Source organism: Micromonospora sonchi (genome assembly GCF_014646235.1).
GTDB classification, from domain to species: domain Bacteria; phylum Actinomycetota; class Actinomycetes; order Mycobacteriales; family Micromonosporaceae; genus Micromonospora; species Micromonospora sonchi.
Genome location: NZ_BMNB01000006.1, coordinates 1 through 56286, shown reverse-complemented (window position 1 = coordinate 56286; position 56286 = coordinate 1). Strand labels below are relative to the sequence as shown.

At 71.0% G+C, this 56286-nt stretch carries 55 protein-coding genes, 2 pseudogenes and 1 riboswitch; of the genes and pseudogenes, 15 read left to right on the top strand and 42 right to left on the bottom strand.

All coding sequences use genetic code 11. From position 1 onward, the window contains the following. The first annotated feature begins 116 nt into the window (after positions 1 to 116). Positions 117 to 1325: a type VII secretion-associated serine protease mycosin gene (gene mycP, locus IEY61_RS08325; RefSeq protein WP_189042205.1), complete on the top strand. Its 1209-nt coding sequence runs from the start codon at positions 117 to 119 to the stop codon at positions 1323 to 1325. Between the two features lie 81 nt (positions 1326 to 1406). On the opposite strand, the gene IEY61_RS08320 is transcribed toward mycP, so the two are convergent. Both IEY61_RS08320 and IEY61_RS08315 read right to left on the bottom strand, forming a co-directional pair. Further along, a complete protein-coding gene (locus tag IEY61_RS08320; RefSeq protein ID WP_189042203.1) occupies positions 1407 to 1700 on the bottom strand; it encodes a WXG100 family type VII secretion target in 294 nt (97 codons plus the stop codon). 25 nt (positions 1701 to 1725) lie between these two features. Further along, positions 1726 to 2046 (bottom strand): WXG100 family type VII secretion target, encoded by a 321-nt coding sequence (locus IEY61_RS08315; protein ID WP_189042201.1) that lies wholly within the window; start codon positions 2044 to 2046, stop codon positions 1726 to 1728. 234 nt (positions 2047 to 2280) lie between these two features. Between IEY61_RS08315 and eccE the strand changes: the two genes are divergently transcribed. From eccE to rarD, 4 genes are all read left to right on the top strand, one after another. Further along, positions 2281 to 4110, top strand: coding sequence for a type VII secretion protein EccE (gene eccE, locus IEY61_RS08310; RefSeq protein ID WP_229705761.1), 1830 nt, complete (start codon positions 2281 to 2283; stop codon positions 4108 to 4110). A 56-nt stretch (positions 4111 to 4166) separates the two neighbouring features. Then, positions 4167 to 4553 (top strand): phage holin family protein, encoded by a 387-nt coding sequence (locus tag IEY61_RS08305; protein ID WP_189042199.1) that lies wholly within the window; start codon positions 4167 to 4169, stop codon positions 4551 to 4553. 95 nt (positions 4554 to 4648) lie between these two features. Next, positions 4649 to 5146, top strand: coding sequence for a GNAT family N-acetyltransferase (locus IEY61_RS08300; RefSeq protein WP_189042197.1), 498 nt, complete (start codon positions 4649 to 4651; stop codon positions 5144 to 5146). After that, entirely contained in the window at positions 5143 to 6081 is a 939-nt protein-coding gene (gene rarD / locus IEY61_RS08295) for an EamA family transporter RarD (RefSeq protein WP_189042195.1), read from the top strand. Before IEY61_RS08300 ends, rarD begins: the two co-directional genes overlap by 4 nt. 31 nt (positions 6082 to 6112) lie before the next feature. Here rarD and IEY61_RS08290 read toward each other — a convergent pair whose 3' ends face one another. From IEY61_RS08290 to IEY61_RS08280, 3 genes are all read right to left on the bottom strand, one after another. Next, the gene (locus IEY61_RS08290; RefSeq protein WP_189042193.1) at positions 6113 to 6811 is read right to left on the bottom strand and encodes a zf-HC2 domain-containing protein; all 699 of its coding nucleotides are present in this window, start codon (positions 6809 to 6811) and stop codon (positions 6113 to 6115) included. Beyond that, a complete protein-coding gene (locus IEY61_RS08285) occupies positions 6808 to 7302 on the bottom strand; it encodes a sigma-70 family RNA polymerase sigma factor (RefSeq protein WP_229705778.1) in 495 nt (164 codons plus the stop codon). The genes IEY61_RS08290 and IEY61_RS08285 overlap by 4 nt, the downstream gene beginning before the upstream one ends. A 414-nt stretch (positions 7303 to 7716) precedes the next feature. Further along, complete coding sequence (locus IEY61_RS08280; protein ID WP_189042191.1) at positions 7717 to 8499, bottom strand: IclR family transcriptional regulator; 783 nt, start codon at positions 8497 to 8499, stop codon at positions 7717 to 7719. Between the two features lie 153 nt (positions 8500 to 8652). On the opposite strand from IEY61_RS08280, the gene IEY61_RS08275 reads away from it, so the two are divergent. Then, the gene (locus IEY61_RS08275; RefSeq protein ID WP_189042189.1) at positions 8653 to 9843 is read left to right on the top strand and encodes an MFS transporter; all 1191 of its coding nucleotides are present in this window, start codon (positions 8653 to 8655) and stop codon (positions 9841 to 9843) included. Between the two features lie 80 nt (positions 9844 to 9923). Here the strand turns inward: IEY61_RS08275 and IEY61_RS08270 are convergent, their stop codons facing one another. The 24 genes from IEY61_RS08270 to IEY61_RS08155 all read right to left on the bottom strand — a co-directional run bounded on the left by IEY61_RS08270 (position 9924) and on the right by IEY61_RS08155 (position 35412). Continuing rightward, on the bottom strand, positions 9924 to 10997 hold the full coding sequence (locus tag IEY61_RS08270; RefSeq protein ID WP_189042187.1) for a polyprenyl synthetase family protein: 1074 nt from the start codon (positions 10995 to 10997) through the stop codon (positions 9924 to 9926). Positions 10998 to 11102: 105 nt separating this feature from the next. Beyond that, positions 11103 to 12653 carry an NADH-quinone oxidoreductase subunit NuoN gene (nuoN, locus tag IEY61_RS08265; RefSeq protein WP_189042185.1) on the bottom strand — a complete coding sequence of 517 codons (1551 nt, stop codon included), beginning with the start codon at positions 12651 to 12653 and terminating at the stop codon, positions 11103 to 11105. Beyond that, positions 12650 to 14182, bottom strand: coding sequence for an NADH-quinone oxidoreductase subunit M (locus IEY61_RS08260; protein ID WP_189042183.1), 1533 nt, complete (start codon positions 14180 to 14182; stop codon positions 12650 to 12652). The genes nuoN and IEY61_RS08260 overlap by 4 nt, the downstream gene beginning before the upstream one ends. Before the next feature lie 79 nt (positions 14183 to 14261). Continuing rightward, entirely contained in the window at positions 14262 to 16220 is a 1959-nt protein-coding gene (nuoL, locus tag IEY61_RS08255) for an NADH-quinone oxidoreductase subunit L (RefSeq protein ID WP_189042180.1), read from the bottom strand. A 12-nt stretch (positions 16221 to 16232) separates the two neighbouring features. Then, a complete protein-coding gene (nuoK, locus tag IEY61_RS08250) occupies positions 16233 to 16550 on the bottom strand; it encodes an NADH-quinone oxidoreductase subunit NuoK (protein ID WP_189042178.1) in 318 nt (105 codons plus the stop codon). Further along, entirely contained in the window at positions 16547 to 17317 is a 771-nt protein-coding gene (locus IEY61_RS08245; protein ID WP_189042176.1) for an NADH-quinone oxidoreductase subunit J, read from the bottom strand. Before IEY61_RS08245 ends, nuoK begins: the two co-directional genes overlap by 4 nt. Continuing rightward, entirely contained in the window at positions 17314 to 17955 is a 642-nt protein-coding gene (nuoI, locus tag IEY61_RS08240; protein ID WP_189042174.1) for an NADH-quinone oxidoreductase subunit NuoI, read from the bottom strand. Before nuoI ends, IEY61_RS08245 begins: the two co-directional genes overlap by 4 nt. A 1-nt stretch (position 17956) precedes the next feature. Next, positions 17957 to 19300 (bottom strand): NADH-quinone oxidoreductase subunit NuoH, encoded by a 1344-nt coding sequence (gene nuoH / locus IEY61_RS08235; RefSeq protein ID WP_189042172.1) that lies wholly within the window; start codon positions 19298 to 19300, stop codon positions 17957 to 17959. Then, the gene (locus tag IEY61_RS08230; protein ID WP_189042170.1) at positions 19297 to 21792 is read right to left on the bottom strand and encodes an NADH-quinone oxidoreductase subunit G; all 2496 of its coding nucleotides are present in this window, start codon (positions 21790 to 21792) and stop codon (positions 19297 to 19299) included. The genes nuoH and IEY61_RS08230 overlap by 4 nt, the downstream gene beginning before the upstream one ends. Beyond that, positions 21792 to 23108: an NADH-quinone oxidoreductase subunit NuoF gene (gene nuoF, locus IEY61_RS08225; RefSeq protein ID WP_189042168.1), complete on the bottom strand. Its 1317-nt coding sequence runs from the start codon at positions 23106 to 23108 to the stop codon at positions 21792 to 21794. Before nuoF ends, IEY61_RS08230 begins: the two co-directional genes overlap by 1 nt. Next, a complete protein-coding gene (gene nuoE, locus IEY61_RS08220) occupies positions 23105 to 24139 on the bottom strand; it encodes an NADH-quinone oxidoreductase subunit NuoE (RefSeq protein WP_189042166.1) in 1035 nt (344 codons plus the stop codon). The genes nuoF and nuoE overlap by 4 nt, the downstream gene beginning before the upstream one ends. Next, a complete protein-coding gene (locus tag IEY61_RS08215) occupies positions 24136 to 25461 on the bottom strand; it encodes an NADH-quinone oxidoreductase subunit D (protein ID WP_189042164.1) in 1326 nt (441 codons plus the stop codon). Before IEY61_RS08215 ends, nuoE begins: the two co-directional genes overlap by 4 nt. Next, positions 25458 to 26189, bottom strand: a complete 732-nt coding sequence (locus tag IEY61_RS08210; protein ID WP_189042162.1) for an NADH-quinone oxidoreductase subunit C — start codon at positions 26187 to 26189, stop codon at positions 25458 to 25460. Before IEY61_RS08210 ends, IEY61_RS08215 begins: the two co-directional genes overlap by 4 nt. Further along, entirely contained in the window at positions 26186 to 26863 is a 678-nt protein-coding gene (locus tag IEY61_RS08205) for a NuoB/complex I 20 kDa subunit family protein (protein WP_119578786.1), read from the bottom strand. Before IEY61_RS08205 ends, IEY61_RS08210 begins: the two co-directional genes overlap by 4 nt. Positions 26864 to 26876: 13 nt before the next feature. Continuing rightward, on the bottom strand, positions 26877 to 27242 hold the full coding sequence (locus IEY61_RS08200) for an NADH-quinone oxidoreductase subunit A (protein ID WP_189042160.1): 366 nt from the start codon (positions 27240 to 27242) through the stop codon (positions 26877 to 26879). Positions 27243 to 27338: 96 nt separating this feature from the next. Then, complete coding sequence (locus tag IEY61_RS08195; protein WP_189042158.1) at positions 27339 to 28613, bottom strand: geranylgeranyl reductase family protein; 1275 nt, start codon at positions 28611 to 28613, stop codon at positions 27339 to 27341. 146 nt (positions 28614 to 28759) lie between these two features. Then, positions 28760 to 28969, bottom strand: coding sequence for a hypothetical protein (locus IEY61_RS08190; protein WP_189042156.1), 210 nt, complete (start codon positions 28967 to 28969; stop codon positions 28760 to 28762). Positions 28970 to 29026: 57 nt separating this feature from the next. Next, entirely contained in the window at positions 29027 to 29737 is a 711-nt protein-coding gene (locus tag IEY61_RS08185; RefSeq protein WP_189042154.1) for a demethylmenaquinone methyltransferase, read from the bottom strand. A 151-nt stretch (positions 29738 to 29888) separates the two neighbouring features. After that, positions 29889 to 31073 (bottom strand): LPXTG cell wall anchor domain-containing protein, encoded by a 1185-nt coding sequence (locus IEY61_RS08180; protein ID WP_189042152.1) that lies wholly within the window; start codon positions 31071 to 31073, stop codon positions 29889 to 29891. A gap of 294 nt (positions 31074 to 31367) precedes the next feature. After that, complete coding sequence (gene mqnC / locus IEY61_RS08175; protein ID WP_189042150.1) at positions 31368 to 32558, bottom strand: cyclic dehypoxanthinyl futalosine synthase; 1191 nt, start codon at positions 32556 to 32558, stop codon at positions 31368 to 31370. Positions 32559 to 32722: 164 nt separating this feature from the next. Beyond that, positions 32723 to 33334 carry a PIN domain-containing protein gene (locus IEY61_RS08170; RefSeq protein ID WP_189042148.1) on the bottom strand — a complete coding sequence of 204 codons (612 nt, stop codon included), beginning with the start codon at positions 33332 to 33334 and terminating at the stop codon, positions 32723 to 32725. Between the two features lie 46 nt (positions 33335 to 33380). Then, positions 33381 to 33851 carry a helix-turn-helix domain-containing protein gene (locus IEY61_RS08165; RefSeq protein ID WP_189042146.1) on the bottom strand — a complete coding sequence of 157 codons (471 nt, stop codon included), beginning with the start codon at positions 33849 to 33851 and terminating at the stop codon, positions 33381 to 33383. A 505-nt stretch (positions 33852 to 34356) separates the two neighbouring features. Continuing rightward, on the bottom strand, positions 34357 to 34557 hold the full coding sequence (locus tag IEY61_RS08160; RefSeq protein ID WP_189042488.1) for a DUF397 domain-containing protein: 201 nt from the start codon (positions 34555 to 34557) through the stop codon (positions 34357 to 34359). A 6-nt stretch (positions 34558 to 34563) separates the two neighbouring features. Then, positions 34564 to 35412: a helix-turn-helix domain-containing protein gene (locus tag IEY61_RS08155; RefSeq protein WP_189042144.1), complete on the bottom strand. Its 849-nt coding sequence runs from the start codon at positions 35410 to 35412 to the stop codon at positions 34564 to 34566. Between the two features lie 169 nt (positions 35413 to 35581). On the opposite strand from IEY61_RS08155, the gene IEY61_RS08150 reads away from it, so the two are divergent. Then, positions 35582 to 35788 (top strand): hypothetical protein, encoded by a 207-nt coding sequence (locus IEY61_RS08150; protein ID WP_189042142.1) that lies wholly within the window; start codon positions 35582 to 35584, stop codon positions 35786 to 35788. A gap of 102 nt (positions 35789 to 35890) precedes the next feature. On the opposite strand, the gene IEY61_RS08145 is transcribed toward IEY61_RS08150, so the two are convergent. The 5 genes from IEY61_RS08145 to paaA are packed head-to-tail and all read right to left on the bottom strand — an operon-like array spanning position 35891 to position 39674. Further along, positions 35891 to 37060 carry a 2Fe-2S iron-sulfur cluster-binding protein gene (locus tag IEY61_RS08145; protein ID WP_189042140.1) on the bottom strand — a complete coding sequence of 390 codons (1170 nt, stop codon included), beginning with the start codon at positions 37058 to 37060 and terminating at the stop codon, positions 35891 to 35893. Further along, positions 37057 to 37533 (bottom strand): 1,2-phenylacetyl-CoA epoxidase subunit PaaD, encoded by a 477-nt coding sequence (gene paaD, locus IEY61_RS08140; protein ID WP_189042138.1) that lies wholly within the window; start codon positions 37531 to 37533, stop codon positions 37057 to 37059. The genes IEY61_RS08145 and paaD overlap by 4 nt, the downstream gene beginning before the upstream one ends. Continuing rightward, entirely contained in the window at positions 37530 to 38255 is a 726-nt protein-coding gene (gene paaC / locus IEY61_RS08135; RefSeq protein ID WP_189042136.1) for a 1,2-phenylacetyl-CoA epoxidase subunit PaaC, read from the bottom strand. Before paaC ends, paaD begins: the two co-directional genes overlap by 4 nt. Positions 38256 to 38310: 55 nt before the next feature. Next, complete coding sequence (gene paaB, locus IEY61_RS08130) at positions 38311 to 38622, bottom strand: 1,2-phenylacetyl-CoA epoxidase subunit PaaB (RefSeq protein ID WP_189042134.1); 312 nt, start codon at positions 38620 to 38622, stop codon at positions 38311 to 38313. Further along, entirely contained in the window at positions 38619 to 39674 is a 1056-nt protein-coding gene (gene paaA, locus IEY61_RS08125) for a 1,2-phenylacetyl-CoA epoxidase subunit PaaA (RefSeq protein WP_189042132.1), read from the bottom strand. Before paaA ends, paaB begins: the two co-directional genes overlap by 4 nt. A 361-nt stretch (positions 39675 to 40035) precedes the next feature. Here paaA and IEY61_RS08120 point away from each other — a divergent pair, with 361 nt between their 5' ends. Together IEY61_RS08120 and IEY61_RS08115 are read left to right on the top strand one after the other, a co-directional pair. Continuing rightward, on the top strand, positions 40036 to 41007 hold the full coding sequence (locus IEY61_RS08120) for a hypothetical protein (protein WP_189042130.1): 972 nt from the start codon (positions 40036 to 40038) through the stop codon (positions 41005 to 41007). Next, positions 41007 to 41954: a serine hydrolase gene (locus IEY61_RS08115; RefSeq protein ID WP_189042128.1), complete on the top strand. Its 948-nt coding sequence runs from the start codon at positions 41007 to 41009 to the stop codon at positions 41952 to 41954. The genes IEY61_RS08120 and IEY61_RS08115 overlap by 1 nt, the downstream gene beginning before the upstream one ends. 233 nt (positions 41955 to 42187) lie before the next feature. Here IEY61_RS08115 and IEY61_RS08110 read toward each other — a convergent pair whose 3' ends face one another. Beyond that, complete coding sequence (locus tag IEY61_RS08110; protein WP_189042126.1) at positions 42188 to 43039, bottom strand: menaquinone biosynthetic enzyme MqnA/MqnD family protein; 852 nt, start codon at positions 43037 to 43039, stop codon at positions 42188 to 42190. Positions 43040 to 43131: 92 nt separating this feature from the next. On the opposite strand from IEY61_RS08110, the pseudogene IEY61_RS08105 reads away from it, so the two are divergent. The 4 genes and pseudogenes from IEY61_RS08105 to IEY61_RS08090 all read left to right on the top strand — a co-directional run. Continuing rightward, positions 43132 to 43611: pseudogene (locus IEY61_RS08105) on the top strand (hypothetical protein); the annotation flags it as partial. Between the two features lie 31 nt (positions 43612 to 43642). Beyond that, complete coding sequence (locus IEY61_RS08100) at positions 43643 to 44542, top strand: ABC transporter ATP-binding protein (RefSeq protein ID WP_189042124.1); 900 nt, start codon at positions 43643 to 43645, stop codon at positions 44540 to 44542. 13 nt (positions 44543 to 44555) lie between these two features. Continuing rightward, on the top strand, positions 44556 to 45293 hold the full coding sequence (locus tag IEY61_RS08095; RefSeq protein ID WP_189042122.1) for an ABC transporter permease: 738 nt from the start codon (positions 44556 to 44558) through the stop codon (positions 45291 to 45293). Positions 45294 to 45390: 97 nt separating this feature from the next. Further along, the gene (locus IEY61_RS08090; RefSeq protein ID WP_189042120.1) at positions 45391 to 46155 is read left to right on the top strand and encodes a VOC family protein; all 765 of its coding nucleotides are present in this window, start codon (positions 45391 to 45393) and stop codon (positions 46153 to 46155) included. Between the two features lie 12 nt (positions 46156 to 46167). Here the strand turns inward: IEY61_RS08090 and IEY61_RS08085 are convergent, their stop codons facing one another. From IEY61_RS08085 to mqnE, 7 genes are all read right to left on the bottom strand, one after another. Beyond that, a complete protein-coding gene (locus tag IEY61_RS08085) occupies positions 46168 to 47007 on the bottom strand; it encodes an ABC transporter ATP-binding protein (protein ID WP_189042118.1) in 840 nt (279 codons plus the stop codon). Next, positions 47004 to 48098, bottom strand: coding sequence for a FecCD family ABC transporter permease (locus tag IEY61_RS08080; RefSeq protein ID WP_189042116.1), 1095 nt, complete (start codon positions 48096 to 48098; stop codon positions 47004 to 47006). Before IEY61_RS08080 ends, IEY61_RS08085 begins: the two co-directional genes overlap by 4 nt. A 74-nt stretch (positions 48099 to 48172) precedes the next feature. Beyond that, positions 48173 to 49108 carry an ABC transporter substrate-binding protein gene (locus IEY61_RS08075; protein ID WP_189042114.1) on the bottom strand — a complete coding sequence of 312 codons (936 nt, stop codon included), beginning with the start codon at positions 49106 to 49108 and terminating at the stop codon, positions 48173 to 48175. 63 nt (positions 49109 to 49171) lie between these two features. Continuing rightward, positions 49172 to 49307: riboswitch (adenosylcobalamin (AdoCbl) riboswitch) on the bottom strand. A 140-nt stretch (positions 49308 to 49447) separates the two neighbouring features. Further along, complete coding sequence (locus IEY61_RS08070; RefSeq protein WP_189042112.1) at positions 49448 to 51325, bottom strand: M14 family metallopeptidase; 1878 nt, start codon at positions 51323 to 51325, stop codon at positions 49448 to 49450. Between the two features lie 173 nt (positions 51326 to 51498). After that, positions 51499 to 51810, bottom strand: a complete 312-nt coding sequence (locus IEY61_RS08065) for a DUF4229 domain-containing protein (RefSeq protein ID WP_189042110.1) — start codon at positions 51808 to 51810, stop codon at positions 51499 to 51501. 85 nt (positions 51811 to 51895) lie between these two features. After that, entirely contained in the window at positions 51896 to 52318 is a 423-nt protein-coding gene (locus IEY61_RS08060) for a hypothetical protein (protein WP_189042108.1), read from the bottom strand. A gap of 127 nt (positions 52319 to 52445) precedes the next feature. Beyond that, positions 52446 to 53615, bottom strand: a complete 1170-nt coding sequence (gene mqnE, locus IEY61_RS08055; protein WP_189042106.1) for an aminofutalosine synthase MqnE — start codon at positions 53613 to 53615, stop codon at positions 52446 to 52448. Positions 53616 to 53888: 273 nt separating this feature from the next. Between mqnE and IEY61_RS08050 the strand changes: the two genes are divergently transcribed. Further along, entirely contained in the window at positions 53889 to 55448 is a 1560-nt protein-coding gene (locus IEY61_RS08050) for a C40 family peptidase (RefSeq protein ID WP_189042104.1), read from the top strand. A gap of 182 nt (positions 55449 to 55630) precedes the next feature. After that, a pseudogene (locus IEY61_RS08045) lies at positions 55631 to 56286 on the top strand (hypothetical protein); the annotation flags it as partial.

The following is a 56286-nucleotide window of genomic DNA, read 5'->3' as shown; positions in this document are numbered from 1 at the left end:
GGTTACAACCTACAAGGTGACCCTAAGATCACAATGTCACCCCGGCGGTGGGGCGCCGGGTGGCATTGGAGGAGATAACATCCCGTTCCGGTGTCGCCACGATACGGAGGCGGTCGATGTCCCGGTGCAGCGCTCGCCTGATCCTCACGGGTCTGGCCGTCGGTCTGCTGGCCGGCCCAACGGTCGGCACGCCAGAGCTGGCCGGGGCGAGGGCCGCGCCGCACTGCGCATCGTCACCACCAGCCCCGGTCCGGCCGATCTCCGCCGTCCCGTGGCCTCAGCAGCGGTACGCCCCGGAGCGGTTGTCGCCGCTGGCCACCGGCTCGGGAGTGACCGTGGCGGTGGTCGACTCGGGCGTGGACCGGCGGCACCCCCAGCTCGCCGGGCGGGTGCTGACCGGTGTCGACCTGCTCGATCCGGGCGGCGACGGGACCCTGGACTGTGTCGGCCACGGCACCGGGGTGGCGAGCGTCATCGCCGCCGCGCCGCAGGACGGGATCGCCTTCCGTGGGCTGGCCCCGGACGTCCGGATCCTGCCGGTGCGCGTCAGTGAGCAGCAGGTCGTGGACGGCCGCGGCGCGGGGCGTACGGTCGGACCGGACGACTTCGCCCGTGCGATCCGCTGGGCGGTGGAGAACGACGCCGACGTGCTGAACCTTTCCGTCGTGCTGTACGCCGACCATCCGGCGGTGCGGGCGGCGGTCGCCGACGCGGTCGCGCGGGACGTGGTGGTGGTCGCCGCCGCCGGGAACCTGCACGGCAGCGGTGACCCGCGTCCCTACCCGGCCGCGTACGACGGGGTGCTCGGGGTCGGCGCGGTGGGCGCGGACGGGGTTCGGGCCGACTTCTCCCAGGCCGGTTCCTACCTGGACCTGGTCGCCCCGGGCACGGACGTGCTGATCGCGGCTCCCGGCAGAGGCCATCACCGGGCCGAGGGGACCAGCTATGCGGCGCCCTTCGTGGCCGCCACCGCGGCGCTGCTGCGCCAGTATCGTCCCGAGCTGACCGCCGCGGAGGTGGCCACCCGGATCGTCGCCACCGCCGATCCGGCCCCCGACGGGGGGTACGGCGCGGGCGTACTCAACCCGTACCGGGCGGTCACCGAGGCCGGCGGCGTCCCGGCCCCCACCGGACCGGCCGCCGCACTCGCCGATGATCGGGTCGATCCGGCGCTGCTCGCACAGCAGGCCCGGCGGGCCAGCACCCGGCAGCGGGCGGTGTGGCTGGCCATCGCCGGTGTGCTGGTGGCAGTCGCCATCGCGCTGGCGGCCGTGATCGTGCCCGCCGGTGCCCGCCGGCGGTGGCGCCCCGCCGACCCGCGCTGAGCACGGCGGCCGGATCGGGTATCCCGCCGGCGCTTTCGATCGATGGTGGACGGACGCCGGCCGAGGGCGGCCGGCGTCCGATCACTGGAACAGCCCGACGTTCTTCTTCTCGGTGTCGAGATAGTCGGCCGCGGACTCGTCCACCGCCACCTTGATGTCGCGCAGCATCGCCTGGAGATCCTGCGAGGCGTTGCGCCACCGGGCCTGCCGCTGCTCGTACGCCTGCTGCGCCTCGCCGGACCAGGTGGCCACCAGCGGGGCGGCGTCGCGCTCCAGTTGGCCGAGCTGCGACTCGAGCGTGTTCAACGCCCGCTGGATGTCCGCGCTGGCCTGCTGCAGCGCGGCGAAGTTGACGACCAGCACACCGTGCTCCATCGGATGTCTCCCCCTCAGTTGTGGTCTAGAGCGGCAGCTGGATGCCGCCGCGGTTGGTGGCGGACACCCGACTGGCCGCCTCGGCGTCCGACGCGTCGTAGTGGGTGCCGGCAGTCCGGATCGCGCCCGCGGTCTCCCGCAGCGCCTGCTGCAGGCTCGCCTGATCCTGCGCCCACTGTTGCTTGACCTGCTCGAACGAGCGGCCGCCCGCTCCGCGCCAGGCCTGCTGGAGGACCTCCAGTTGGGCCAACAATCCGCTGAGCATCGACTGCAACGACTGGTCCACCTGCTCGAACTTCACCGCGGTCTGCTGCATCACCGCGGCCTCTGCCTGGGTCTGGGACACCCCGACGTCACCTCGTCTCTCGATCGTGGCTGGCCCTGCGGTGGGGGTGCACCACCCACGACGCCGGAGGACGAGCGCGACGTGGGACGGGCCAACGAGAACTCGTCGCTGACGGTAGCGGCGTTGTCGCATTTCTGCTACCCCCTCGGCCTCCCCTGTGGACAACGCTTCCAGGAGCGCCGCTACCATGTGCGTCAGCGAGGTTGCGGCGGGTGATCGGGGCGAGGAGGAGCGGTGGCGACGACCGACACCCCGACCCGCCCGGCGACGGCCCCACCCACGGCGCCGCCCAACCCGCCACCCTCGACCGGGCAGCGGATCCCGGCGGCACAGCGGCGGCACGGTGACCACTGGCCGGTTCGCCGGCCGAGGGCCGGGCAGGTCGCCACCGCCCAGGTGGCGCTGGCCGCGCTCGTCGCCACAGTCGGCCGGGGTGCGCTGCCGACGCTGGCGGCGGCCCTGTCGGCGGCGCTGCTGCTCGCCCTGGCCTGGTGCCGGATCCGGCAACGGTGGCTGTACGAGTGGCTGGGCATCGGCCTGGGCTACCTGACCCGCCGACGCGCGATCACTGTGGACGCCGGGCCGAGGGCACTGCTCGACCTGGTGCACCCGGGCGGTGTGCTCCGCTCCGTGGAGCTGGCCGGGTCCCCGGTCGTGCTGCTCGACGACCCGGATGGCCTGGTGGCGCTGCTGGAGATCGGTGATCCGGCCGACCTGCTCGGTGACGGGGCACGGCAGCTACCGTCCCCGGCCGCTCTGCTGCCGGCGAGCGCCGAGCCGGCCCCGTCCGTGGGGGTTCAGCTGGTGCTGGCCGCCGCGGCGGCCCCGGCGGTCGGCGTCGGGGGCGGTCCGGCGGCCACCTCGTACCGGCAGCTCACCGACGGGCGTCTGGCCGGCTGGGAACGGGCGGTGCTGGCCGTACGGGTGTCCCGGATGGAGGGTTGGCCGGAGGAGGCGCTGCGGCAGGTTCTCGCCGGCACCGTACGCCGGCTCGTCCGCCGACTGGCACCGGTGACCGTCCGACCCCTGGGCGAGGAACCGGCGCTGCGGATACTCGCCGAGTTCGCCCATCACGACGGGCAAGAAGTGCGGGAGTCCTGGCAGGCCGTCCGGTCCGGCGGGTTGTTGCAGACCACCTTCCGGCTACGGAAGTGGCCGACAGCGGACGCCGCACCCCGACTGGTGCCCCGGCTGCTGGCCTTGCCGGCGACCACGACCACGGTGTCGCTGCACGCCGGGACCGACCGGCCGACGTCGATCGGGCTGACCGTACGCCTCAGCGCGGTGACCGCTGCGGAGCTGTCCGCTGCCGCCCAGGCGTTACGCCGGGTGGTGGCAACCGGTGGCGGCGCGGTGGAGCGCCTCGACGGGGCGCACCTGGCCGGCCTCGCCGCCACCCTGCCGCTGGCCCGGTCCGGGACGAGCCCGATCCCCGGCCCGGCGGAGCTGGTGCTGCCACACGGGTCGGCCGGGCTGATGCTGGGCGCCAACCGGCACGGCAACGCCGTGACCGTCCGGCTGTTCCGGCCGGTGGGCACCCGGGTGATGCTCGTCGGCGGGCTACCCGCCGCCCAACTGGTGGCAATGCGCACGCTGGCGCTCGGCGCCCGGGTGATCGTCCAGACCACCCGGCCACACGCCTGGGAACCGTTCGTCCGCGCGATGAGCAGGCCGGGCAGGACGATCCCGCTGCTCCCGCCGGGGCGACCGGTGCCGGCTGAGCCGGTGACGCCGCTGGCCCCGCTGCTCGTGGTGCTGGACGCGCCGCCACCGACCGGTCCACGGCCGGGCGTCGCCTGGCAGACCACCCTGCTGGTACGCGACAAACTCACCCCGGCCGACGCCGACGCGCTGGGCCGGGCCGACCTGGCGGTGCTCCAGCCGTTGAGCCAGGCGGAGGCGGCCATCGCCGGAACCGCGCTGGGGCTCGGCGAGTCCGCGCAGTGGCTGACCCGGATCCGGCACGACATGGTGGCCGTGGTGAATCGGCGGGCCCTGCGCTGGGCGATGCTCGCCGGCACCCCCATCGAGGCACAGCTGATCGGCCGCCCGTCCCGGCGTTGACCAGCCGGCGATCGCGCGGGTTCCGCCAGTAGTCCGGCCATGACACCATGCCCGCCATGGGTTTTCTGAAAGGTCTACTGATCCGGATCGGTGCCACCGCGGTGGCCTTCTGGCTGGCCACACTGGTCATTCCCGGCATCTCGCTCGACACGGAATCGGTCAGCGAGACGGTGCTGACGCTGGTCCTCGTCGCGATCATCTTCGGGGTGGTCAACGGGGTGCTCCAGCCGATCATCAAGACCGTCGGGTGCGGCTTCTACCTGCTCACCCTCGGCCTGATCGCAATCGTGGTCAACGGCCTGCTCTTCCTGCTCACCGGCTGGATCGCCGACCAGGTGGGGCTCCCGTTCGACGTGGACGGCTTCTGGCCGGCCGCCGTGCTGGGCGCGCTCTTCGTCGGTGTCGTCACCTGGATCCTCGGCGCTGTCCTCGACCGCGACTGACCGCCCGGCATCCTGCCGCAACGGGCTCCTCGTCGAGATCCGCGAGGGTGGTTGCCGTTCCACGGGGCGGCAACCACCCCGGTAGCGTAAAGCCGGTGTTCACCCGAAGTCGCGACGACGGTTACACGATCAGCATCGACCCGGACCTGCTCGACCTGGATCTGGTGCACCACTGGCTCGCCACCGACGCGTACTGGGCGCTCGGGCGGGACCGCGAAACGGTGCGGACGGCGTTCGCCGGCTCGATCGGCTTCGGCGTGTACCGCCCAGTGGACGGCAGACAGGTCGCCGTCGCCCGGGTGATCACCGATCGGGCCACCTTCGGCTACCTCTGCGACGTCTACGTCGACCGCGCCGAGCGGGGTCGCGGGCTGGGCACCTGGCTGGCCGGCACGGTCCGCGACCACCTGGCCGCTCTGGGCGTACGCCGGCTGCTGCTGGCCACCGTCGACGCGCACGGGGTGTACGCGAAAGTCGGCTTCGGACCGGTACGCGCCGAGCACTGGATGGAACTCGACCGGCGCACCCCGGCCGTGAGCCCGCTCACCGGCAAGGATCAGCCGACAAGCCAGCCCCTTAGCGTGGAGCCGTGACCCCGCTCCGCCTCGGATACCTCTACGGCCTCGGTGCGTACCTGCTCTGGGGGTTCTTCCCGCTCTACTTCAAGCTGCTCCGCCCGGCCGGTCCGCTGGAGATCCTGGCCCACCGGGTGGTCTGGTCGGTCGCGTTCGTCGCCCTGCTGCTGGCCGCGATGCGCAACATCGGTTTTCTGCGGACGCTGGGACGCCGGCCGCGTGTCCTGGCCGGGATCGGCGCCGCCGCCGCCCTGATCGGGCTCAACTGGTTCACCTACATCTACGGCGTCAACTCCGACCGGGTGGTGGAGACCGCTCTCGGGTACTTCATCAATCCGCTGGTGGTGGTCCTGCTCGGGGTGCTGGTGCTGCGCGAACGGCTGCGTCCCGCGCAGTGGGTCGCACTGGGCGTCGGCGCGCTGGCGGTGGCCGTGCTGACCGTCGACTACGGCCAGCTGCCGTACCTCGCGCTGACGCTGGCCTTCAGTTTCGGCGGGTACAGCCTGGTGAAGAAGCGGCTCGGCCTGCCCGCCGCCGAGGGCCTGTTCGTCGAGTCGGCCGTACTGGCCCTGCCCGCGCTGGCGTACCTCGGCTGGCTCACGGCGACCGGCGACGTCGCCTTCGGCCACGTCTCGGCCGGGCACACGGCGCTGCTGGTGCTGGCCGGCGCGATGACCGCCATCCCGCTGCTGCTCTTCGCCGGCGCCGCCAACCGGCTTCCGCTGACCGCCCTGGGGATGATCCAGTACGTGACCCCGGTCCTCCAGCTGGGCTGGGGGGTGCTCATCTTCCACGAGCCGATGCCGCCGGCCCGCCTGGCCGGTTTCGCTCTGGTCTGGCTCGCTCTGATCGTCTTCACCGCCGACGCCGTCCGGCACGCCCGGCTCTCCCGCCGCGCGCGCCTGGCCGCCGCCCTCGTCACCGCACCGGACGCGCTACCCACTCCCCGCTGATGCAAGCCGGGTGCCCCCGGCCGGCAGCGGATCAGCGGACGTCGTAGGCGAGGACGGGCGTGCCGTCGGCACGGATCAGTTCCAGGCGAACCAGCTCGGCGTTGGTGAACTGGGTCGCCGCGGTGATCCGCAGGTCGTCGCCGGGAGCGGCCCGCCACGAGCCGAGCTGCTCCGTCCTGCCGTCCGCGGCATGCGCCACCAGCCGGAAGGCGTGCGCCTTGCCGTAGCCGGCCCGCTCGTCGTACCCACAGTGCATGGTCACCTCGGTGCCCCAGTCGGTGCCCCGGAAGCCGATCTCGGCGTGCACCGGCACCACCCCGGCCACCGGTTCCATCTCGACCATCAGCAGCTGGGCCACCGGCGGCGGCGTGGCCGGCTGCTCGCCGGGCAGCACCGTGGCCACGCCGAAGCCGACGATCAACGCGAACGCGGCCGCCGCCAGGCCGGTGACCGCGTACCGCAGGCGGTGGGCCTGCCGCTCGCGGCGCCGGCGTTCGCGCGCGGTGTTGAGCAGCTCGGGCACCCGGGGGTTCTCCGGTGGCGGGAGGAACTGCTCCAGGCTGTCCGGATCCAGCCGGCCGAGCAGGCCGGGCAGTACCGCGATCTCGGATACCGACTGCTGGCAGGCGGGGCAGTCGGCGAGGTGCCGTTCGTAGGCCGCCCGGTCGGCGGGCGAGAGGGCGCCCAGCACGTACGCCCCGTCGTCGTACGCGAAGTCGCAGCGGCTCATCCGGTCACCCCCATCTCGGCCAGGACCAACCGTAGTGAGCGCAGGGCGTAGTGCGTCCGGGACTTCACCGTGCCCGGCGGCACGCCGAGCCGGGAAGCCGCCTCGGCCACCGATCGTCCCTGGTAGAAGCACTCGACCAGGACATCTCGATGGGACGGGCTGAGCCGGTTGAGCGCCTCGGCGACGGTCCACGCCTCGACGGCGCGTTCGGTCTCGTCGACCACCTCCGGTGGCTCGGGCAGCTCGTCGGTGTAGACCTCGCCGACGCGGGTCGAGCGCCGCCGCCAGGCGTCGATGGCGAGGTTGCGCGCCGTGGTGAAGAGCCAGGCGCGCACCGAGCCCCGACGGGGGTCGAGCGACTCCGGATGCCGCCAGGCCCGCAGCAGCGTCTCCTGCACCAGGTCCTCGGCCCGCTGCCGGTCACCGTTGACCAGCCGCAGGGCGTGCGCGTACAGCGCCTCGCCGTGCTCGTCGTGCAGGGCGCGCAGCAGGTGGGCGTCGTTGTCGCTGATGGTCCTCTCCTCGCTCTCGCGTGAGCGGGCGCGGCGTTACGACCAGTGATACGTGCGGTCACGCCGATCGGTTCAGCCCCAGCTCGACCTCGGCATCCCAGCGGGGGGTTCACCGCCGGTTCAGATCGGGGCACTTCTACCGCTGCTGGGCACCCCCCGCCCGCCACGGCAGTCGCGACGCCTGGACACCTTCGTGGTGCCCAACGGCTACGACCACGCCGTGCTGATCCGGTGGGGTGACCCCCTGGGGCACGGTGCTCTCCGGCGACGAGCGCTTCGACTACCTCTACAAGTTCGTCTCGGACAGCCACCTGGCGGCTGGACGGCGGACCGATCGGTAGCTGACCCGGCGACCGGACGGCCCTCTCCCCACCGGGGAGAGGGCCGTCGTGTTCAGCTCTCCGCGGCCAAACAGTCGGCGAGGGTACGGGCCACGGCGAGCAGTTTCGTCCGGACCACCCGGGCGGTGGTCATCATCTCGCTGGCCGGTAGCGCGCAGGCCAGCACCGTCCGCCGTTCCATCTCCTTGTCCGGGCTGATCAGCACCGCGGCACAGGCCACCCCTTGCCGGTACTGGCCCATCTCCAACTGCATCCCGCGCCGCTCCCCCGCGGCCAGGTCGGCCTCGAACGCCTCCGGGCTGGTCAGGGTGGCGCTGGTGAACGGGCGCATGCCGTAGTCGCGCAGGTAGCGGTGGCGCTGCTCGGCGGTGAGCGTGGCGAGCAGGGCCTTGCCCAGCGCGGTCGCGTGCGCCCCCTCGTCGAACCCGGGGACGAGTTCCTCCAGGTGCGGCGAGCGGTTTCCCTCCGCCACGGCGGTGATCGCCACCTGGCCACCCACGAACCGGCCGAGGTAGTGGCTCCAACCGGTCTCCAGGGCCGTCCGGCGCAGGTTCTCCCCGATCGCGGGCGAACCACGGAACGCGGCGACCAGTTCGCGGTAGCGGTCGGCGACCTCCAGGCCCACGATGTACGTGCCGTCCTCCCGGCGGATCACATAGCCCTCGTACGCGAGGGTGCGGACCAGGTGGTACGTGGTCGCCACGGTCAGCTCGCACCGCCGGGCGATCTGCTTCACCGTGAGCCCACGGGGGGCACGACCGACCGACTCGAGCACTCGCAGTGCGCGGGAGACGCTCCGGATCAGATCCGAAGGTTCCGCCAGGGGGTCACGCACAACCACCTCCGCCACCGGGGACTTACACCATATGAAAAAGTGGCCGGTCGCGAAATGCCTGATCGGGTGACCATCCAAGATCATCGCGTACGCGAGGTGATTTCGGCCGCACTTTCCGTCGCCGAGATGTGGCTGGCATAGGTTGGCCCCACCATGCCCCACCCCGCCTCCATTCGCAGTCAGGAACCCGTCGCACATCCCGTCCGGACCAGCGCGGTCGCCGTCGCCGTCACCATCGCCTGCGTACTGCCGGTCTTCCTGGTCGGCGGCCTCGCCGTGCAGATGCGGGAGGAGTTGGGCTTCTCGCCCGCCGGGCTCGGGCTGGTCGTGGCGGCCTACTTCGGAGTCAGCGCGCTCGCCTCGGTCCCCTGCGGAGCCCTGGTCGAGCGCTGGGGCGGTGCGGTGGTGGCCCGCGCCGGCGTCCTGGTCTCGGCCGGCTGCCTGCTCGCCGTGGCGACCCTGGCCCGGTCCTACCCGATGCTGGTCGGCCTGCTGGCCGCCGCCGGCACCGCCAACGCGCTCGGTCAGCTCTCCAGCAACGCCCTGTTGGCCCGCCACGTGCCGGCGCGGCGGCAGGGCCTGTCGTTCGGCGTCAAGCAGGCCGCGATTCCCGTCTCCACGCTGCTGGCCGGCGCGGCGGTACCCGGCCTGGCGCTCACCGTCGGCTGGCGGTGGGCGTTCGTGGCCGCCGCTGGCGCCGCGCTGGCCGCGCTGCCCGCCGTACCGGCCCAGGGGCCGCTGCCCACCCGACGGCCGAGCGGCCGGGCCGGCAGCGCGACGCTGGGCCTGGTCGTGGTCGGCGTGGCCGCGACGTTGGCCGCGGGCGCGGCGAACGCGCTCGGCACCTTCGTGGTGGACGCCTCGGTCGACCGGGGGCTCGAACCGGCCCTCGCCGGGCTCACCCTGACCCTGGGCAGCGCGGTCTGCGTCGCCGCCCGGGTCGGTGCCGGTTGGCTGGCCGACCGCCGCGCCGGAGGGCAGGTGACGGTGATCGCCGGCATGCTGGTCGTCGGCGCCGTGGGGCTGGGCCTGCTCGCGCTGGCCGGCTCCGGGCCGCTGGTGGTCGGCGTACTGCTCGGCTTCGGTCTGGGCTGGTCGTGGCCGGGGCTGATGAACTTCGCGGTGGTCCGGCTGCATCCGCAGGCCCCGGCCGCCGCCACCTCGATCACCCAGACCGGCGTGTACGCGGGCGGCTGCCTCGGCCCCCTCACCCTGGGCCCCCTGGCCGCCACCTCCGGCTACCCCACGATGTGGCTCACCGCCGCGGCCACCATGCTGGCCGCCGCCACCCTGATGCTCACCGCCACCCGCCTCCTCCCCACCCCGCCCACCCCGCTCCATTGATCATGAGGTTGGCGGCAGTCAGGGAGATCGACATCGCCGCCAACCTCATGATCAACGCGGGATTGGCGGGATTGGCGGGATCAGTTGGTGCGGTCGGCGATGTGGTCGCAGAGGAATTCGAGAGCCTGGCGGGAGGGGGTGTCCGGCAGGGGTGCCAGGTGGGCGCGGGCGTCCTCGGCGTAGCTACGGACGGTTTCCCGGGCGCGCTTGAGCGCCGGGCTCTCGCGGAGCAGGCCGAGCGCCTCGGCGTGCAGGGCGTCGTCGGTCAGTGGGCCGGTGGCCAGGATCTCCCGCAGTCGCACGGACGCGGCGTCCGCGTCGTCCGACGCGAGGGCGTAGAGCACCGGGAGGGTCGGCACGCCCTCGCGCAGGTCGGTGCCGGGCGTCTTGCCGGACTCCGCCGACTCGCTGGCGATGTCGAGCAGGTCGTCGGAGAGCTGGAACGCCACCCCGATGGTCTCGCCGTAGCCGGCCAGCGCCGCCACGTGCTCCGGTGCAGCCCCGCTGAACAGGCCGCCGAAATGCGCACTGGTGGCGATCAGCGAGCCGGTCTTCTCCGCGATCACGTGCAGGTAGTGGGCCACCGGGTCGTCGCCGGGGCGCGGACCGACGGTCTCGGCGATCTGGCCGTGCACCAGCCGGGCGAAGGTGCGCGCCTGCCGGCGTACCGCCTCGGTGCCCAGCTCGGCGGAGACGTCCGCCGCCCGGGCGAAGAGGTAGTCGCCGACCAGGATGGCCACCGAGTTGGTCCACCTGGAGTTGGCGCTCGGCGCCCCCCGGCGCACCGAGGCCTCGTCCATCACGTCGTCGTGGTACAGCGTCGCGAGGTGGGTCAGCTCCACCACCACGGCGGCCGACACGACCTCCGCGCGGGTCGGATCGCCGAACTGGGCACCCAGCGCCACCAGCAGCGGCCGGAACCGCTTGCCGCCAGCCTCGACCAGATGCCGGGCCGCCTCGGTCACGAACGGATCGGCACTGGCGACGGTGTCCCGCAGCTCCGCCTCGACGGCCTTTAGCAGACCCCGCACGGATTCCTCGGTGCGGGCGTCGGCGAGACGAAGGCCGAGCGCGCTGAACTGCACCGCGCCGCCCCCGCCCCGGCGGCCGCCGGAACCGGTGGCACCTGCACGCTCGTCACCCCGAATCACCACGTCTCCACCATGCCACACGGGCTCTACCTGCACCGGACCGGGGAGGCGCGGCGAGGGCCGGCCCACAGGTGTGGGGCCGGCCCTCCCGGGGATCGGTTTTCGCAGCTACCGGACGAAGTCCGCGGCTCCGGTCGCCAGGTCGAGCAGCGGCCCCGGCACGACGCCGAGCACCAGGGTGGCGATCACCCCGATCACCAGTGCCGCCGAGGTCAGCCCGCCGGGCACGGTCACGGTCGGGGTCGCCTCGCCCGGCTCCGAGAGCCACATCATCACCACGACCCGCAGGTAGGGGAAGGCCAGCACCATGCTGGTCAGCACACCGGCGATCACCAGCCAGGCGTGCCCACCGTCCAGAGCAGGCGCGAACACCGCGAACTTGCTGATGAAGCCGCTGGTCAGCGGGATGCCCGCGAAGGCGAGCAGGATGAAGGTGAAGACCGAGGCGTAGAGCGGCGAGCGCCGACCGAGCCCGGCCCAGCGGGACAGGTGGGTGGCCTCCCCGTCGGCGTCGCGCACCAGGGTAACCACCGCGAACGCGGCCAGCACCGTGAAGCCGTACGCGACCAGGTAGAACATGGTGCCGGAGAGCCCCTCCGGGCCCGGCGCCAGCACACCGACCAGCAGGTACCCGGCGTTGGCGATGGAGGAGTACGCCAGCAGCCGCTTGATGTCGGTCTGGGTGACCGCGAGCACCGCGCCCACCACCATGGTGAGCACCGCCACCGCACCGAGCACCGGGGTGAAGTCCCAGCGGGCCCCCTCGAAGGCGACGTGGAACACCCGCAGCAGCGCACCGAAGGCGGCGACCTTGGTGCAGGCCGCCATGAAGCCGGTGATCGGGGTCGGCGCACCCTGGTAGACGTCCGGCACCCAGACGTGGAACGGCGCGGCAGCCGCCTTGAACAGCAGGCCGATCGCGACCAGCGCCATGCCAGCGAAGAGCAGCACCGGGCTCTGCGTCGAGTCGGCCACCGCCGCGTGGATGGTGGCGAAGTCGACCCCGGCCTGGCGGTCGCCCATGCCGGCGGTGAAGCCGTAGAGCAGCGCCAGCCCGAACAGGAAGAAGGCCGAGGCGTACGCGCCGAGCAGGAAGTACTTCATCGCCGCCTCCTGGCTCAGCAGCCGCCGGCGACGGGCCAGCGCGCAGAGCAGGTAGAGCGGCAGCGAGAAGACCTCGAGGGCGATGAACATGGTCAGCAGGTCGTTCGCCGACACGAAAATCAGCATGCCGCCGACGGCGAAGGTGACCAGCGGGTAGACCTCACCGGCGCCGCCGGCCCGCTCGGCCTGCCGCCGGTCGTCGGGCGAGTCCGCGGTGATGGCGGCCTGGGCGACGAACGCCCCGCCGCGCTCGATCGCCCGCTCACCGACCAGCAGCAGCGCCACCGCCGACAGCGCCAGGATCGCGCCCTGCAGGAACAGCGTCGGGCCGTCGATGGCGATCACACCAAAGGTGATCACCCGCTTGTCGGCGTTGACCACCACCATGGTCAGCGCGGCGAGCACCGCCAGCAGCGCCAGCGGCAGCTGGACCGGGTGCCGCAGCCGCCGGGGCACGAACGCCTCGACCAGCACTCCGAGCACCGCCGCGCCCATAATGATCAAAATGGGTGCGATTGCCGCATAGTCGATCGGCGGCAGTTCGAACTCGGTCATCGGCTCGCCTCCTGGACGGTGTCTACCGACGGGGCCGGGTCAGTGCGGCCGACGTCCTCCATGGTCGCCTGGACGGCAGGGTTGATCACGTCCGTCACCGGCTTCGGGTAGAAGCCGAGCAGCACGATCAGCGCGATCAGCGGGGCGACCACGACCTTCTCGCGCAGGTTGAGGTCCCGCTTCATGCCGTCGATCTCGGTCAGTGCCGGGTTCAGCGTTCCCTGGGTGGTGCGCTGCACCATCCACAGCACGTACGCCGCAGCCAGGATGATGCCCAGCGTGGCGATCACGGCGACCGGCTTGTTCACCGTGAACGTGCCGATCAGCACCAGGAACTCGGAGACGAACGGCGCGGTACCGGGCAGCGCCAGCGAGGCGAGACCGGCGAAGAGAAGCACCCCGGCCAGCAGCGGGACCAGCTTGCCGGCACCACCGAAGTCGCTGACCAGCGCCGATCCGCGGCGCGCGATCAGCATGCCCACCACCAGGAAGAGCAGGCCGGTGGCGAGCCCGTGGTTGAGCATGTAGAGCACCGCGCCGGTGCCGGCCTGGGTGGTGAAGGCGAAGATGCCCACGCCGATGAAGCCGAAGTGGGCGATCGACGTGTACGACACCAGTCGCTTCAGGTCGTTCTGGCCGACCGCCAGCAGCGCGGCGTAGATGATGCCGACCAGCGCCAACGCCAGCGCCCAGGGCGCGAACCACTGGGCCGCGTCCGGGAAGAGCGGCAGGCAGTAGCGGATGATGCCGAAGGTGCCGACCTTGTCCAGCACGCCGACCAGCAGCGCGGCGGCACCCGCCGGCGCCGCGCCACCGGCGTCCGGCAGCCAGGTGTGGAACGGGAAGAACGGCGCCTTGATCGCGAAGGCGATGAAGAACCCGAGGAAGAGCCAGCGCTCCGCACCGGTGGAGATGTCCACTTCCGACAGCGCCACCCAGTCGAAGGTCTTGCCACCGACCACCCAGAGGCCGATCACCGCGGCCAGCATGAACAGGCCGCCGACCAGGGAGTAGAGGAAGAACTTGACCGCCGCGTACTGCCGCTGGTGGCCGCCGTAGCTGCCGATGAGGAAGTACATCGGCACCAGCATGACCTCGAAGAACACGTAGAACAGGAAGACGTCGGCGGCGGCGAAGACGCCGAGCATCGTGCATTCGAGGACGAGCAGCAGTGCGAAGTAGGCCGGCACCGAGCGCTTCGAGGACTCGGCGTCGTGCCAGGAGGCCAGGATCACCAGCGGCACCAGCACCGCGATCAGCATCAGCATGACCAGCGCGATGCCATCGGCGGCGAAGGTGAAGTTGACGCCCCAGTTCGGAATCCACGGGTACGACTCGCGGAACTGGAAGCGCTTGCCGTCAACCTGCCAGGTCACCCACATGACCACCGACAGCGCCAGCACCAGCAGCGACCAGCCGAGCGCGACCTGCTTGGCCAGGGTCGGCCGGCTGCGCGGCATGAGGGCGACCACCACTGCGCCGACCAGCGGCGCCGCGGTGAGCACCGAGAGGAACGGGAAGTCGGACATTATGCGGCCTTACCTCCGTCGTCGAAGCGCGGTCCGTCGAGAACGGCCGCCTGAGAGGCCGACAGCCTCCTGAGGTCGATCACGTCAACCACCCCGCCTGTACGGCCAGGAACGCGGCCATCACCAGCAGCGCGCCGGTCAGGATCGAGGTGGCGTACGACCGGACGAAACCGGTCTGCAACCGCCGGAGCCGACCCGAGCCACCGCCGACCCCGGCGGCGAGCCCGTTGACCAGCCCGTCGATGCCCCGGTTGTCCAGGTAGACCAGCGCCCGGGTGAGGAAGATGCCCGGCTTCTCGAAGACCGCCTCGTTGACCGTGTCGGTGTAGAGGTTCTTGCGGGCGGCGGTGACCAGCACCCCGGCCGGCTGCGGCGCGGTCGCCGTGCCGTTGCGGAACAGGAACCAGCCGAGCGCCACACCGAGCACCGTGACCCCCAGCGACAATCCGACGATCACCCCGTGCGGCAGCACCGACTCGGGGTGCGCCTCGGTGGCCGCGAGGCCACCGGTGGCGGTCAGCCAGTCGGGAACCGAGGTGGCCAGCAGCCAGCCGGCGCCCAGCGAGCCGAGGCCGAGCAGGATCAGCGGGACGGTCATCAGCGGCGGGGACTCGTGCGGGTGCTCGATGTCCGTGGTCCAGCGCTTCGGCCCGTGGAAGGTGAGCACGAACAGTCGGGTCATGTAGAACGCGGTCAGCGCGGCACCGAGCACCGCCGCGCCGCCGAACAGCCAGGCGGTCCAGTCCTCCCGCTGGAAGGCGGCGGCGATGATCGGTTCCTTGGACCAGTAGCCGGAGAACGGGATCATGCCGATGATGGCCAGCCAGCCGGCGCCGAAGGTCAGCCAGGTGATCTTCATGTACTTCGACAGGCCGCCGAAGCGGCGGATGTCCACCTGGTCGGACATGCCGTGCATCACCGAGCCGGCGCCGAGGAACATGTTGGCCTTGAAGAAGCCGTGCGCCAGCAGGTGCACGATGGCCAGCCCGTACGCCGCACCGCCCAGGCCGACGCCGAGGAACATGTAGCCGATCTGGCTCACCGTCGACCAGGCCAGCACCCGCTTGATGTCGTCCTTGGCGCAGCCGATGATCGCGCCGAGCAGCAGGGTCAGCGCGCCGACGCTGACCACCACCAGTTGCAGCGTGCTGTTGGCCGAGAAGACCGGGTTGGAGCGGGCGATCAGGTAGACGCCGGCGGTGACCATCGTCGCGGCGTGGATCAGCGCCGACACCGGGGTCGGGCCCTCCATCGCGTCCGGCAGCCACGCCTGCAGCGGGAACTGACCGGACTTGCCGGCCGCGCCGAGCAGCAGCAGCAGGCCGAGCACCAGCACGGTGCCGCCGGCCAGCGCGCCGACGTTGTTGAACACCTCGTCGTACTGGGTGGTGCCCAGGGTGGCGAACATGATGAAGATGGCGATCGCCAGGCCGGCGTCGCCGACCCGGTTCATCAGGAACGCCTTCTTGCCGGCGGTGGCCGCGGCCGGCCTGGTGTACCAGAAGGAAATCAGCAGGTACGACGCCAGACCGACGCCCTCCCAGCCGAAGTACAGCATCACGTAGTTGTTGCCGAGAACCAGCAACAGCATGGCCGCGATGAACAGGTTGAAGTACGCGAAGAACCGCCGCCGGCCCGTGTCGGTGGCCATGTACTCGACCGCGTACAGGTGGATCAGGAAGCCCACGCCGGTGATCAGCAGAACGAAGACCCCGGCCAGCGGGTCGAACAGCAGGCCGAAGTCGACGTGCAGGCCGCCGACCACGATGAAGTCCCAGAGGCTCAGCTGGACCGACTTGTTCTCCAGGCCACGCAGGCCGAGGAAGGAGGCCAGGCCGAGCAGGAACGCGGCACCCACCGCCGCCACGCCGAGCCAGTGCCCCCAACGGTCGGCCCGCCGACCGAGCAGCAGCAGCACCACCGCGCTGACCAGCGGGATCGCCACCAGCAGCCAGACGCTGCTCAGCAGGCCGTCGGCCGTCGCGTACGAGACCGTCTCGGCCGGAGCAGCCTGGGCGTACGTCAAGATTTCGTCCACCGGTGGGCCCCTCTAATACTTCAACAGGTTGGCGTCGTCGACGCTGGCGGAGCGCCGGGAGCGGAAGATCGCCATGATGATGGCCAGCCCGACCACGACCTCGGCCGCCGCCACCACCATCACGAAGAACGCCATGATCTGGCCGTTGAGGTCACCGTTCATCCGGCTGAACGTGACCAGCGCCAGGTTGGCCGCGTTGAGCATCAGCTCGACGCACATGAACAGCACGATCGCGTTGCGCCGCACGAGCACCCCGGCGGCGCCGATGGTGAACAGCACCACGGCGAGGACCAGGTAGTAGTTCGGCTCGACCGAGAAGAAGTCGCTCACTTTTCCGTGCCCTTCAGCGAGGACTCCTCGGCGGTCAACTCCCGCAGCGGAAGGATGTCCGGCGTGCTCAGGTCGCTCAGCCGCCCGTCTGGCAGCCGGGCCGGGGTGGCGACCGACGAGGAGGTGGCGAAGACACCCGGGCCGGGCTTGGGGCCGGGGTAGTTGCCGGGCGCGAAGCGGGCCTTCATGGTGGCCACCTGGTCGCGCTTGTCCTCCTTGCGCCGCTCGACGTGCGCCAGGATCATGCCGCCGATGGTGGCGGTGATCAGCAGCGCCGCGGTGAGTTCGAACGCGAAAAGGTAGTCGGTGAAGAGCAGCCGGGCGATGCCCTGCACGTTCCCGCCCGCGTTGGCCTGCTCCAGACCGGCCGGCGGGGCGCCCTGGGTGGCCCGGTGGATCCCGCTGCCGAGCAGGGCGGCGAAGCCGATCCCCAGGCCGATCGCGGCGATGCGCTGGCCGCGCAACACCTCGATCAATGAATCCGAGGCGTCCCGGCCCACCAGCATCAGCACGAACAGAAAGAGCATCATGATCGCGCCGGTGTAGACGATGATCTGCACCATGCCGATGAACGGCCCCGCCTGGAGCACGTAGAACACGCCCAGGCTGAGCATGGTCAGCACCAGCCAGAGCGCCGAGTGTATGGCGTTGCGGGCGGCGACCATGCCGATCGCGCCGGCCAGCGCGAGCGGGGCGAGGATCCAGAAGGTCACCGCCTCGCCGCCGGAGACCGCCCCCGCGGCGGCGAGCACCGTCGACGTGGTCATGCCGTCTCTCCCTTTTCCGCCGCGGCCCGCTGGGCGGCCTGCTCGGCACCGGGGAAGGTGACGCCAGGGTGCTCGTCCACCTGGTAGCGGCCCGGCCCCATCGGCGAGCGCTCGGCCCCGGCCGAGGTGCCCGGGTTGGTCAGACTGTCGACGTAGTAGTCCTTCTCGCTGTCGCCCAGGCGCATCGGGTGCGGCGGCTGTTCCATTCCCTGCAGCAGCGGCGCCAGCAACTGCTCCTTCGTGAAGATCAGGTCCTGCCGGTTGTCCCGGGCCAGCTCGTACTCGTTGCTCATGGTCAACGAGCGGGTGGGGCAGGCCTCGATGCAGAGCCCGCAGAAGATGCACCGGGCGTAGTTGATCTGGTAGACGCTGGCGTACCGCTCACCCGGCGAGAACCGCTGCTCGTCGGTGTTGTCGCCACCCTCGACGTAGATCGCGTCCGCCGGGCACGCCCAGGCGCACAGCTCGCAGCCGATGCACTTCTCCAGCCCGTCCGGGTACCGGTTGAGGATGTGCCGCCCGTGGTAACGGGGTGCCGGCGTCGGCGGCTTGAACGGGTAGTCGGTGGTGACGACCTTCCTGAACATGTGCGAGAAGGTGACCCCGAAGCCCTTGAACGTTCCGGTGATCGCGCCCACGTCACACCTCCTCAGAGTCCTGGCCGGCGGGAACGTTGGCCGGCTCCCGCTCGGCGACCATGCGCCGGGTGCGCGGGCTCGGTGGTACCTGGAGATCCAGCGGAGGCAGCGGGAAGCTGCCCGGCGGCCGGTTCTCGACCTGCTCGGCGAGGGTCGGCTGCGGCTGCGGCTTACGGCTCGGCCAGAACATCGCGGCGAGCAGCAGGATGCCGGCCGGGATGCCGATGGCGTACAGACGGCTCTTCGTCTCCCAGTCGTCGACGGTGCGCAGCCAGGCCAGCACCACGACCCAGACCAGGCTGATCGGGATCAGCACCTTCCAGCCGAGGCGCATGAGCTGGTCGTACCGCAGCCGGGGCAGCGTGCCGCGCAGCCAGACGAAGACGAAGACCAGCAGGACGACCTTGCCGAAGAACCAGAGCAGCGGCCACCAGCCGGAGTTGGCGCCCGACCACAGGTTCAGCGGCCACGGCGCGTGCCAGCCGCCCAGGAAGAGCGTCACGGTGAAGGCCGACATGGTCACCATCGCGACGTACTCGCTGAGCATGATCAGCGCGAACTTCAGCGAGCTGTACTCCGTCATGAAGCCGGCCACCAGCTCCGACTCCGCCTCCGGCAGGTCGAACGGCGGTCGGTTGGTCTCGCCGACGATGGAGATGAAGAAGATGACGAAGCTCGGGAAGAGCAGCAGCGCATACCAGCCCGGCAACTGGAACTCGCTGCCGAACAGGGTCAGCTGGGGTCCGTTGCTCTGAGCGGCCACGATCTCGCTGGTCGACATCGTGCCCGAGAGCATGAACACCGCCACGATGGACAGCCCCAGCGCCACCTCGTACGAGATCAGCTGAGCCGTGGAGCGCAGCCCACCCAGCAGCGGGTAGGTCGAACCGGAGGCCCAGCCGGCGAGCACGATGCCGTACACCGCCATCGACGAGAGAGCGAGCACCACCAGCACCGCCACCGGCACGTCGGTGACCTGCAGCGGCGTCTGGTGACCGAAGATGCTCACCATCGGGCCGAAGGGGATCACCGACAACGCGGTGACCGCACAGATCACCGAGATGGCCGGGGCGAAGAAGTAGATGACCTTGTCCGCCGCCTTCGGGAGGATGTCCTCCTTGAAGGCCATCTTCAGGCCGTCGGCGAGCGTCTGCAGCAGACCGAACGGACCGAGCTGGTTGGGGCCGGGCCGCACCTGCATGAAGCCGACGACCCGTCGCTCGAACCAGACACCGAGCAGCGTGCCGAGCAGGGCGACGACGAAGGCGAAGACAATCTTGCCGAGGACCAGCCACCACGGATCGTGGCCGAAGTCGGTCAACGATGGCGCCTGCGCAAGGTTCATGCGACACCCCCGGAGGAGTTGAGGAGCGGGCCGGGCTGACCGGCCGCGTCGGCAGCGACCGGTGCGGTCGTGGCGGGTACGGAGATCCGCACCACCGCACCGGAGGTCGCACCCAGGCTGCGGCGCACGGTCGAGCCGGGCGAGTTGGTGGGCAACCAGACCACACCGTCCGGCATCTCGGTGATCGCGGCCGGCAGGGTGAGTGCCCCTCGGTCGGTGCCCACCGTCACCGGGTCGCCGTCGGCGAGACCGAGCGCCTCGGCGGTGCCCTTGCCCAGCCGGACCACCGGCGGGCGGGCGGTGCCGCCCAGGTGCTCGTCACCGTCGGTGAGGCTGCCCAGGTCGATCAGCTGGTGCCAGGTCGCCAGGATCGCCTCGCCGGTGCCGAGCTGCCGGAGGGTGCCCGGCTCGACGGTGGGGGCGCTCGGGCGATCCGTCCGGGTCGCCGGCAGACCGCCCAGCTCGCGCCGGACGCTCAGCACGTCCCCGGTGCCCAGCCGCACGTCCAGCTGGGCGGCGAGCGCGTCGAGCACCCGGCCATCGGTCATCGCGGCCGTTTCCAGCACCGCGTCGAACGGGCGCAGCCGGCCTTCCCAGTCCAGGAAGCTGCCGGCCTTCTCGACCACCGGCGCCACCGGCAGCACGACGTCCGCCCGGCGGGTCACGGCGCTGGCCCGCAGCTCCAGGCTGACCAGGAACGGCACCGCGTCCAGGGCCTGCTCGGCCAGGCGCGGGTCGGCCAGGTCGGCCGGGTCGACCCCGGCCACCACCAGGGCACCGAGCTGGCCCGCGGCGGCGGCGGCAAGGATGCCGTCGGTGTCCCGGCCGGCCTGGCTCGGGATCACCCCGGCCGGGATGTCCCACGCCTCGCCCAGCTCGGCGCGGGCGGCCGGCTCGGTGACCAGTCGCCCACCGGGCAGCAGGTTCGGCAGGCAGCCGGCGTCGACGGCACCACGGTCACCCGCGCGCCGCGGCACCCAGGCCAGCTTCGCGCCGGTCCGGGCGGCCACCTCGGCGGCGGCGGAGAGGCCGCCGGGCACGGTGGCCAGCCGCTCGCCGACGATCAGGATCGCGCCCTCGGTGCTGAGCGCCTCGGCGACCGTCGCGTGCTCGGCGAGCACGCCGGCCTCCTCGCCCGGCACCACCCGGGCCAGCTTGGCGCCGAGCTTCTCCAGGCCGCGGGTGGCGAACGGCGCGATCGCGTACACCTTCAGCTGGTTCTTCAGGTACGCCTTGCGCAGCCGGAGGAAGAGGATCGGGCACTCCTCCTCGGGCTCCAGGCCGACCAGCACCACGGCCGGGGCGTTCTCGACGTCGGTGTAGGTGACGTCGGTGCGGCCGGCGACCGTGCTGGCCAGGAAGTCGGCCTCCTCGCGGGAGACCGGGCGGGCCCGGAAGTCGATGTCGTTGGTGTTCAGGGCGATCCGGGCGAACTTGGCGTACGCGTACGCGTCCTCGACGGTCAGCCGGCCGCCGGTGAGCACCGCGGTGCCCTCGGCGCCGTCCCGGGCGGCGCGCAGCCCCTCGGCGGCGACGCTGAACGCCTCGCTCCAGGATGCCTCGCGCAGCTCACCGGTGTGCTTGTCGCGGACCAGCGGGGTGGTGAGCCGGTCGGCGGCGCGGGCGTACTGGAAGGCCCAGCGGCCCTTGTCGCAGTTCCACTCCTCGTTGACCTGCGGGTCGTCGCCGGCCAGCCGGCGCAGCACCTTGCCCCGCCGCCAGTCGGTGCGCTGGGCGCAGCCGGCCGAGCAGTGTTCGCACACGCTCGGGCTGGAGACCAGGTCGAACGGGCGGGCGCGGAACCGGTACTGGGTGCCGGTCAGCGCACCGACCGGGCAGATCTGCACGGTGTTGCCGGAGAAGTACGAGTTGAACGGGACGTCCCCCTCGTCGCCCTCCGCGCCGTACGCCTCGTCCCGGTAGATGTTGATCTCCTCGGCCGACGAGCGGTTCATCAGGTCGATGAACTTGTCGCCCGCGATCTCCTCGGAGAACCGGGTGCAGCGCTGGCAGAGCACGCACCGCTCGCGGTCGAGCAGCACCTGGGTGCTGATCGGCAGCGGCTTCGGGTACTCCCGCTTGTGCTCGTGGAACCGGGAGTCGGTGCGCCCGGTCGACATGGCCTGGTTCTGCAGCGGGCACTCGCCGCCCTTGTCGCACATCGGGCAGTCGAGCGGGTGGTTGAGCAGCAGCAGCTCCATGACCCCCTCCTGCGCCTTCTTGGCGACCGGGGAGGTGAGCTGGGTACGGACCACCATGCCCTCGGCGACCGTCTGGGTGCAGGAGGCGACGGGCTTGCGCTGCCCCTCCACCTCCACCAGGCACTGCCGGCAGGCCCCGGCCGGGGCCAGCAGCGGGTGGTCGCAGAACCGGGGGATCTCGGTGCCCATCTGCTCGGCGACGCGGATCAGCAGCGCCCCCTTGGGGGCCGTGACCTCGACACCGTCGATGGTGAGCGTGACCGTCTCGGTCGACTTGGCAACGTCCGTCATCAGTGGGCTCCCACCAGCTGCTTGTCGGACAACCTCGGCGCGGTCCGGCCCTCGATGTAGTCGAGGTAGTCCTGCTTGAAGTACTTCAGCGACGAGGTCACCGAGCTGGTGGCACCGTCGCCCAGGCCGCAGAACGAGCGACCGAGGATGTTGTCGCAGGTGTCGAGCAGGGTGTCCAGGTCCTCGTGGGTGCCCTGGCCGGCGAGGATGCGCCGGTAGACCCGGACCATCCAGTAGTTGCCTTCCCGGCACGGGGTGCACTTGCCGCACGACTCGTGGTGGTAGAACTCCAGCCACCGGTAGGTCGCGTAGACCGGGCAGTCCTGGTCGGAGAAGATCTGGGTCGCGGTGGTGCCGAGGATCGAGCCGGCGGCCGCGACGCCCTCGAAGTCCAGCGGCACGTCCAGGTGCTCGGCGGTGAGCAACGGGGTCGACGAGCCGCCCGGGGTCCAGAACTTCAGGTTGTGGCCCGGCTGCATGCCACCGGCCAGCTCGATCAGCTCACGAAGCGTGATGCCGAGCCCGCACTCGTACTGACCGGGGTTGGCGATCCGACCCGAGAGGGAGTAGATCATCGACCCGGCGGACTTCTCCGTGCCCATGGACTTCCACCAGTCCGCACCACCGAGCACGATGTGCGGCACGCTGGCGATGGTGCCGACGTTGTTGACCACGGTGGGGCTGGCGTACAGGCCGTGCGTCGCCGGGAACGGCGGGCGCAGCCGGGGCTGCCCCCGGAAGCCCTCCAGCGAGTCGAGCAGCGCCGTCTCCTCGCCGCAGATGTACGCCCCGGCGCCCGAGTGCACCACCAGTTCCAGGTCGAAGCCCGTGCCGAGGATGTTCCGCCCGAGGTAGCCCTTGGCGTACGCCTCGTTCACCGCGTTGCGCAGCCGCCGCGCGGCGTGCACCGCCTCGCCCCGGATGTAGATGTAGGCCCGATTGGCCCGGATCGCGTACGACGCGATGATCGCGCCCTCGACCAGCGAGTGCGGGTCGTGCGTCATGAGCGGCAGGTCCTTGCAGGTGCCCGGCTCGCCCTCGTCGGCGTTGACCACGAGATAATGCGGCTTGCCGTCGCCCTGCGGGATGAAGCCCCACTTGAGGCCGGTCGGGAAGCCGGCGCCACCGCGGCCGCGCAGCCCGGAGTCCTTGACCAGTTGGATCAGGTCGTCCGGGTGCGCCTTGAGCGCCTTGCGCAGCGCCGCGTAGCCGTCCAGCTTCTCGTAGGTGCCGATCCGCCAGGCATCGGGCGACAGCCAGCGCTTGGTGAGCACCGGCGTCAGCTTGGCCAGGGTCTCCGGCCGAGGCGTGGTCACTGCTGGCCCCCCTTGTCGTTGGCGGAGCCGGTGGTGGTCGACTCCGCTTCCCTGAGGTTGCGCTCCTGCGCCTCGGCGTCGTCGCCGGCAGGCTTGGCGTCACCGGACGGTACGTTGGCCGCCGCCCCGGCGGCCTCCGCCGCCTGCGCGTCGCGGGGCGCCGGCGGCGTCCCGTCGGCCGGGATCTTGGTGCCGGGGGCATCCGGCACGGCGGTCTTCGCGTCCGGCTGCCGGGTCTCGGCCGTACGCACCTGCGGTGACTTGCGGTCCGGGGCCGCCACGTCGGGTGCGGTGCTGCCGGTCGGCGCGGCCTTCGCCGGGGTGGCCGGGGCCGGCTTGTCGCCGGCCTGGCCGCTGCGGATCGGGGCGTTCGGGTCGAAGCCCGGCGCCGAGATGCCGTGCTGCTGGGCCAGCCGCAGGCCGCGCAGGCTCGGCTCGCCCGGTACGCCGTCGGCGACCGCGCCCTCGCGCTCGTCGGCGAAGCCGGCGAGCTGGATGGACATCTCCTTGAGCGTGCAGAGGCGGGCACCCCGGCTCGGGCTGGGCCGGCCACCGGCACGCAGCTCGTCGACCAGGCCCACCGCGGTCTGCGGGTCGACGCCGTCGAAGAAGTCGTAGTTGACGGTCATCACCGGGCCGTAGTCACAGGCCGCCAGACACTCGGCGTGCTCCAGCGTGATCTGCCCGTCGGCGGTGGTCTCGTCGTGCCCGACCCCCAGGTGCTCGGCGAGCGCCTCGTAGACCTGCTGGCCGCCGAGCACGTCGCACATCGTGTTGGTGCAGACGCTGACCAGCCAGTCGCCGGTGGGCCGGCGCTTGTACATGGTGTAGAAGCTGGCCACCGCGCCGACCTGGGCCTTGTTCAGGCCGAGCACCTCGGCGCAGAACGTCACGCCGGCCGGGGAGACGTAACCCTCCTCGGACTGCACGAGGTGCAGCAGGGGCAGCAGCGCCGAGCGGGACCGGTCCGCCGGGTAGCGGGCGATGATCTCCCGCGCCCGGGCCCTCGTCTCGTCCGTGAAAACAGTCACCGGTCACAACCTCCCATTACCGGGTCCAGCGAGGCGCCGCCGGCGATCACGTCGGCGATCAGGCCGCCCTCGGCCATCGCCGGCAGGGCCTGGAGGTTGACGAAGCTCGGCTCCCGGTAGTGCACCCGGTACGGCCGGGTGCCGCCGTCGGAGACCGCGTGCACGCCCAGCTCGCCGCGGGGCGACTCGATGCCGACGTACACCTGGCCCGGCGGCACCCGGAAGCCCTCCGTCACCAGCTTGAAGTGGTGGATCAGGGACTCCATCGACTGCCCCATGATCTTGGCGACGTGCTCCAGCGAGTTGCCCATGCCGTCGACGCCGATGGCCAGCTGCGCCGGCCAGGCGATCTTCTTGTCGGCCACCATCACCGGACCCGGCTTGAGCCGGTCCAATGCCTGCTCGACGATCTTGAGCGACTCGCGCATCTCGGCCATCCGGACCAGGTAGCGGCCCCAGACGTCGCCGTCAGCGTGCGTCGGCACGTCGAACTCGTAGCCCTCGTAGCCGCAGTACGGCATCGTCTTGCGCAGGTCCCAGGCCAGGCCCGCCGAGCGCAGCACCGGCCCGGTGACGCCGAGCGCCAGGCAGCCGGTCACGTCGAGCACCGCGACGTTCTTCGTCCGCTCCAGCCAGATCGGCTGGCCGGAGAGCAGGTCCTCGTACTCCTTGAGCCGCTTCGGCATCAGCTTGAGGAACTCGCGGATCTTGACGATCGCCTCGTCCGGCACGTCCTGGGCGACCCCACCCGGCCGGACGTACGCGTGGTTCATCCGCAGGCCGGTGATCAGCTCGAAGATCTCCAGGATGTACTCGCGATCCCGGAAGCCGTAGAGCATGATCGAGATGGCACCCAGCTCCATGCCGGTGGTGGCCACCCAGACCAGGTGCGAGGAGATCCGGTTCAGCTCCATCATGAGCACCCGGATGGTGTTGGCCCGCTCGGTCACGTCGTCGGTGATGCCGAGCAGCTTCTCCACCGCCAGCGAGTACGCCGTCTCGTTGAAGATCGGGGAGAGGTAGTCCATCCGGGTCACGAAGGTCGAACCCTGAACCCAGTTGCGGTACTCGAGGTTCTTCTCGATGCCGGTGTGCAGGTAGCCGATGACCGAGCGGACGTCCCGGACCGTCTCGCCCTCAAGCTCCAGGACCAGCCGCAGCACCCCGTGCGTGGACGGGTGCTGCGGGCCCATGTTGACGACGATCCGACCCTCGTTGATCGGGTCGACGCCCGAGACCACGTCGTCCCAGTCCCCGCCGGTGACGGTGAAGACACGGCCCTCGGTGGTTTCGCGCTCGGTGGCGTAGTTGGACGTGGTCATTGGTAAGACCTCCGCTTGTCGGGCGGCGGGATCTCGGCGCCCTTGTACTCCACGGGCACGCCGCCGAGGGGGTAGTCCTTGCGCTGAGGGTGACCCTCCCAGTCGTCCGGCATGAGGATGCGGGTCAGCGCCGGGTGGCCGTCGAAGACGACGCCGAACATGTCGTACGCCTCCCGCTCCTGCCAGTCGGCGGTCGGGTAGACGGAGGTGACGCTGGGCACGTGCGGATCCTCGGCGGTGACGGCGACCTCCAACCGCACCCGCCGCCGGTAGGTCATCGAGGTGAGCTGGTAGACGACGTGCAGCCGACGGTCGTCCGCGCCCAGGTAGTCCACTCCGGACACCGAGGAGCAGAGCTCGAACCGCAGCGCCGCGTCGTCCCGCATCACCTGGCAGACCTCGGCGATCCGCTCGGGGCGGATGTGCAGGGTCAGCTCGTCGCGGTCGACCACCACGTGCTCGATGGCCTCGCCGAAGGCCGGGTACGCCTCCTCCAGCGCGTCGCGGACCTCGTCGAAGTAGCCGCCGTACGGCCGGGGCGAGTCCTCGATCGGCTGGCGCTGGCGGACCAGGCCGCCGAAGCCCGAGGTGTCACCGGTGCCCTGGTTGCCGAACATGCCCCGGCCGGCCGGGCTGGCCGGCGGAAACCCGGCGGGCGCGCCGCTGGTGGCTCCGGCCGGCGTCACCGGAACCGGGACGTTACCCGAGGTCGGCTTGGAGTCAGTCACTTGATCCCCCGGTACGGCTGGAGGTGGTTCTGGGCCTTCATCCAGTTCTCGATGCGCAGCTGCTCCTCGCGCCCCTCGCGGACGGCCTTCGTCCACTCGGCGCGGCGGGCCTTGTCGCTGCGGTACGACGACGGCATCGAGCCGTACGGCACTACCGGGACGTCACCACGCGCCTCGCGGGCGGCCAGCATCTTGCGGCCGTTCGGCCCGAGCGGCTCGTGGCCGATCTTCTCGCGCAGCTTGAGGATCGCGTCGATGAGCATCTCCGGCCGGGGCGGGCAGCCGGGGAGGTACATGTCGACCGGCACGACGTGGTCGACGCCCTGCACGATGGCGTAGTTGTTGAACATGCCACCGCTGCTGGCGCAGACACCCATGGAGAGCACCCAGCGGGGCTCGGCCATCTGGTCGTAGATCTGCCGCAGCACCGGGGCCATCTTCTGGCTCACCCGGCCGGCGACGATCATCAGGTCGGCCTGCCGGGGCGAGGCCCGGAAGACCTCCATGCCCCACCGGCCCATGTCGTAGTGCGGGCCACCGGCGGCCATCATCTCGATCGCGCAGCAGGCCAGGCCGAACGTGGCGCCCCAGACCGACGACTTGCGCGACCAGTTGACCAGCTTCTCCACCGAGGTCAGCAGAACGCCGGCGGGAAGTTTCTCCTCGATACCCATCTGCGTTCCTCTCTCAGTCCCAGTCCAGGCCGCCGCGCCGCCACTCGTAGGCGTACGCGACGAAGACCGCACCGATGAACACCGACATGGCCACGAATCCGAACACCGGTAGGGCGTTGAAGGAGACCGCCCACGGGTACAGGAAGATCATTTCCACGTCGAAGACGATGAAGAGCATCGCTGTCAGGTAGAACTTGACCGGGATCCGGGTTCCGCCGATCGGCTGCGGGCTAGGTTCGATCCCACACTCGTAGGCTTCGAGCTTGGCCCTGTTGTAGCGACGGGGTCCGGTGAACCGGGCGGCGGCTATCGAGAACAGCGCGAAGGCCGCGGCGAGGGCGAACAGCCCGATGATGGGTACGTAAGGCGAGAGCGACATCTTCTTCTCCTGCTCGTCCTTCCCTGCCCTCGTTCTTGGCGAAATTCACACTATTCACATCCCACCCGGCGGCCGTCGGCGGGGTCGACCTTGCGCCTAGACCGCCGGCGCCACCCGGGTCATCGCGTTGATCACCCGGTCCATCGCGTCACCGCCACGGGGGTCGGTGAGGTTGGCCAGCAGCTTCAGCACGAAGCGCATCAGCATCGGGTGGGGCATGCCGTGCTTCGTCGCCACGCGCATGATCTCCGGCCGGCCGATCAGCTTCACGAAGATCCCGCCCAGTCGGTAGTAGCCGCCGAACCGGGTCTTCAGCTCCTGCGGGTACGCCAGCAGCGCCCGCTCCCGCTCGGCACCGGCCGGTCGGGCCAGCGCCTGCACCGCGACCTCCGCGGCCAGTTCGCCGGATTCCATCGCGTACGCGATGCCCTCGCCGTTGAACGGGTTGACCATCCCGCCGGAGTCGCCGACCAGCATCACGCCACGGGTGTAGTGCGGCACCCGGTTGAAGCCCATCGGCAGCGCCGCGCCGAGGATCGACCCCTCGGCGTTCGCCTCGTCGGCCATCCCCCACTCCGGCGGGGTGTTGGCCAACCAGTCGGTCAGCAGCCGCCGGTAGTTGGTCTTCCCGAAGGCCGACGACGAGTTCAGGATGCCGAGCCCGACGTTGACCCGGCCGTCACCGAGACCGAAGATCCAGCCGTACCCGGGCAGCAGTTCACCGCTGCCCTTGGCCCGCAGCTCCAGCCAGGACTCCAGGTAGTCGTCGTCGTGCCGGACCTCGGAACGGTAGTAGCGCCGAACCGCCACGCCGATCGGCCGGTCCTCCCGCTTGGCCAGTCCGAGGGCGAGCGGGAGGCGGCCGGAGACGCCGTCGGCGGCGACCACCAGCGGCGCGTGGAAGGTGGCGGGGACCTTGTCCCGGCCCTCCTCGGCCTGCACCCCGATCACCCGGCCGTCGCCGTCGAGCACCGGGCCGGTGACGTTGACGCTGGTACGCAGAGTCGCGCCCGCGCTCACGGCCTGCCGCGCGAGCAGGTCGTCGAAGTCCATCCGGCTGCGCACCAGACCGTAATTCGGGAAGCTCGCCAGATCCGGCCAGTCCAGCTCCAGCCGGACGCCGCCGCCGATCACCCGCAGGCCACGATTGTGCAGCCAGCCCGCCTCGGGCGAGGTGTCCACACCCATCCGGATCAGCTGCCGCACCGCACGTGGGGTCAGCCCGTCACCGCAGACCTTCTCCCGGGGGAACTCGGTCTTCTCCAGCAGCAGCACGCGTACGCCGTGTTGCGCCAGGTGGTACGCGGTCGCCGAGCCACCGGGACCGGCGCCCACGACGATCACGTCGGCGTCGTTCTCCACCGCGGTCATCCGCGCCTCCTCCCCGCATGCTCGTGAAATGCTTCACAAGCCAGCCGGGATGAGTCTATGACCAGCGCCTTACGCTCGCCTTGTTAGGGCAGCCTAACCGGCGACGGGCGCGCAGAATCCACGGGGCGGGTCGGGGTCGCGCCTCCTCAGGAACGGCTGGGGCCGACCGCGTCGAGACCGGCGCGGATGGTCTCCGGAAGGTGTTCCCGCAGCGTGCCGCCCGCCGCGCGGTCCAGGGCCGCGAGCACCTCGGAGACCACCTGGCGCACGTCGGCAGGATCCACGCCGGCCAATTCCCGGAGCTGATCCACCAACTCGGCGGCATCGCCGGTCGCCACGTCCCTCGGATCCGTCATGCCGGCCAGCCTACGCCGCCAAATTGGTCAGATCAGCACATTAACGCAAGAATCGGATTATTCCCGTGTCCCGCGATGCAGGGCCACCACGCCACCGGTCAGGTTGCGCCACGCCACCCGGCGCCAACCGGCCGCGCCCACCCGCTCCGCCAGGGCGGGCTGATCCGGCCAGGCCCGGATCGACTCGGCAAGGTAGACGTACGCGTCGGGGTTGCTGGAGACGGCCCGCGCCACAGACGGCAGGGACCGCATCAGGTACGACAGATAGACGGTGCGGAAGGCGGGATTGACCGGGGTGCTGAACTCGCAGACCACCAGACGGCCACCCGGCCGGGTGACCCGGGCCAGCTCGCGCAGTGCCGCGTCGGTGTCGTTGACGTTGCGCAGCGCGAAGGAGATGGTCACCGCGTCGAAGCTGGCGTCGGCGAAGGGCAGCCGCAGGGCGTCCCCGGCCAGCAACGGCACGTGTGGCCGGGTCCGCTTGCCGGCGTACAGCATGCCGAGCGACAGGTCGGCGCCGACCGCGTACGCCCCGGAGTGGGAAAGCTCCTCGGTGGAGACACCGGTGCCCGCGCCCACGTCGAGCACCCGATCACCGGGACGCAGTTCGAGCGCGGCCCGGGTGGCCCGCCGCCAGAACCGGTCCTGTCCGAAGGAGAGGACGGTGTTGGTCAGGTCGTAGCGGGCTGCGACGCCGTCGAACATCGCGGCGACCTCGTGCGGCTGCTTGTCCAGGCTGGCGCGCTGGCCCTCGGGGGTACGGCTCACTCCTCCACTCTGCCAGCCCGACCGCCGACCGCGCTCGCCCAGGGTGGGCGGTGCCCACCCACGACACAGTGCGGGCGGGATGGCTGACCCATCCCGCCCGCGCTGCCTTGCGTTATGTGAACGGCCCGTGCGGGCCGATAGAGGACGAACCTCAGTCGTTGGTCTTCTCGTCGGTCGGGGCGACCACGACCACCCGGCGACGGCGGGCGACCAGGAACATCGCCACGCCGGCGAGCACCACGCCCACGCCGACCGCACCGATCAGGCCGGCCTGCACGCCGGTGACCGGCAGGCCGCCACCGCCACCGCCACCGTCGCTCGGGGCGGAGACAATCACCGCGAAGTCGTCGACGTTGTCGGACGGGTCGACGTCGGCGTACTCCGTGTCGTCGATGCTGCGCACCTCAGCCCGGTCGGAGGCGGGCTTCTTGGCCTGCGCGCTGATCCGCGCGCCGGCCGGAAGGACACCCAGCGCCTCGGCCTTCAGCGATCCGCCCTTCAGCGCTGTGGGGGCGTCAACGCCCTCGTCCACCACAACGGGAAGGTCGTAGAACAGCGCCATGTTCGGCTCGAGCACGAGATCCTTCTCATCGCACACAGCAGTGCGCTTGTCGGCGCTGTAGGCGCAGAGCTCGACCGGGAAGGCGAAGGTGGCCCCCTTCGGCAGCTGGAAGGTCAACTTGACCCCCCGAGCGGTCACGTCGCCCCAGTTGAACGTTGCGCTGAAGAGCAGGGCGGTGTCGCCCGACCGCAGCGGGCCCTCCTCGCCGGTATCGAAGTCGAAGCGGGTCTTCACGTCGGGAACGAACACACCCAGGTCGACGCCGCTCTCCGGGGTCAGCTCGATGTCGACCTCGATGCTGTTGTTGCTCTCGTCGGTGTCGCCTTCCGACTCGATGCTGATCGTCACCGGGGCGCTGTACGGCTCGGTGGCACCCTTGGCGAGATTGCCGATGATCAGCGGTACCTCGACCGTCTCGCCCGGCCCGGGGATCTCCTCGTCGCTGAGGGAGCAGAGGAACGACTCGGGCGGAGGGCCGCCGTTGATGCCGCACGCACCCAAGGTGAACGGCTCGATTTCGAGCCTGCTCGCGTCCACCTTGGACAGGTCGACCAGGACGTCCACCTGGCTCGGGGTACCCTTCCCCTGATTAGCGATCTTGATCCAGGCGAGCTTGCCCTCGACGCCGGAGGTGATCCGGGTGCCGGCCGTGGTGACCGCCAGGTCGGTCTCGGTGCCAGCGGCGTGGGCCGGCGCGCCCAGGGCGGTGAAGGCGCCCGAGGCGAGCAGCGCGGCCGCGGCCATGCTGACAGCGCGGCGGTTACGGAAGATCATGGAATGGTCCCCCCGTGGGGTGAATGGAACGTACGGGCGGGGACGTTAGCGGCCCACGATCACCCCGCGCCACCCCGATTCACAACCGTTACAAGCTGCTCGGCTAATGGCCACTTAAGGATTGTCCGATTGACGGGCCTTGTTGCCCTGCCGCGCCTGTCGGCGCGTCGGGCCGGCCCGACGCTTCGAGCCGGATGGATGATTCGCCCAGCCGTTCGGCTGACCACAGCAGGATTCACACCGCTGACGCGATGCCATGTCAGCGATGACGATCAGTAATCTGGCGCGTACTGGTCAGCTCGCCTCGACCAGCGGCAGTGACCGGGCGGCCCCGCCGCCGGGCAGCGCGATCGAGGAGAAGTGCGAGACCACTCGGTCGTCGGTCGGATCGTCAGCGGGCGTGTGATGCACGGCCAGTCTGTTGTAGAGGGTGTCCCGCTGGGCCGGGATCCGGTCTGCGGAACGGATCATCCCGATCAGCTCGTGCAGGTTCGACCGGTGCCGGGCGCCGGCCGAGGAGATGACGTTCTCCTCCAACATGATCGAACCGAGGTCGTCGACCCCCATGTGCAGGGCCAACTGGCCCACGTCCTTGCCGGTGGTCAGCCAGGACGCCTGCAGGTGCGGCACCGTCTCGAAGAACAGCCGGGCCACCGCCACCAGGCGCAGGTATTCCAGGGTGGTCGCCTGGGTCCGACCCTTGAGATGGTTGTTCTCCGGCTGGTACGTCCACGGGATGAAGGCCCGGAAGCCCCGCGTACGGTCCTGCACGTCGCGGATCATCCGCAGGTGCTCAATGCGCTCGGCGGCGGTCTCGCCGGTGCCCATCATCATCGTCGCGGTCGATTCGAGGCCCTGCCGGTGCGCCAGCTCCATGACCTCCAGCCAGCGCTCGCCCGACTCCTTCAGCGGCGCGATCGCCTTGCGGGGGCGATCCGGCAGCATCTCGGCGCCGGCGCCGGCGATCGAGTCCAGCCCGGCGGCCTTGATCCGGGCGATGGCCTCGTCCAGGCTCACCCCGGACACCTTGGCCATGTGCAGGATCTCGCTCGGCCCGATCGAGTGGATGGCCAGCTGCGGGTACGCCTGCTTGACCGAGGAGAACAACTCCTCGTAGTACTCCACGCCGTAGTCCGGGTGGTGGCCACCCTGAAGCATGACCTGGGTGGCACCCAGCTCGACCGCCTCGCCGCACCGGCGCAGGATCTCCTCGGTGGGGTGGGTCCACCCCTCCTTGTGCTTCGGCGCCCGGTAGAACGCGCAGAACTTGCACGCCGTCACGCAGACGTTGGTGTAGTTGATGTTGCGGTCGATCAGGTACGTGACGATGTTGTCCGGGTAGCGACGACGCCGTACCGCATCAGCCGCCTCGCCGAGGGCGTGGAAGGGCGCCTCGGTGTAGAGCAGCAGCGCCTCCTCGGGCGTGATCCGCCCACCGTCCGCGCCACGCTGCAGGATGTCCTCGATCTCCCGGCTCTCCGTCACGCCCCGAGCCTACGCCGGGAATCTGTGCACGGCCCCGGCCCACCCACCGGTCGTTGTGCCGCCCACACACCACCGCTCGTGCGACAGAGAACGCCCGCGAACAGTCGCGGCCCACCGGCGCACCTGCTGCTGGGCGACGGCCCCGGTTCCCGGGAGCCGGATGGTCACCAAATTCGGAAACGTTCGTCGGTCCTGAGCAGGAATGCGAATCTTCCAGCCCCCGCCTTGTCCAGGCTGTCCGTGCTGAAGTCCGCAGCATCCTCTTCGCGCAGCTTTTTCCGGTGCTGCCAGTACATGATCTGGGACAGGAAGCGCCGCCGAACAAGCTCTGGGTAACGGTCGGCGATCATGCAGAAAAAGGCGTCGACATGCTGCACATCGATGCCAGCGTCGACCTGGTCCAGACATCTCTGGAAGTCGCTGATGTCACCGTCGCGGGTGATGAGGATGTCAACTCCACCACCATGTGCGGCGGCTAGGACATGGTGGTCATTTGGATCTTTGGGACAAGGCACGGATTGGGGGTCCCAGTTGGCGACCTTGGCGTCAGGGAAATTCTCGTCCATCAAGCCACGCCAGCGCTCGATCTGCTGCTCGGGTGCGCCGGGGTGATTGCGGCGTAGATGGTAGAAGGTCTCAGCCAGTACGGCCTCGCTCCACCGAAGCTCATAGGCGGTGTGGTGGCTGTCGAGAGCCGCCAATACCAACCAATCACGCAGGCAACGCGAGTAGAGGACGTTCGCATCCACGAATGCGGTAAGCGGCACCGGCAGCACGCGTTCAGGCTACCGATGCCGCATCGCTAAAGCCAAGGTGAGAGGTTTACTCGTATACACCCAGGTCATCCTGCTCGGCCATCAAGGCTTCATAGGCCTCACGCTGTTGTGAGATACGGCGCCGACGGTAGGCCAGAACGTCCCCCAGCTCCACTCGTCGATGGGTGCCCACCTTGTGTGACCTGATCGAACCGTTGTCGAGCAGGCCGATCAACGTCGGTCGCGACACGCCCAGCACCCGCGCGGCCTCCGTGGTGGTGAGCTCTCGCGCCACCTCGCTCACGACCACGCCGTCCCCGCGATCCAAGACGACGCTGACCTGCCTCAACAGGTCAACCACCAGACCGGGAACGGCGACAGACCCCGCGTTGCGGCCCGCCAGGCGGACCTCATCGCGGTCAAGCTGCGACAGGAGAGCGAAGAGGGACTTCAGTGAGTCGTACTCCGGGCTGTCCTTCCGGCTGGCTGCCTCGGAAAGCCGAAGCGCCGTTGCCGCGAGTGTCGTCGCCGTGGCCATGATCCACTCCTCGCTGCGGAGCCCGCTGCATGAGGCTCGCGCATCCAGCTTCCGGCACAGTTGCAGTATTCGCAAGCAGCTTCGACTTATTTCACCTATCCAAGTCTAGCCCAGAGCTGACCTCTTCACCTGCCAGTCACTGGACCTGGCAGAGGGCTAAGGCCGACCGACGGGTGCTCTACGAGGAGCCGCACCGAGCGGGCCTGTCCGACCGCCTCCGCTACGACCACCTGCGGGCACACGAGGAGTGCCTGCTGGCCATACCCGACGCACCGGCATGATGCTGGGCCAGCCGAGGGAGATGGCGTGCGGCTATCCAACGGATGGCTGAGGAGTCACACACGGTCTGAAAGCGCGAAACCCGGCCCACCCACCGTCCGGAGGGCTGCCGGGTCCACTTCCAGAAGCTAATGCTCCTGACAGTTCAGAGGCTAACTCTCAGGCCCTGCAAAACAAGGCTTTTGCAGGGACCTGAGGTAAGGAGCCACGGCCGCGGGTGACCCGTTCACGCCCGATGCAGCCGCCCGAGAGCGATCACGAAGGACGACCAGGCCGGTCGTTCGAAGGCCAGCACCGGCCCGGTCGGGTCCTTGGAATCGCGTACGGCGACCGCCCGGGTCAGCTCGGCCACCTCGACGCAGTTGGCGTTGGAGCCGCTGCGGCTGGACTTGCGCCAGGCCGCGCCCGACAGCTCGACATCGATGATCACGGCTCACTCCCGTTCGTGCTCCGTTGCGACCTGCGCAACGAGCCGCACCGACTCGGCGGGGCTCAGCGCCATGCCGGCAAGCCTATCCGCCTCGCCCCGGAAGTGGGCCACCTGCGGCGCCTCCTCTAGAAAGAGACCGGTCAATTTGTGGTCGAGGTAGACCACGGATCGGTTGCGGGGAAAGTCGAGCAGCGCGAAGGAACCGTCGAGCCCGGTGTGCGCGCCGACCGCCAGCGGCACCACTCGCAGCGTGACGTTCGGCCGCTCGGCGGCCTCGACCAGGTGTCGCAACTGTCGGGCCATCACCCGGGGCCCGCCGAGCGCCCGGCGCAACACCGCCTCGTCGATGAGCGCGTGCAGCGCCGGCGGGGCGGGCCGACTCAGGATCGCCTGCCGGCCGAGCCGGGCGGCCACCCGGGACTGCGCCTCGTCGGCCGGCACCCCACAGCCCACCATCACCGCCTGGGTGTAGTCCGGGATCTGCAACAGGCCCGGCACCAGCAGCGGTTCCCAGTTGACGATGGTGGTCGCCTCGGCCTCCAGCCGGATCAACGTCCGGGACTCGTCAGAGAGCCCGCCGACCACCTCCCACCAGCCCGACTCGGCGGAGCGCTCGGCCATGCCGAGCAGCCGCTTGCGCTCGTCGCCGGTGACGCCGTAGATCACCAGCAGGGAGGCGACATCGGCGGCCTGGATGCCCTGGATGCCGGTCTCCATTCGGGACAGTTTCGACGGCTGCCAGCCGAGCCGGGTCGCCACCCGGCGCAGGGCGAGCTTCCGGGCCTGGCGCAACTCCCGCAGCTCACCGCCGAGCCCCCGACCGACGACGGTCGGCTGGTTCGCCTTGGACATCGCCACCTCCACTCACTCACGCCGGCCATCACACAGACGTACCGATTCGTCGCGTTGAGTATTGACTTGATCTCGCCGATCCGCAACGGTTGCAAGCAACGTTGCTGGCCCCGACCAGCCGCAGCCGTCGGAGGCGGAGATCGAGGCGGCCCGCTACACCGTGGTGCTGGTGCCGCCGGAGGCTGCCGAAGCGCTCGGCGACGACCGGGGCGAGGTCGGCCTGCACCTGTTCCGCGACGCGGACTGGGACCACTACCCGGCCCACCTGGATGACGCCGTGAAGCTGATCGAGGAGGCGTGCGGCGAGCGGGTGACGCTGACCGAGCACCGCTCCGACCTGACCTACTGGACCGCCCGGGTCAGACCCGGTGCCTGAGCGGAAGCCAGGTGCTTTGGGTGCATCTGTGGTTGCCAGAACGACAACAGATGCACCCAGAAGCTGCCGCCATCGCGGTCAATCAGCTCCGGAACGTACACCTCACGCGTCGTAGTCGATGGTGAGGGTGTCGGTCAGCGGGCTGGACTGACAGGTCAGGACGTAGCCGGCCGCCACCTCGTCCGGCTCCAGGGCGTAGTTGCGGGCCATCGTCACCTCGCCGGTGACCACCTTCGCCTTGCAGGTCGAGCAGACCCCGCCCTTGCAGGCGTACGGCAACTCGCTTCGGACCTTCAGCGCCGCGTCCAGCACCCGCTCGGCGCGGCGCATCGTGAAGCTCGACGAGCGGCCGTCCAGCACGATCGTCACGTCCGTGCCGCCGGACGCCTCTTCGGGGCGGCGGACCGGCTCCGGCGGGGCGTCGACGTGGAACAACTCGGAGTGCACCGCCGACTCCGGGACACCCCGCGCGGTCAGCACCGCGCGAGCATCCACCACCAGCCCGTACGGGCCGCAGAGGAACCACTCCTCGATCGCGTCGCCGGGCACGATGGTCTCCAGCAGGCGGCCCAGCCGTTCGACGTCGATCCGGCCCGAGAGCAGGGGCGATTCGCCCTGCTCGCGGGAGAGCACGTGCACCAGGTGCAGCCGGGTCGGGTAGCGGTCCTTCAGGTCGGCCAGTTCCTCGGCGAACATCACGCTGTTGGCCGTGCGGTTGCCGTACACCAGGGTGAAGGTGCTGGCCGGCTCGACGGCCAGGGCGGTGGCGACCAGCGACAGCACCGGGGTGATGCCGGAGCCGGCGACGACCGCACCGTAGCGGCGGACCCGGTCCGGCCGGTACGCCGTGGTGAAGTGACCCAGCGGCGGCAGCACCTCGACGGTGTCCCCGCGTCGCAGCGCCCCGCAGGCGAAGGAGGAGAAGGCTCCGCCGGGAATCTCCCGCACGCCGATCCGCAGCCGCCCGTGCCAGGCCAGCTCGTCCGGGGTGGAGCAGATGGAGTACGAGCGGCGCACGTCCTCGCCGCCGGAACCGGCCGTGCCGCCCGTGCCACCCGTGCCGGCGGTGTCGACCGCACCGGCCGTGCCGGCTCCGGCGGGCAGGCGCACCGTCAGGTGCTGGCCGGCGCGGAACGCGAAGGTCGGACGCAGCTCCTCGGGCACCGCGAAGGTGACCGCGACGGCATCGGAGGTGAGCCGATCCACGGCGGTGACGGGCAGCGGATGGAACACCGGCCGGCGACGGACCGGGCGGGTGATGGTGACAGTCACAGGGCCTTCACCTGGTCGAAGGGTTCGGAGCAGGCGCGGCAGCGCCAGAGTGCCTTGCACGCGGTGGAACCGAATTGGCTGAGCTGCTCGGTCTCCGGCGAGCCGCAGCGGGGGCAACGGACGGACAGGGTCAACGGTACGACCCCGTCGCGCCGGACCGGGGCCGGCGGGGCGATGCCGGCGGCGGCCAGCTTGGCCCGCCCGGCGTCGGTGATCCAGTCGGTGCTCCAGGCCGGGCTGTGCACCGTATGCACCTCGGCGTCCACGTGACCGGCGGCGGCCAGCGCGCGGCGGATGTCGGCCCGGATGACGTCCATCGCCGGGCAGCCGGTGTAGGTGGGGGTGATGGTCACCACGACCCGGCCCGTGCCCGGGTCCTCCTCGACTGATCGCAGGATGCCGAGGTCGGCGATGGTGACCACCCGGATCTCCGGATCCACCACCGCCGCCACCGCAGCCAGAGCGTTGCTCACCAGCGGGCCCCGGGATGGGCGCGGTGCAGCACCTGCATCTCCGCGAGCAGGTACGACAGGTGTTCGGTGTGCACCCCGTCCCGCCCGCCGGCCGGTGCCCAGCCGGACTGCGGCACGGCGAGCGTGGCCTCGGCGAGCACGGCGGCGACGGTGGCGTCGAAGTCGCCCCGCAAAGTAGCCGGGTCGATCGGGGCCTCCGGCTGCGCGGCGAAGAGCTCGTGGACGTACGGCCAGACCTGGTCGACGCCGGCCTGCATCCGCCGGTGCGACTCCTCGGTCCCGTCGCCCAGCCGCTTCACCCAGAGCGCCGCGTGGTCCAGGTGGTACGCGGACTCCTTACGCGCCTTGCCGCCGATCGCGGCCAGCCGCTCGTCGGCACAGCCGGCCAGCGCGGTGTACAGCGGCAGTTGGTACGCCGACAGGGCGAGCAGCTTCGCCATGGTCACCGCGAAGTCGCCGTTGGGCAGCTCGACCAGCAGGCAGTTGCGGAACTCGCGGTCGTCGCGGAGAAAGGCCAGCGCGTCCTCGTCCCGGCCGGCGCCCTCCAGCTCGCCCGCGTACGTCAGCAGCAGCCGGGCCGCGCCGAGCTGGTCCAGGGCGATGTTGGCCAGCGCGATGTCCTCCTCCATCTCCGGCGCCCGGGTGCTCCACTCGGCCAGCCGCTGCGCCGCGATCAGCGCGTCGTCGCCGAGCGCGAGGGTGAAGGCGAAGGGCGCGCTCACCGGGCCATCTCCGTTCGCGACTGCGGGGCTCGCAAACCCGGCTCACTCCTCGCGCTCACAGGTGGGCCACCCCTTCTGGCACCTCGTAGAAGGTGGGGTGGCGGTAGACCTTGTCGGCCGCCGGGTCGAAGAAGGCGTCCTTCTCGTCCGGGCTGGAAGCGGTGATCGCGCTCGCCGGCACCACCCAGATCGACACCCCCTCCTGGCGGCGGGTGTAGAGATCGCGGGCATGACGCAGGGCCACCTCGGCGTCGGGCGCGTGCAGGCTGCCGACGTGACTGTGCGCCAGCCCGCGCCGGGCCCGGACGAAGACCTCCCAGAGCGGAGAGGGATCGCTCGCGCCGGTTCGCTCGGTTCGCTCGCTCACGCCGCCGTCTTCTCCTTGCTCTTCCGCTTCGCCGCGTACGCCGCGGCGGCCTCGCGTACCCAGGCACCCTCGGTGTGGGCGCGGCGGCGGTGCGCCATCCGCTGCCGGTTGCACGGCCCGTCACCGGAGATGACCCGCATCAGCTCGTCGTAGTCGGGCTGGGTGAAGTCGTACGCCTGGCGCTCGTCGTTCCAGCGCAGATCCGGGTCGGGGATGGTCAGGCCGAGCACCTCCGCCTGGCCGACGCACATGTCGACGAAGCGCTGGCGCAGCTCGTCGTTGGAGAAGCGCTTGATCTTCCACGCCATCGACCGGGCGGAGTGGGTGGAGTCGCCGTCCGGCGGGCCGAACATGGCCAGCGACGGGTACCACCAGCGATCCACCGCGTCCTGGGCCATCGCCTTCTGCGCCGGGGTACCGTGCGCCAGGGTGTGCAGGAGCTCGTAGCCCTGCCGCTGGTGGAAGGACTCCTCCTTGCAGACCCGGATCATGGCGCGGGCGTACGGGCCGTACGAGCAGCGGCAGAGCGGGACCTGGTTGACGATCGCCGCGCCGTCCACCAGCCACCCGATGGCACCGACGTCGGCCCAGGTGAGGGTGGGGTAGTTGAAGATCGAGCTGTACTTCTGTCGACCGTCCAGCAGGAGCTCGACCAGCTCGTCCCGGCTGACGCCGAGGGTCTCGGCGGCGGCGTAGAGGTAGAGACCATGGCCCGCCTCGTCCTGCACCTTGGCCAACAGGATCGCCTTGCGCTTGAGCGACGGGGCCCGGCTGATCCAGTTCCCCTCCGGCTGCATGCCGATGATCTCCGAGTGGGCGTGCTGGGCGATCTGCCGGATCAGCGTCCGGCGGTAGGCCTCCGGCATCCAGTCGCGCGGCTCGATCTTCTGATCGGCGGCGATGATCTCCGCGAAGTGGCCGGCCAGGTCGACACCGGGGTCAGCCGCGCCGCGATCCCGCTCCGCGGCGGCACGCAGCGCCGCCTCCGCAGCCTCGACCTCGCCGAGCAGACCGCCGGACGCGTCCTCGCCCGGGGAATCATTGCCGTACATGCCCTCAGTGTTACAGCTGAGACAGAAACATGCCAGGGGGTGTCACAGGACTGAAAGGAAGCCGATCGTCACCGGCCGACCACCATCCGTGACGCTGTACGCCTATGACTTGGGTCACCGGCAGCCGACGAATCCTCGCAACCAACGCATAGCGGCTGGTTGTCCCGCCTTGACGGCGATTTGCCCGGTGCCGGATCCTGGCGCGTCGGCAATCCGCACGTAGACTTCCCACGTCATACCGATCGGCTACAGACGATTGCCGGGCTGAACGGACTCCCCCTCGGTCCGAGGCGATCCCCCACCGGTCAGTCCTGGCAGCAAGCCGGTCCCCCGGCCCTGAACATCTGGAGCTCACCCGCTCATGCGATCTCGCGTGATCATGGTGTTCGCCGTCACGGCGGTCCTGCTCGGCGGCGCCATGCTGGTGCCGGCGGCGTACGCCCGGCTCTCCGCCGGCGCGGCGACCGCCCGCGAGGAGACTGTCGCCGCGCCCACCCCCGAGCCTCCGCCACCACCCACCCTCGCGGCCGGCAAGGTCTCGGTGAACTTCAAGGGTGAGTTCTTCTCCTGGGCCCTGATGGAGCACGAGTCGGGCAAGATCTCCGGCTCCAAGAACCTCTCGGCCACCAGTTCCACCGAATCGATGATCAAGGCTTGGATCGTCGCCGACTACCTGCGCCAGCTCGGCGACAAGGAGCCGCCGGCGGCGTTGAAGCAGGCGGCCAGCCGGGCCATCCGGGACAGCGACGACGATGCCACCAACCGCGTCTACGCGGCCGCCGGCGGCTCGTACGCGGTGCCGGCCGGCGGCAAGCCCGGGCCGGTAATCCAGCGGGCGATCAAGATCTGCGGCCTCACCGACACCAAGCGGGGCAACGTCGCCGGCCACGAGGGTTGGTGGAGCTTCACCCAGATGTCTCCCCGCGACGCCGTGCGGCTCGGCGACTGCATCGTCGACGGCCGGGCCGCCGGCCCGAAGTGGACCAAGTGGGTGCTCACCGAGATGAGCAAGGTACGCGGCGGCGTCGCGGACCAGAATCCTCACTCCGGCGGTGGCCGGTGGGGCATCATCGACGGCCTGCCCGAATCGATCATCAGCCAGGGGCCGGTCAGCATCAAGAACGGTTGGACTCCGCTCAATTACGACGGCAACTGGCACGTCAACTGTCTCGCCGTCACCGAGAAGTGGAGTCTCGCGGTGATGCTGCGTTACCCGCATAGCAGCGGGCTCGATTACGGATCCGACGTCTGCGCCAGTGTCGCGTCCCAGCTCGTGACCCCACAGCCCGGCGGCGCCCTCAAGGTGCCGCAGCCGCCGATCGGGAAACTCTGATGGCCGCCCGCGGCCGCGACGGCCGCAAGGGCGAGGCATCCCCGTTACGTCTCATCGCCATCGCCTCCGTACTGATCGGACTGGTCCTCGTCTCGTTGCGCCTGTTGCCCGGTTCGCCGTTCGAATCCACCGCCGTCGCCGATTGGGGCCGGGCAGAGTCCCCGGCCGGGCGCGGCGGTGCCCTCACCGACCGCAGCAACCGGCCGCCGCCCTCGCCGTCGCCGAGTCCGTCGCCGGAGCCCGAACCGCTGCCGTTCGAAGCGAAGAAGATCGACCTGGACATCGACGGCTGGTACGGCTGGAGCGTGCTGGACCGGCGCTCGGGTGAGATCATCGGCTCGAAGAACATGGCCGAGACCAACACCACGGCCTCCTTGATCAAGGCCTGGATCGTCGCGGACTACCTGCGTCGCGCCGCCGACGCCGGGCAGACCCCGAGCAACGCGAAGCTGGACGACCTGACGAGGATCATCAGGGACAGCGACAACGAGCGCACCGAGCAGCTCTACACCCAGATCGGCCGGTCCGCCTCGATCAAGCGACTGCTGTCGACCTGCGACCTGACCGACAGCAAGGTCTCCAGCGATCTCGGCTGGAGCCGTACCGAGCTGTCACCTCGGGACACCGCCCGACTCGGCAACTGCATCGCCGACGGCACCGCCGCCGGGCCCAAGTGGACCAAGTGGCTGCTCAACGAGATGCGCCTGGTACGCGGAGCCGGCGACTTCGGCATCCGCAAGGCGTTCCCGGCCGCCCAGGCCAAGAAGATCGCCATCAAGAACGGTTGGGTCGACCGCACCCGGGAGCAGGAGATCCACGTCAACTGCCTCGCCATCGGCGACACCTGGACGATGGGCGTGATGCTCCGCTACCCCATCAACAAGGGCTACCAGTACGGCATGGACAACTGCCAAGCCATCACCGAGGCCCTCCTCTCCCGCCCCTAACAACGCCCCCTCCGCCCCCGCCGCGCGCACCGCGCCCCCCGCACGCCGCCCCCCGCACGCCGCACCCCGCACGCCGCACCCCGCACGCCGCACCCCGCACCCCGCACCCCGATCTTGCACTTTCTGTCGCCGCATTTCTGACATAAGCCGCGTAATGGCGACCAGAAGTGCAAGATCGCGGGGCGGGGTGGGGTGGGGTGGGTGGGGCAGGGCGTGGTGGGTGGGTGGGGCCGTCAGTGGGGGAAGAAGAGGGGGCCGGGGGTGGGGAGGGCGGGGGTTTCGCCGAGAGCGGCGGCGCGGCGGGCGAACTCGCGCAGGCCGGCGACCTGGCGGTCGCCGAGCGAGAAGTCCAGCGCCCGGAAGTACGAGGCGAGGGTGGCCGCGTCGAAGGATTCCCAGCGGGCCGCCGACTCGGCGACCTGGTCGAGCTCGGCCAGGCACAGGTCACGCGAGCGTAGGAACGCCTCGTGCACCTCCTTGACCAGGCCGGGGTGGGCGGCGGCGAAGTCGCGGCGAACCGCCCAGACGGCGAAGACCATCGGCAGGCCGGTCCACTCCCGCCAGGCCTGCCCCAGGTCGGTCACGGCCAGCCCGCGGCGGGGTGCCTCGTAGAGGGCGCGCAGGGCCACGTCGCCGATGAGTACTCCGGCGTCCGCCTCCAGCAGCATCTGGGTCAGATCCGGCGGGCAGCGGAAGTAGTCCGGTCGGACGCCGTACCGCTCCCGCAGCAGCAGTTGGGCGAGCAGCACCCCGGTCCGTGAGGTGGAGCCGAGCGCCACCCGGGCACCGTCGAGCTCCGCCGGCGGCCGGGTGCTGACCAGGTTGACCGACAGCACCGGACCGTCGCTGCCGACCGCCAGGTCAGGCAGGAGGAGCAGCTCGTCGGCGTGTCGCAGGTACTCGACCAGGGAGATCGGGCCGATGTCCAGGTCCCCCGCGACCAGCGCGGCGTTCAGCCGGTCCGGCGAGTCCTTGTGCAGGTCGACATCGAGCAGTGCACCCGAGCGCATCAGCCCCCAGTAGATCGGCAGGCAGTTCAGGAACTGGATGTGCCCGACCCGGGGGCGGGCGACGCGCTCGACCATGCCCCGACCGTATCCCCGCCACCCCTGGCCTGCTCAGCGGGCCGCCCCGGAAGTGGTCAATCCCGCATGCCGCCAGCGGAACGAAGCTGGGACGGACGCCGAAGACGACCCGGTGGACCGCCGCCGACGCCGTCCTGATCGACGAGGCGGCCGGCCGGCTCGAACGTCCCACCGGTTACGGGCACGTCGTGGTGGACGAGGCGCAGGATCTGTCCCCGATGCAGTGCCGGGTGATCGCCCGACGCAGCGAGCACGGATCACTCACCCTGCTCGGTGACCTGGCCCAGGCGACCGCGACCGCCGACGACCTGCGGCCCGCGGCGCGGGTCACCGTCATGCCGGCCACCCTGGTCAAGGGCCTGGAGTACGACCATGTCATCGTCATCGAGCCGGCCGCCATCGTGGGGGCCTAGCCGCGCGGGCTGCACCGGTTGTACGTGGTGCTCACCCGCGCCGTGTCCCGGCTGTCGGTGCTGCACGCCGAGCCGCTGCCCGCGCCGCTCCTCGACCGGCCCCCGCTGCTCGACCGGCCCCCGCTGCTCGACCGGCCCCCGCTTGCGCCGACCGGGTAGACCGGTACTGAACAACTGAAAGGAGGCGCCGGTGACCCTCGCCAGAGCTGACCGGGTCAGCCGCCGCTACGGCAGCACCCTCGCGCTGGACCAGGTCGACCTCGACGTGCGGGCAGGAGAGTTGGTCGGCCTGCTGGGGCCGAACGGCGCCGGCAAGAGCACGCTGATCAACCTGCTGGTCGGGCTGCGCCGCCCGACGTCGGGGCGGGTGGAGCTCTTCGGCGGTGATCCGCGCGACCCGGCGAGCCGGCGCCGCCTCGGCGTCACCCCACAGGAGACCGGGCTGCCCGCCACGCTGCGGGTCGGTGAGGTGGTCGACTTCGTCTCCGCCCACTTCCCGGATCCGATCCCGCGCGACGAACTGCTCGACCGGTTCGGCCTCGGTGAGCTGGCCCGACGGCAGACGGGCGGACTCTCCGGCGGGCAGAAGCGCCGGCTCGCGGTGGCACTGGCCTTCGTCGGTCGACCCAGGATGGTGGTGCTCGACGAGCCGACCACCGGCCTGGACGTGGAGGCCCGGCACGCCCTGTGGGAGGCGATCCGGGCGTTCCACGCCGACGGCGGCACGGTGCTGCTGAGCAGCCACTACCTCGAGGAGGTGGAGGCGCTGGCCCAGCGGGTGGTGGTGATCGGCCACGGCCGCGTACTCGCCGACAACAGCGTCGACGCGATCCGGTCGGTCGTCGGCGTACGCCGGGTCAGCCTCACGGTCGACGCCCTGCCGTCGTTGCCCGGCGTGGTCCGCACCGAGCGGGTCGACGGCCGCACCCACCTGTTCGCCCCCGACGCCGACCAGTTGGTCCGTGACCTGGTCACCAGCGGGATCGAGTTCCGCGACCTGGAGGTACGGCCGACCTCGCTGGAGGAGGCGTTCCTCGCCATCACCACCGCCGACAGCGCCGATACCGCCGCCGAGCCGGCACCCGCCTGAGGAGACCCCCGCCGTGCCACTCGCACTGACCCACGCCCGCTACCAACTGCTGGAGACGGTCCGCATCCCGATCGCGATCTTCGGCAGCGCGTTCTTTCCGGCCGCCGCGATGCTCTTCTTCGTGGTGCCGTTCGCCGGCAAGGATCCGGTGGGCGCGACCTTCGCCACCGCCTCGATGGTCACCTTCTCCGTGATGAGCGCCAACATCTTCCAGTACGGCGTGGGGGTCGCCGAGGATCGGGCCCAGCCCTGGGATTCGTTCACCCGGACCCTGCCCGCCGGGCCGGCACCGCGCTTCGCCGGGCGGGTCTCGGCCGGCCTGGTCATCACGTACCTGTCGCTGATCCCCGTGGTGATCATCGCGGCGACGCTGACCGAGGCGCGGATCACGCCGGGGGCGTTCCTGCTGGCACTGGCCACCGTGGGGGTGATCTCGGTGCCGTTCACGCTGATGGGGTTGTGCATCGGGTACGCGCTGCCGAGCAAAGCCGCGATCGTGGTGGCCCAGCTCGTCTTCTTCCCGCTCGCCTTCGGCGGCGGACTGCTCTCGGCTCCGGGTGCCGCGCCCGGCTTCATCGAGGCGATCGCGCCCTATCTGCCCACCCGGGGCGCCGTGGAGTTGATGTGGGCCGCTGTCGGCGATCATTCGGTCAACCCGTTGTCGCTGGTCACGCTCGGTGTCTGGGTGGTGGTGCTGGCCACGCTCGCGGGTTGGGCGTACCGGCGGGACGAGGGTCGCCGGTTCAGCTGACCTTCACCCCGTTGCCCCACGGCTGACGGGCGCGCAGTGCCACCATGCCGGAGGGGGTTGGCCGGACGGTGGCCGCCCGAGGTCGGAAGGGGTGGCCGTGGCCAGCGTCCCGTCGGGCACGCCCTGCTGGGCCGACCTGGCCACACCCGGCCTGGACGCGGCACGGCGGTTCTATCCGGAGCTGTTCGGCTGGACCGGTCGGGTCCAGCCGGAACCTGAGGCGGGCGGGTACACCGTCTTCCTGCTGGGCGGCCGGGCCGTCGCCGGAGTCGGCCCGCCGGCCGTGCCGGAGCAGGTGCCGATCTGGTCGACGTACGTCGCCACCGACGACGCCGACCTGGTCACCAGCCGGGTGGAACGGGCGGGTGGGCAGGTGGTGGTGCCGCCGTTGGAGGTCTTCGACCGGGGCCGGATGGCGGTCTTCACCGACCCTGCCGGCGCCGCGTTCAGCGTCTGGCAGCCGATGGCCTTCGCCGGCGCCGAGGTCTTCGACGTCCCTGGCGCGATGAGCTGGACCGAGTTGGTCACCCCCGATCCCGAGGGGGCGCGGGCCTTCTACGAGTTGGTCTTCGGGTGGCAACCCGAGGAGGAGCCGATGGGGCAGGTCGCGTACACCGGATGGCGGCTCGGCGACCGGATGGTGGCCGGGATGATGCCGCCGCTGGGTGACGAGTTCCCGGCGGACTCGCCGGCCTACTGGACCGTCTACTTCTCCGTCGCCGACGCCGACGCCACCGCGGCGCACGCCGCCGAACTCGGCGGCACCATCCTGGTCCCGCCCCGGGACGTCCCCGCCGGCCGCATCGCCGCCCTCCGCGACCCCGACGGCGCTCTCTTCTCCCTCATCGCCCTCGCCCCCTGACCGCGCCGAGGCTCAGGGGTGGCGGCGGGGGCGGGTGGGGAGGACGAGGGGGCCGTGGGGGGTGGGGATGACCTTCACGTGGGCGCGGTAGTGGCGGGAGAGCAGGGTCTCGGTTAGGACCTCGTGGGGAGCGCCCGCCGCGGCGACCCGGCCGGTGTCGAGCAGCACCATCCGGTCGGCGTACTCGCCGGCGATCGAGAGATCGTGCATGGTGGCCAGCACGGTCAGACCGTGCTCGCCGCGCAGCCGGTCGACCAGTTCGAGGACCTCCTGTTGATGGCCGATGTCCAGCGCGCTGGTGGGCTCGTCGAGCAGGAGCAGGGTGGCGCCCTGCGCGAGCGCCCGCGCCAGGAAGACCCGCTGCCGTTCCCCACCGGAGAGGGTGGCCAGCTCGCGGGTGCGGAAATTGGTCAGGTCCAACCGGTCCAGCACCTCGTCCACCACGGCCAGGTCGGCGGCGGACTCCCGGCCGAGCGGCGGGATGTACGGGTTGCGGCCCAGCAACACGTAGTCCAGCACCGCCATCCCGGGCGGCACCACCGGGTACTGGGCGACCGTCGCCACCACCCGGGCCCGCTCCCGGCGGCGCAGGGCGCCCAGGGGCGTACCGAAGAGCCGGACGGCGTCCGGCGCGGGGAGCAACCCGCCGACGGCGCGCAGCAGGGTCGATTTGCCGGCGCCGTTGGGACCGATCACGGTGACCCACTCACCGACCGCCACGGTCAGGTCGACGCCGGTGAGAATCGGTACGCCGTCCAGCCGAACGTGCAGGTCACGTACCTCCACGGCCGGCGGCACCCCGGCCTTGACGGATTCGGTCCCGGGCTGCTGACCGGGCGGCGGCGGGATCATGTCAACACCCGCCTCGCGGTGCGCAGCACCAGGACGAAGAAGGGGCCGCCGAGCAGCGCGGTGACCACCCCGATGGGGACCTCCTGCGGCGCGGCGGCAGTCCGCGCCACCACGTCGGTCAGGGCCAGGAAGGCACCTCCGAACAGCAGCGACAGCGGAAGGATGACCCGGTAGCTCGACCCGGCGAGCAGCCGTACGGTGTGCGGCACGATGATGCCGACGAAGCCGATCAGGCCGGCGGCGGAGACCGCGGCGGCGGTGCCCAGCGAGGCGGCGGCGATCAGCAGATACCGCGACCGTTGCGGATGCAGGCCCAGGCTGCCCGCCTCGTCGTCGCCGACCGAGAGCACATCCAACTCACGCCGGTGCAGCAGCACGACCAGGCTGGTGACCAGGAAGTACGGCAGCACCAGCCGGACGTCCTGCCAGCCGGCGGTGGCCAGCCGGCCGAGCAGCCAGGAGTACACCGCCTGGATGCTCTCCGCGTGCCGTTGCAGCAGGTACGTCTGTCCGGCGGCGAGGAACGCGGAGACGGCCACCCCGGCCAGGATCAGCGTGGCCGGCGAGCGGCTGCGCCCACCCGCCGCCCCGAGCAGGTACGTCATCGCGACCGCGCCGAGCGATCCGACGAAGGCGGCCAGCGGGACGGTGGCCGGCAGCCCACTGAGCGCCCCGCCCGATCCGACGCCGAGGGTCAGCACCACGGTGACCGCCAGCCCCGCCCCGGCGGCGACGCCGAGCAGGTACGGGTCGGCCAGCGGGTTGCGGAACACCCCCTGGTACGCGCCGCCGGCGAGGGCGAGCAGCCCACCGACCAGCAGGCCCAGCACCACTCGGGGCAGCCGCAACTCGGTGACGATGGCGATCTCCCGCTCGGTCAGCCCGCTGTCGAGGCGTACCCCCGGCAGCAGGTTGAGCAGTTCGATCGCGACGCTGCCGGGCGGCAGGCTGACCGGGCCGAGCGAAACACCCGCCACCAGGGCGACGAGCACCGCGAACGCGCCGAGCGCGAGCCAGCGCTTCCGCAGTCCCGCCGGCCGCACCACCGCGGCCGGCGGGAAGGAAGGGCCCCTTTTTAACGCCTGGTGCATGGAAAGGGCCCCTTTTTAACGGCAGCCGGCACGCGACGAACCACAGCCGGCACGGGACGAACCGCTGCCGTTGGTCACTCGGACGCCTTGGCGGTGGCGTCCACGATGGTCCGCAACAGGTCCACCACCCGCGGCCCCCAGCGGGATGCGACATCGTCGTCGAGCTCCACGATCTGGTCGTTGCGGACCGCGTTGATGCCCGACCAACCGCTGCGTGCCTTGACCGTCGCGGCGCTCTGCTGGCAGCACTTGACATCGGAGAGGAAGACGAAGTCCGGGTTGGCCTGGACGATCACCTCCTGGGAGAGCTGCGGATAGCCGCCGCTCTTGCCGTCGGCGTCGGCCGCGTCGGCGATGTTCTCCAGGCCGGCGAGAGCGTAGATCGAGCCGATGAAGGTCTTGCTGGTGGCGGTGTACAGCTCCGGGCCCAGCTCGTGGAAGTAGGTGGGGGCCTTGGCCCGCTGCGGCACCTCGGCGACCAGCTTTGCGATGTCGTCCTTCATCCGCTGGACGACGTCCGCCGCCTCGGTGGCGTTACCGGTGAGCGCGCCCAGCTCGGTGAGCTGCCGGTACGAGTCGTCGAGCGTCTGCGCCGCCGGGGTCTGGTAGACCGGGATCTTCAGCGCGCCGAGCTGCTCGACGATCTTGTTGCGATCGTCGCTGAGCACCACCAGGTCGGGGTTCTTCGCGGCGATCGCCTCGGCGTTCGGCTGATAGCCGGAGAGGTCGGTCCGGGGCGCGTCCGCCGGGAAGTTGGACTGGTCGTCGACGGCGGTGATCTGCGGGCCGGCGCCGATCGCGAAGAGCATCTCGGTGGCCGTCGGCGCCAGCGAGACGATCTTCTCGGGGCGCTGCTCCAGGGTCAGCGACCCGACGGTCACGGGAAAGGCGGCGGTGGTCGGGCTGCCGCTGGCGGCGGGTGTCTCGGTGGTCCGCTCGGCGCAGGCGCCGAGGGTGAGCGCGGCCACCGCGAGGGCGGCGGCGAAGACCCGGGGGGTACGTCTGGACATCGGTCCTCCTGTCGGTCGAGGAGTGCGGTGCTTCGCCGACAGGGAGCCTGTGCGCCCGTCCGCGAGGCGCCCTTCCTCGAGAGCGCAAATCGCGACCCGCCCCAGGCGACCTGGCTCGTCCCCGATCGGGGACATCACAGTTGCGGGACAGCGCCGGTTTCGCACCGGCTTCGCTGCGGCGGGTCGGTAAGACCGTAGCGCACGTCGGGACCGCGGCCCGGTGAGCGGGCCACGGTCCCGGCCGGACTCGGTGTCCGGAGGCGGATCAGAGAAACCCTTTGTCTGTTTCGCCCCTGAGGCGGGGCCCCGCGCGAGGGGGTGCGGCGGGGCCCCGCCGGCTCAGGAGGCGGTGATGGTGACGTTGTCCACAGCCGCCTCGACCAGGCTGGCGGTCGAGGCGTCGGCGGCCTCCACCAGGATCCGGACGGACTGTCCGGCGTACGGGGTGAGGTTGAGGTTGGACACCGTCCACGCACCGTTGCGGTTGCTGGCCGCGCCGGCCTGGGTGAGCAGTGCCGTGGTGCCGCCGCTGTGCACCACGCTGACCCGGAAGTAGTCGGCCGAGGACGAGTTCGAGCCGTGTGCCAGGTACCAGGCCAGGGAGAGCGTCAACGTGCCGCTCGACGGCAGGGTGATCGTCGGGGACCGGGCACTGGTCACACCGCCGTCGACGTCGTGGTCACCCGCCGCGGTGCCGGCGAGGCGGCCGGTCACCAGGTCGTTGCTGCCGGCGTACGGGATGAGTTGCTTGGCCCCACTGGAGTTGGTGGCCTGCGCGGCGCCCCGCTCCCACTGGCCCGAGGTCGCGGTGTCGGTGCCGTTGGGGTTGATCGTCCAGCCGGTCGCGGTCTCGAAGGTGTCCGACCAGACCGTGGTCCCGCCGCCACCGCCGCAGTACTGCGCCTGCTTGCCGATCGCCCGGTACGGGCAGTCGGCGTGCTCGGCGAGGATGAGCACCGCCTCCCGGTTGCGCGAGGTCTCGCGCGGGATCACCTCGTCGGGCGGGTAGAAACCGCCGCCGGAGGCCGTGCGCGGATACAGCTCGAAGGTGTACGCCCAGATGCCGTGCGTCGCCCACATCCAGTCGATGCTGCTGCCGTCGGTGATGTAGAGGTCGCTGGACTGCTGCGGGGTGAAGCCGTTGGTGGCCGCCATCTGCCGGCCGAGGGTGGCGAAGGTGTTGTACTGGTCGGCGGTCATCCCGGGGGCGGTGTCGTTGTAGGTGTAGCCGTACGGCCAGAGCACCAGCTCGGAGTAGGTGTGGAAGTCGATGTTGGCCTTGATCTGCTGGACTCCACCGACCACCCGACTGTTGACGAAGTTGCGCAGCGCCTGCGTCTCGGGTGCGGAGAAGGCCGACGGGCCCCGGTAGGTGTCCGAGGAGGTCGAGCCGGACGAGCCGCCGCAGCAGCCGAAGTTGTAGCTCCAGTTCCGGTTCAGGTCGGTGCCGACGTACGACGATCCGCTGTTGGGTTGGCGGTTCTTGCGCCAGGACCGGTAGGAGCCGGTGGCGATGTCGTACTCGCTGCCGTCCGGGTTGACGGTCGGCACGATCCAGATCTCCCGGTTGTTGACCAGGTTGGTGATCCGGGAGTCGGAGCCGTAGTTGTCGGTGAAGAGGTTGAGCAGGTAGACCGCCATCTCGACGGTCAGGTGCTCGCGGGCGTGCTGCTGCGAGTTGAACAGGATTTCCGGTTCGTTCTCGTCCACGGCGACGTTGTCGGAGATCTTCACCGCCACCAGGTCCCGGCCCTCGTACGAGCGGCCGATGCTGATCTTGCGGGCGATCGACGGGTGGTCCGCGACGACCTGGTTGACCACGGCGATCAACTCGGCGTAGTCGTGGTAGTTCGCGTCGGCCGGCGGGAACGCCAGGGTGCCGACGTCCCCGTGGGCGTGGCCCCGGTCGGTCGGCGCTGCGGCGACCTCCTCCAGCCGGAACCCGAGCCGGGCGATGGCGGCGGCCTCGGCGCGGGTGGCCGAGACGTGCAGCACCCCGTGTTCGGAGTAGTCGATCGAGGCGCCGGTTCGGGCGACCGCGGTTCGGTCGGCGAGCGTCCTCGGACCGAGCACCCGGTAGGGCGCGGCGGCCGGCTGCTCGTCCCGGTCAGGGGCGGGCCGGGCGGAGACCGGTGGTGCGGAGACGGCGAGCAGACCGAGCCCGGCGGCGACGATGAGCGCCAGTGCGCGGCGGACGTGGATGGTGCGGAAGGCCATGGACAACCTCCTTGAGGCGCGGGGATCCCCGCTCGGTGGTGGACAGCCCACCACCGGTCACATGGTCATATCAATATCGATCGTTCCTGGGCCCATCCCAGTCTGATCGTCCCGTCGGCGACATGTTTCCCGGTCCGCTCTTCAGCGAGGCCGAGCACCGCGCGCCGGACGGCTCACGCCGACGGGCCGCGCCCCTGCTGGGAGGAGTCGCCCGGCTGGTCGGCGTTCTCGTCGTCGGCCTGGTCGTCGCCGGCCAGGGCGGCCCGCAGCCGTTCCTTCTCGGAGCGACGGCGTACGGCGGCAACGGCCATGTCCTCGGCCATCTCGTCGCGCCAGCGCTTGAGCAGGAAGAACGAGAGCGCGGCGGAGAACAGCAGCGCCACCATCAGCTTCAGGAAGATGTTCATGTCGACCGGCCAGAGGGCCGCCACCACGACCACGAACAGTACGATCCGGCCCAGCGTGTACTTGACCGCCGCGCTCATGCCGTCGCCTCGCTCACGTCGTCACTCCATCTTTCCGCCGTCCAGCCGACGGCGCTCCTCATCCTGCCGTGCCGGCCCGCCGGGCTCAGCCCGTCCGCCGGACCAGCCAGCGGACGCCGGGGAACCAGATCATCGCGTACACCACGGTGAACGTGGTCGCCGCCACCCCGCCGGACAACAGCGGCGGCAGCCCGGTGGTCAGGCCGGCCAACGCCAGCCCGGAGACCATCGCCACCGCGAGGGCGACCAGTGCGGCCCCCACCCGGGCGGCGCCGAACTCCCAGGCGCGGAAGTCCTCCAGGAACAGCCAGGCGGGCAGGATCACCGCCAGCCAGCCGTTGGCCTGACCGAAGTCACCGGCCCCGAACGAGGCGAAGGCCGCGTCGAAGAGCACCAGCACCAGCAGCCCGATGACCACCCCGGCCAGCCCGACGCCGAGCAGGTCGCCCAGGGCTCGGATGCGACCGTCGGCGTCCCGGCGGGGAAACGCGCTCTGCTGCTCACTCATCCCTGACGAGGGTACGCGAACCTCCGGCGGCACCGATTCGCCGGCCGGACGGCAGCTCCCGCCGCCGCGCACCTCGCCTGGCGGATCGCCGACCCGACCATCAGGCCGGTGATGATCCACCCGATACTCAGGCCCAGACCTGTTGCGGCTCGGCCCGGCGCTCCGCCAGGCTCGGCGCGGCATCGTACTCGCGAACCACCTCGTAGCGGGTGTTCCGCTCGACCGGGCGGAAGCCGGCGTCCCAGATCAGGTGCAGCAGGTCGTCCCGGTGCATGGTGTTCGGCGTCCCGTACGCGTCGGCGTCGTGGGTGATCTTGTATTCCACCACCGAGCCGTCCAGGTCGTCCACGCCGAAGTTCAGCGACAGCTGGGCCACCGAGAGCCCGTGCATCACCCAGAAGCACTTGACGTGCGGCACGTTGTCGAAGAGCAGCCGGGAGACCGCGAAGGTCTTCAACGACTCGGCCGGCGAGGCCATCGTCGTCCGGGCCTGGATCCGGTTACGGATCTTGCCGTCCGCCGAGTCGACGAAGTCGTGCTGGTAGCGCAGTGGAATGAAGACCATGAAGCCACCGGTCTCGTCCTGCAGCTCACGCAGGCGCAGCACGTGGTCGACCCGGTGCCGGGGCTCCTCGATGTGGCCGTAGAGCATGGTCGACGGGGTCTTCATGCCCTTGCTGTGGGCCAGCCGGTGGATGCGCGACCAGTCCTCCCAGTGGCAGGCGTGATCGACGATGTGCTGGCGGATTTCCCAGTCGAAGATCTCCGCACCGCCCCCGGTCAGCGACTCGAGGCCGGCGTCCATCAGCTCGTCGAGAATCGCGTCGGCGGTCAGCCCGCTGATCTTCTCGAACCACTGCACCTCGGTCGCGGTGAACGCCTTGAGCTTGACGTTCGGCAGCGCCGCCTTCAGCTCGCGCAGCACCTTCGGGTAGTAGCGCCAGGGCAGCGTCGGGTGCAGGCCGTTGACGATGTGCAGCTCGGTCAGCTGCTCGTCCTCCATCTCCTTGGCCTTGCGGACCGCCTCGTCGATGCGCATCGTGTACGCGTCCTTCTCGCCGGGCTTGCGCTGGAAGGAGCAGTACGCGCAGCTCGCGCTGCACACGTTGGTCAGGTTGAGGTGCCGGTTGACGTTGAACATGACCCGGTCGCCGTTGAGCTCGGTACGCCTGTGCTGGGCCAGCCGACCCAGCCAGGTCAGGTCGTCGCTGGCGTAGAGGGCGATCCCGTCCTCACGGGTCAGCCGCTCCCCGGCGTACACCTTCGCTTCGAGCTCGCGCTTGAGTCCGGCGTCCATCGAAAGCCCCGTCCTTCCCTGCGGTCGCGACCGGCGCCCGGCCACCAAGCGAGCCTACGTCGGACGCAGCGGCAGCTCACAGCGCGGTCCGTCAACATTGGGCGGGGTCGGCTCGGCGCTGCGTCACCTCAGCCAACTCTCAGCTGCTGTTGCCCCTCCGGGCATCGACACCGTGGGGGCAGGTGGGGTAAGACAGAGTGGGGCATGACACTCTCGTCGCCCGAACAACCGCGTTCACCACGACGCGGTGCAACGCACCGGACGGGGAGCGGAATGGTCGACAGCGGACACGGGCGACGACGGCGGAGGGTTCCGGTGATTTCGCCGGTGCTGCGACCGATGCTCTGGTCCGCCCTGGTCAGCGCGGTCGCCAGCGCCGTCCTCGCCGCTCCGGCGTACGCCGAGCCGGGCGTGCCCGTCACGGTCCCCGACACCGGCAGCCGTCCGGTGGCGACCGGCCCGCTCCAACTTCCCGGCGGCGCGCCCGCCGATGGCATCCCGGGCGCGGTGACCGTACCGACCACCACCGGCGCCAGCGTGCTCGAAACCCAGATCCTCGCCGCCGAGGCCCGGGTCGGCGAGTTGGGCACCCGACTGCTCGAGCTGGAGCAGCAACGCGTCGAGGCGGAGAGCCAACTCCGCACCGCCGAGCGCGACCTGGAGTTCGCCCGAGCCGCGCTGACCCAGGCCCAGCAGCGCGCCGACCAGGCCGCTGCCGAGGCGATCAAGGTCGACGCCGCCCTGCCGCCCGGTGCCTTCGCCGCCGACCTGCGGCACCTGGATCTGCTCCGCCGGGTCAACCTCGGTGAACGGGTCGAGGGTGCCACCGGCCCGGTGGCCGGTGAACTGGCCCGCGCCGGCACCGACGAGCAGGTGGCGACTCAGGCGCACGCGGCGGCCGAGTCCCGGCTGCGGGGCGTCCAGGAGCAGTACGCCGCCACCGAGAAGGCGCTGCGGGACGAAGAGGCGAAGCTGCTCAAGCTGCGCGAGGACAACGCCGCGCAACTGGTCGAGCTGGCCCGCGAGCAGGAGCGCGCCGAGCAACGGATCGGTGCCGGCTATGTCGACCAGCCGACGAACGGGCTGGGCGCACATCCCACCGCGCAGGCCGCGGTCGCGTACGCCCGTAAGCAGCTCGGCGACAGGTACGTCTGGGCCACCCAGGGTCCGGACACGTTCGACTGCTCGGGGCTGATGTGGGCGGCATACCGTTCGGCGGGCTACTACCAGCTGCCGCGCATCTCCCGCGACCAGTACCGGGCGACCCGGTCGCGAACCGTGCCCCGGACCGCCCTGCTCCCCGGGGACCTGCTCTTCTTCGCCTCCGGCAGCAGTTGGACGAGCATCCACCACGTCGGGATGTACATCGGCGGCGGCAAGATGATCCACGCACCGAACAGCAGGGAGCGGGTGAAGATCTCGACCCCCAGCTGGTCCCGGCTCTACGCCGCCACCCGAGTGGTCGGTGCGGTGCCGGCCCCGTCGGCCTCGCCCACCCCCTCGCCCACCCCCTCGAAGCCTCCGACGGCCAAGCCGACTCCGACGCCGAGCACCACGCCGAAGCCGAAGCCGACCGCGACGCCCCGGCCGACCACCCCGACCCCGAGCCCGACCGGCTCCACCACGCCCACCACCGCACCCGCCCCGACCCCGAGCCGCACCACCGCACCCGCCCCGAGCCCGACCCGCACCACCGCGCCGGCCCCGAGCCCGTCGGACGACGAGCCGCCGGGCAACCATGACAGCAGCACCGCACCGACCACGGCGGCGACCAGCCGCACTCCTGACGAGAGCGACTCGTCGGTCACCCCGTCCACTCTCGGCGGTTCCTGACCGGCCGCGACCTCGATCGCCTCCCCGGGCCGACGCGGCCGCCGGCCGACACCGACGGGATACCCCCGGGAGCACTGTGGGCACTCCGGGTGTGCGACACCGTCGGGATGTGGCACGGTGTCAATCAGGCACTCCCGGTCCGGCCGTACGGGTCCGGGTGCGAGCGTGGCGCGGAGGCGAGAATGACCGAGCACGAGACTCCAGCAAGCGACCCTGGATCGGCTCCCGCCCCGACCGACGAACGCTCCCCGGTGCAGGCGGCGACGGGAAGCCTGCCGGCGGTCGGCCGGGCCGGTGTCCGCGGGCTCGCGACACCCGACGACGGTGTGGCGGGGACGCGCTACCGGGCCACCGCACCGGCTGTTCCGGCCGGGCACCGCCCGGAGCGCAGTTCCCCGCCGACCGCCCGGGCGCGGGTCAGCCCGACGAGCGCCGGGTCGGCGCCGAGCATCGGCGCGGCGGGCGGGAGTGGGCTTCCCAGGCAGCGGGAGCCCGACCCTGCGCAGCCGGCACGAGCCACTGTCCGGGTGCCCGGGATGAGCCGGGTGGGCGTGGACGAGGCGCACGCCGTCGGAATCGGCGGCAAGCCGTCGGCCGTCTACCGTTCGGCCCCGGTCGACCCGGAACCATCGGAACCCGCCCAGCCGCCCACGCCCGAGCCGGTGCAGCCGCCCGCGCCCACGCCCGTGGAGCCGCCGGCACCTGAGCCGGAGCCCACGCCGGCACCACCCGTGCCCGGGCCGACACCACCGTCGCCGGCACCGCCCGTGCCCGCGCCGGCGCCACCGGTGCCCGGGCCGTACCCGCCCGGGCCGGTGCCCGCGCCGCCGCCCGGCCC

Excerpts from the sequence above, each read along its gene's own strand:
- IEY61_RS08245 (WP_189042176.1), bottom strand. The coding sequence starts at position 17,317 with ATGACCACGTCGACGGTGCTCGCCGCCGCGGGGGCGGTCTCCGGCGGC.
- IEY61_RS08080 (WP_189042116.1), bottom strand. The coding sequence starts at position 48,098 with ATGCACCAGGCGTTAAAAAGGGGCCCTTCCTTCCCGCCGGCCGCGGTG.
- IEY61_RS08050 (WP_189042104.1), top strand. The coding sequence starts at position 53,889 with ATGGTCGACAGCGGACACGGGCGACGACGGCGGAGGGTTCCGGTGATT.
- IEY61_RS08275 (WP_189042189.1), top strand. The coding sequence starts at position 8,653 with ATGCCCCACCCCGCCTCCATTCGCAGTCAGGAACCCGTCGCACATCCC.
- IEY61_RS08120 (WP_189042130.1), top strand. The coding sequence starts at position 40,036 with ATGCGATCTCGCGTGATCATGGTGTTCGCCGTCACGGCGGTCCTGCTC.
- IEY61_RS08205 (WP_119578786.1), bottom strand. The coding sequence starts at position 26,863 with ATGGGTATCGAGGAGAAACTTCCCGCCGGCGTTCTGCTGACCTCGGTG.
- IEY61_RS08215 (WP_189042164.1), bottom strand. The coding sequence starts at position 25,461 with ATGACCACGTCCAACTACGCCACCGAGCGCGAAACCACCGAGGGCCGT.
- IEY61_RS08065 (WP_189042110.1), bottom strand. The coding sequence starts at position 51,810 with ATGAGCGCGGCGGTCAAGTACACGCTGGGCCGGATCGTACTGTTCGTG.
- IEY61_RS08165 (WP_189042146.1), bottom strand. The coding sequence starts at position 33,851 with ATGGCCACGGCGACGACACTCGCGGCAACGGCGCTTCGGCTTTCCGAG.
- nuoN (WP_189042185.1), bottom strand. The coding sequence starts at position 12,653 with ATGACCGAGTTCGAACTGCCGCCGATCGACTATGCGGCAATCGCACCC.
- IEY61_RS08260 (WP_189042183.1), bottom strand. The coding sequence starts at position 14,182 with ATGTCCGACTTCCCGTTCCTCTCGGTGCTCACCGCGGCGCCGCTGGTC.
- IEY61_RS08070 (WP_189042112.1), bottom strand. The coding sequence starts at position 51,325 with ATGGCCTTCCGCACCATCCACGTCCGCCGCGCACTGGCGCTCATCGTC.
- IEY61_RS08230 (WP_189042170.1), bottom strand. The coding sequence starts at position 21,792 with ATGACGGACGTTGCCAAGTCGACCGAGACGGTCACGCTCACCATCGAC.
- IEY61_RS08180 (WP_189042152.1), bottom strand. The coding sequence starts at position 31,073 with ATGATCTTCCGTAACCGCCGCGCTGTCAGCATGGCCGCGGCCGCGCTG.
- IEY61_RS08075 (WP_189042114.1), bottom strand. The coding sequence starts at position 49,108 with ATGTCCAGACGTACCCCCCGGGTCTTCGCCGCCGCCCTCGCGGTGGCC.
- mycP (WP_189042205.1), top strand. The coding sequence starts at position 117 with ATGTCCCGGTGCAGCGCTCGCCTGATCCTCACGGGTCTGGCCGTCGGT.
- IEY61_RS08060 (WP_189042108.1), bottom strand. The coding sequence starts at position 52,318 with ATGAGTGAGCAGCAGAGCGCGTTTCCCCGCCGGGACGCCGACGGTCGC.
- IEY61_RS08305 (WP_189042199.1), top strand. The coding sequence starts at position 4,167 with ATGGGTTTTCTGAAAGGTCTACTGATCCGGATCGGTGCCACCGCGGTG.
- nuoH (WP_189042172.1), bottom strand. The coding sequence starts at position 19,300 with ATGAACCTTGCGCAGGCGCCATCGTTGACCGACTTCGGCCACGATCCG.
- mqnE (WP_189042106.1), bottom strand. The coding sequence starts at position 53,615 with ATGGACGCCGGACTCAAGCGCGAGCTCGAAGCGAAGGTGTACGCCGGG.
- IEY61_RS08155 (WP_189042144.1), bottom strand. The coding sequence starts at position 35,412 with ATGTCCAAGGCGAACCAGCCGACCGTCGTCGGTCGGGGGCTCGGCGGT.
- IEY61_RS08115 (WP_189042128.1), top strand. The coding sequence starts at position 41,007 with ATGGCCGCCCGCGGCCGCGACGGCCGCAAGGGCGAGGCATCCCCGTTA.
- IEY61_RS08290 (WP_189042193.1), bottom strand. The coding sequence starts at position 6,811 with ATGAGCCGCTGCGACTTCGCGTACGACGACGGGGCGTACGTGCTGGGC.
- IEY61_RS08320 (WP_189042203.1), bottom strand. The coding sequence starts at position 1,700 with ATGGAGCACGGTGTGCTGGTCGTCAACTTCGCCGCGCTGCAGCAGGCC.
- IEY61_RS08200 (WP_189042160.1), bottom strand. The coding sequence starts at position 27,242 with ATGTCGCTCTCGCCTTACGTACCCATCATCGGGCTGTTCGCCCTCGCC.
- paaA (WP_189042132.1), bottom strand. The coding sequence starts at position 39,674 with ATGTACGGCAATGATTCCCCGGGCGAGGACGCGTCCGGCGGTCTGCTC.
- IEY61_RS08085 (WP_189042118.1), bottom strand. The coding sequence starts at position 47,007 with ATGATCCCGCCGCCGCCCGGTCAGCAGCCCGGGACCGAATCCGTCAAG.
- IEY61_RS08110 (WP_189042126.1), bottom strand. The coding sequence starts at position 43,039 with ATGGTCGAGCGCGTCGCCCGCCCCCGGGTCGGGCACATCCAGTTCCTG.
- IEY61_RS08190 (WP_189042156.1), bottom strand. The coding sequence starts at position 28,969 with ATGACGGATCCGAGGGACGTGGCGACCGGCGATGCCGCCGAGTTGGTG.
- IEY61_RS08195 (WP_189042158.1), bottom strand. The coding sequence starts at position 28,613 with ATGACCGCGGTGGAGAACGACGCCGACGTGATCGTCGTGGGCGCCGGT.